This window comes from Gemmatimonadaceae bacterium, assembly GCA_035633115.1.
Taxonomy (GTDB): domain Bacteria; phylum Gemmatimonadota; class Gemmatimonadetes; order Gemmatimonadales; family Gemmatimonadaceae; genus UBA4720.
Window position 1 is genome coordinate 1 of the sequence record DASQFN010000023.1, and the last position, 47,604, is coordinate 47,604.

The window sequence follows — 47,604 nt, forward strand, 5'->3', positions numbered from 1 at the left end:
CCACACGTACACAGTCCGCGAGCGCGTCGTCGAGCGTCTCGTAGTGCTGGATTCGGCCGATGATGTCCTGCGTGTCGTGCGCAACGCCGATCAGGCGATAGGGATCATAGGCGACGGGTCGTACTAGCCGGAGGCTGGACACACCCATGTTCTTCATCGCGCGGATGCCCGCCGCGATGTTTATGGGATCCTGCGGCTCGAAGAGAACGACATTCACCGCCGCCAGACGGGGAGTGGGCCCGCTCATACGAATGCCGGCCCCGAATGCGACGCCAGACGCGCACCCGGGGCCGGCACCTCAGCTTTCACTCAGGCGACAGGTCGGCCCGTGATGAGGCGATAGATGATCACGATCACGGCAATCACGAGAAGCAGGTGGATGAGACCGCCACCGACGTGCACCACGAAGAAGCCAAGAATCCAAAGGATGAGCAGAACCATCGCGATCGTCCACAGCATGTTATGCATCCTCGCTAAAGGTGGGCCCGCGATCACGCGGTGTGCCCGTTCCTGTGGCAACTGTCATACCGTAAATGCACTTGGTCCGCAGTCCGCACTGCGGACCGGCAATTACCGTGGCGCGCGCTCGACGAACGTCGCGGGGTCTCGCTTCGCGGGAACGTGCTGGTCCTCGTGCAGCGCCTGGCGCCCGAGGAGAATTCGCGTCGCGCGCACATCGTGGCCGATGTCGATCAACAGGAGAGCGAGGTCACCGCTTCCCCAGAGAAGTCCGGCCAGCACGATGAGACGGCTCACTTCGCCAAGCAGCGTGGGTATGGCCGCCGTTCCCTGTGCAATCAGTCCGGTGACAACTTCGGACAGCAGGAGAATCAGCAGTACCACGGCCATCAGCTTGAACAGACGGGAGAGATAACCGAGACCGATGTAAGGCTCGAGATCGGCGGATCTCACGGGCATCGCTGGGTCCGCGCGATGCGGCCTGATCAGATGACGATCCTTGTGCGGCTCGTCTGATCCTGATGTTTCCGGCGCGGGCGGGGCAGTCGTGACGTTGTCCATTAGTTAGTCTCCGGTTCCGATCCAGCGTGCGGGGTAACCACGCGTATCAATATGAGCGAACGGGCCGTGGGCAGAAGTGCCCGCATACACGCCGACTCCCCCTATCAGCGAAGGATGTGCCGCTTCGACGCGGTTGGCGGCCTCCAGTATCACCCTGGCGTCACCAATGTTCACCCTTCCGTCGCGATTCAGGTCATCCATGTTGCCGTTCCCGTCGTTGTCGATGAAGATGTCGGCTGCGTCGCCGTACATATGGCGGCTGAGGGCGGCGCGTCCACGCGTATCCCCGCCGCGCACGTTGTACTGCGGCGTGCGGAAACCGCTCATGACGATCACGCGGTCAGTGCGAATTCCGTGCGCGCGCAAATCGTTGAGCACCAGCTCCAGCTTGTCCACGAGCTTCATCTTCACGACGATGTACTTGGGCCACACTGCCTGCTGGTCGTGCGGAAAGAAATCTTTCAGCTTGAAGTGGTCAGAAAGCGCGGTATTCTGCGTCGCCTGCGTGACCTCGATAAATCCGCCTGGCGGAGTGTAGTCCGCCCTCGCCGATGCGCGCGATGCGCGCGCGGAGGGCCAGTTCCCGATGTAATAGAGGCCGATTTTCGCCGATTTCTTCTGCGAAGCGGGGAAAAGCGTGATCACTGAGAAATCCGTGATCGGCCTGATGGCATTCCCGACCGCAATGGCGAGCGACCAAACTCCCGTTTTCCTCGGGGCCGTCAGCGCGGCCGTGGATTCGGCCGCGGCGCCGGACGAATACGTGGCGACCACCCCCGAAGGAAGCTTACCGCCCGACAGCGCCTCACCGGGCTGCTGAATGCGCGCCCTAAGCTTGCCGCTCTCTCCGCGCAGGGGGTCGACGACAGTCAGCGCGGCGTCCGTGAGATAAGCCATCGACGGCGCGTCTTTTTCCGTCAGAGCGCTGGTGAGAATTCCGGCCGCCGGTGAAGCATGAGCGGCGCGGCCCGTTACTCGCGCGAGAGCTATCGACCACGACCATGCGACTGCAAAAAAGAGAATGACGAGGGTCGATCCGACGTTGAAGACTCGCTCTCCCCGCGGCGTGATTCCCTTCGCCCTGGTGCGTCGCTCGAGTCTCTCAGACTCGCCTCGAGCGAGGTCCGGTATGGTTGACCATAGCTCGCTAAAGGTTGAATTTGCCTTGCGCCTCTCCTGCACTTCCTTTTTTGATCGCTGCGTCAGCGGCATTCCCTCTCTCGGTAACTCATGGACCAGCTGCGCGAGCTCTTCGCGAACCTCTCGGACCTTCCCGCACTCATAAAGTGGGCCGGATACTTCGGCATGACCGGCATCGTCTTCGCGGAGACCGGACTTCTCGTCGGATTCTTCCTGCCCGGCGACTCACTGCTGGTTACGGCCGGACTGGTGGCCGCCCGCGGGCTCATCGATGTATACCTCCTCGGGCTCCTATTGAACACCGCCGCAATCCTGGGCAACTCGTGCGGGTACTGGATCGGCCGCACGACGGGTCCACGCATCTTTACGCGCCAAGATTCGCTCCTGTTCAACAAGAAGCATCTTTTCAGCGCCCAGGCGTTCTACGCACGGCACGGACGCAAGACGATCATCCTCGCGCAATTCATGCCAATCATCCGGACGTTCTCACCGGTCGTGGCCGGAGTCGGCCGGATGCCGTACCGCCAGTTTCTGATCATCAGCATCATCGGAACGATCTTCTGGGTATGGAGCATGCTGTTCACCGGGTATTTCCTCGGAAGATATATTCCGGGAATCGACAAGCACATCGAGATCGTGGTGCTGATCGTGATATTCGTCTCGATTCTGCCGGGGATCATCAGCTGGTGGCGGCAGCGCGGCACCGCGCCCGCGGCGACACACTAAAAAACAGAACCGGAGTTCGAATGGCATTCACTCTTCCGCAGCTTCCGTATGCATTCGACGCGCTCGAGCCGCATGTCGATGCAACGACAATGTCCATCCATCATGGCAAGCATCATCAGACTTACGTCAATAACCTGAACGCAGCGATCGAGAAGTCCCCGGAGCTAGCCGAGAAATCGCTCGACGATCTGATGCGCGGAATCAACAGTGTTCCGGAAGCAGTGCGGGCTGCAGTCCGCAACAACGGCGGCGGACACTGGAACCACTCGAAGTTCTGGGAATGGATGAAGCCGGGTGGCAGCGAGCCGACGGGCGCGGTAGCGGATGCAATTCAGGATTCGTTCGGCGGGCTCGACAAATTCAAGGAGCAGTGGGCCGCGGCGGGCGTTGGAAGATTTGGCTCGGGCTGGGTGTGGCTGCTCAAGGACGGCAACAAGCTGTCGATCACGAGCACGCCGAACCAGGACAATCCGCTGATGGAAGGAAAAACGGCGATTCTCGGGCTCGATGTCTGGGAGCACGCGTACTACCTGAAGTATCAGAACCGCCGCCCTGATTACATCGCAGCGTGGTGGAACGTCGTGAATTGGGACGCCGTAACCGCCGCGTTTGAGAGCTAGGCCCTCCAGGCAACCGGGCGAAAGCTTATCGGGCGCGCGATAGCAACCGCCGCTGAGCTTCAGCGAGTGACGGGCCCAGACTCAGCGGCTGCGCGTGCGCCGACGTTACGAGCCCGGCTCATTATTGCAACCGCGATTGCCCTGGTTGGTGCATATCTCATTCACGTCGAGTACGGCCGGCTGCCAAACTTCCACACGGACTTTGGCATGGCCTGGTTCGGCGCGAGCGCGCTGGCGAATGGCGACAATCCTTATTCCCTGATTGGTCCCGGGCGAGCTTTTGATTACGGGTGGCCACTGATTTACCCTGCCACCGCGCTGGTTGCGGTGATGCCACTGATGGCTCTGAGCGAGCACGCTGCTGCAATCATTTTCGTCGCGATCTCTACGTTTCTGCTGGCCTTTGGCGTGACGCGAAACGGTTGGCACCTCCTGCCCCTTTTTGTCACTGAGCCGTACGCAAACTCGGCTCGCCTCGGTCAATGGTCGATTCTGCTCACGGCTTTTCTTTTCTTTCCCTGGGTTGGACTCGTTCTCGCCGCGAAGCCCCAGACGGCGATCCCGCTGCTGCTCGCAACTCAGTCCCGCAAGGCACTTGTGTTCGCGTTGATCGGGGGCGTCGTGCTTACCGGTATCAGCCTGGCGCTGTTCCCCGGGTGGCCGCTCGTGTGGATCGAGGGAGTGCGTAACGCACGTTTCATGGACCCCCCGATCACGCGGTTTGGCGGGTTTCTTGTGTTACTGGCTCTCCTCCGCTGGCGGCGGCCGGAGGCGTGGCTGATAGTCGCGCTCGCGTGTATGCCTCAGGCGTGGGGGTGGTACAACACTCTTCCCCTTTTCACGATTCCGGCGACGTGGCGCGAATCGGTGGCGATGGCGGTGGTCGCGACCGCCGGAGCCTGGATCGCAGGATCGTCCTTGCATCCGGTCGCTTCGCTCGCCGCGCTCTACGATTGGATCGGAATGCTGATCGTTTTTTCTGTGTACCTGCCGGCTACTGTCCTGGTCCTGCGAAGACCTAATTCTGGACCGTCGCCCGCTTGGCTACGGCTTCTGGTTCAGCGCGATCGTTCACCGAACGTCAACCAGGGGTAACTCTTTCAATCAGCGCGCAGCATCGCCTTCGAGATACGTGTACCCCTCGAGGCCCGCTACATAATCCGCAATGAACGTGTTCGCTTCCTGGCGCGTGATGCTCGTTGCGGCAGCGACCTTGCGCCGGAAGGTCGCGAGCAGATCCTGCGCTCGAAACTGAACGTAGGCCAGGACTTCTGTCACCGTGTCGCCGTGGACGAGCTCGGCAACCTCGTAGCCGTTCTCGGAAAGACGGATGTGGACGGCGTTGGTATCGCCGAACAGGTTGTGTAGATCGCCCAGAATTTCCTGATACGCACCGGTTAAAAAAATGCCGATGATGTACTGATCGTCATCGTCGGTGAAGGGATGCAGCGGCAGACTCGGCTTTGCTGCGCGATCGCCGATGAATTGCTCGATCCGCCCATCAGAATCACAGGTCACGTCCTGAATTGTGGCGTTGCGCGTCGGCTGCTCGTCGAGCCGATGGATCGGCATCACGGGAAATAGCTGATCAATTGCCCAGCTGTCCGGCAGCGATTGGAAGAGCGAGAAGTTGCAGAAATACCGATCGGTCAGAGTCGCCTCGAGGTCCTCCAGTATGTCTGAGTACTCCTCGCGATCGAGCTGTGCAATCCGCTCCACAGCTATGATCGTCGCGACGTAAATCTGTTCGGCTAGTGCGCGCTCGCGCAGTGTGAGGACGCCGCTGCTGAACAAATCCTGCGCTCGCTCCTTTGCGTACGTAGCGTCGTGATAAACCTCGCGCACGCGCCTTTTGCTGATCGCCTTGTAGTCGGCCACCATCTCGTGAAGAAAAGTGTGGTGGCCCTTTTTCAGAGCCGGCACACTCGTCTCGGCCTGGGACTCGACATCGATGACGCTCAGGAGCAGCAATGCGTGATGCGCTGTCAGGGCGCGGCCTGATTCGCTGATGATATGCGGCATCGGCAGCGATTGTTCACGGCATGACTCGGCAAGCGTGTACACGACATCGTTGGCGTACTCCTGAAGCGAATAGTTGACACTCGCCTGCGCTGTCGAGCCCGACCCATCGTAATCAACGCCAAGTCCTCCTCCTACGTCGACGTGCGTTACATCAACACCCATCGTGCGGAGCTCGGCATAGTAACGCGCAATCTCCTGCAGTCCCGCCTTGATGTAGCGGATGTCGGTGATCTGTGACCCAAGGTGAAAGTGAATCAGCTTGAGTATGTCGAGGCGTCCCAGCGCCTTGAGCCTGTCGACCAGCTTCACCAGCTGCGCGGTGCTGAGCCCGAACTTGGATTTCTCACCCCCGCTCTTCGCCCATCGCCCGGAGCCTTCCGAGTGAAGCTTGATTCGGACTCCCGCCGTCGGAATCACATCCAGCTCATCGGCAATCTGGAGCAGCACGTCGACTTCACTCAGCTGCTCGAGCACGATGAACACCTGATGCCCGAGCTTCTGCCCCATCAACGCGAGCCGCATGAACTCCTCGTCCTTATATCCGTTGCAAACGATCAGATGGTCCGTATGCTCGGCGAGCCCCAGCACCGCCTGCAGCTCAGGCTTGCTGCCGCATTCGAGACCAACGCTCGATTTTTTCCCGAACTCAACGATCTCTTCGACTACGTGCCGCTGCTGATTCACCTTGATGGGATAGACCGTGGTGTACGCCCCGGTGTACTCGTACTCGGCCATCGCGTGGGCGAAGCGCGCGTTCAGGGAGTCGATCCGCGACCGGAGGATGTCGGAAAAACGCAGCAGCAGAGGAAGCCCGACGCCCTGCGCTTCCAGATCGTTTGCCAGCTCGAAGAGATCGAGCTCGCGCGAAGGATCGTTGAAATCCGGCCGCACCACCACATGGCCCTTGTCGTTGATGTCGAAATAGCCGATTCCCCAGCCCTCGATATTGTAGAGCGAGCGGGCCGTCTCGATCGTCCACGGCTCGGGGGATTTAATGACTGTTTCCGGCGGATTCTCAATGGAGGTCATTCGAAAAGTTTACGGCATGACGGTGCGATTCGGTACCGCTCGATGGCACGGCTATTCGACTTATGCAGTTCGCTTCCGAACGAGCTGTCGGCGAATGAGCTCCGCCCATGCGGGCAGCGGTCCCTCATTCGGGCGACGCAGAACTATGATTGTCGCGGGAATGTAGGACGCTGCCATCAGCATCAGCGAAGAGCGCGGGTACAGATCGAGTATTCCATCGCCGAGGCCGAACGCCATCTCATATGCCAGTGGCGCCATCGTTGTCACCGCGAGCACAAGACTTTCGCGAAACGTCTCTGCAACGAGCAGGAGCAGCACCAGGTCCCACCAGCCCGTTGTCTGAGGAATCAAAGCCATCGCGGCGACCAGCCGCGCTTCGGGTCGTCGCCAGCGCAACAGCGCCGCCAGAGCGAGAAATCCTCCGGGACGAAGAATCGGCGCGATCATGTGTGTCTGTGAACGCACCGCGCTAAGCCATTCCGCCGGCCAGTGAGGAACAAACGCCAAGGCGATCAAAAAGAGAATCGCGCCCCCCACTATCGCGATCGTAAAGGCTCGAACGGAGCCTGTACTCGCGAGGAGCACCAAGCCGAGCGTTGGCTTCGCCGCCCAGGTCCATGCAAGGGCGGGCAGGAAGAATCCCGCAGCAATCAATGGCGAAAATTGAGCTTGGTGAGCGGCGGTCAGAAAAGGCAGCGAGACGAAGATCGGAAGGCGATCCCACCCCTTTTTGGTGACGGCATACGCAAGCACGGCCGAAGCAATAAACACGAAGACGGCCGATGCGACGGCCTCGTCAAGCAGGCCAAGCGGCAAAATCACCACTGCGGCGGTCAATGGATAGAAGAGCGGGAATTCGAGATGGTAGACCGCCGTCGGTCCAATCAGTTGGTAGGGATCGGCATGATGAAGCATGGCCGACGCGGCGAACCACAGCTGCCCGAGATCGGTGATGGCACCGGGCCCTTTCAGTCCCACGAGAGTGAGGGACATTCCGAAAAAGCCGATGAAGCTCGCCACGAGAGCTCTCTGCCAAATCGGGAGGTCCGCGGTGCGGAGCGGTGGTTCGGCCGGTGGCCCGCTACGCTTCATATTGGAGACTACGGCCCGCTAGTCGACGCATCTTGATTCAACGAAGCCGTTCGATTCCGAACGAGCTGTCGGCGAATGAGCTCCGCCCATGCGGGCAGCGGTCCTTCATTTGGTCGACGGAGAACGATGAGCGTGGCGGGAATGTAGGACGCTGCCATCAGCATCAGCGAAGAGCGCGGGTACAGATCGAGTATTCCATCGCCGAGGCCGAACGCCATCTCATAAGCAAGTGGCGCCATCGTCGTCACCGCGAGCACAAGACTTTCACGAAACGTCTCAGCAACGAGCAGGAGCAGCACCAGGTCCCACCACCCCGTAGTCTGAGGAATCAGAGTCATCGCGGCGACGAGGCGTGCCTCGGGTCGCCGCCAGCGCAGGAGCGCCGCCAACGCTAGAAATCCTCCAGGACGAACAATCGGCGCGATCATGTGTGCCTGCGGACGGACGTTGCGAAGCCATTCTGCCGGCCATTGAGGCACAAACGCCAGGCCGATTAGAACGAGAATCGCGCCTCCCACTATCGCGATGATAAAGGCTCTAACGGACCCTGTGCTCGCGAGAAGTGCCAAGCCAATCGTTGGCTTCGCCGCCCAGGTCCAGGCAACCGCCGGCAGGAGGAATCCCGCGGCAATCAATGGTGAAAACTGAGCTTGGTGAGCGGCAATGAGAAAAGGGAGGGATACGAAGATCGGCAGACGATCCCATCCCTTTTTCGTGACTGCATACGCGAGCACGGCTGACGCAATGAATGCGAAGACGGCAGACGCGACGGCTTCGTCGAGCAGGCCGAGCGGCAGAATCGCCACCGCGGCGGTCAAAGGATAGAAGAGCGTGAATTCGTGGTGGTAGAATCCCGTCGGTCCAACCAGCTGGTAGGGATCGGCGTGATGAAGAATGGCCGAGGCGGCGAACCACACCTGCCCGAGATCGGTTTGGCCAATACCGCCTCCTTTCATCAGCCCCCTGAGCGTAAGGGACATGCCAAACAGTCCGATCAGCATCGCGACAATCAGCCGCTGCCATCTCGGCGCATCCGGCGTGCTGTCGAGCTGCCCGGCCGACGGCACGGAGGCCGTCACAGTATCGTTTCGCGGGACGTCACGGATAGAGCGTTTGCATTGTCCAGCTCTCGCCCATGCGCGAATAGAGATGTCGCTCGTGCAGCCGACCAGGTTTGCTTTTCCAGAATTCGATGTGGTCCGGCTGCAGACGGAATCCTGACCAGAACGGAGGGCGAGGTACCGCTATGCCCTCGAATTCTTTTTCGTATCGCGCGACGCGTTCCGCGAGGTCGTCTGCCTTTTCGATAGGCTGGCTCTGAATCGATGCCCACGCGCCAATCTGGCTGTCGCGCGGGCGAGTCGCGAAGTATTCGTCTGCCTCCGCGTCGCTGATCTGACTGGTCTGTCCTTCGGCGCGAACCTGCACACCCAGAGTGGGCCAGTGAAAGCAGATTGCGGCAACCGCGCGCGTCCGCAGCTCACGCCCCTTTCGGCCTTCGAGGTTTGTGTAGAACACGAAGCCATCTTCGTCGACTGCCTTCATCAGAACAATTCGCGCGGATGGAGCGCCACTCATCCCGACGGTCGCCAGCGACATCGCGTTGGGCTCGGGAAGCACTGCGCGGTCTACTGCTTCCGCCTGAGCGTAGAGGCGTTTGAATCTGCTGAGTGGATTCTGGACGGGATACGAATCCGGCACGTTTCCTCAGTACTGCGGGAACGTGGGATCCACTTCGCCCCGCCACCTCACGACGCCACCGTCCAGATTGAAAACGTTCCGGATGCCCGCGCCGGCAAGTTTTTGCGCGGCTTCCGCGCTACGCCTTCCGGTTTTGCAGTACACTACCGTGTCCCGCGCGGGGTCGAAGGATTCCATCTCGAGCTCTAGCTGACCGAGGGGAACGAGCCGCGCGCCGTCGAGCCGCGCGATCTCCCACTCATAAGGCTCACGCACGTCGACGACATCGATGTCGTCACCGCGATCGAGCCGCAGCGCCAGCTCGAGCGGGTCGATGGAGCGAACGGCATTTACGTCGCACGCTATTTCGTAGTCGACGAGACTGCCGCTCGCGGAGGCCCCACAGCTCGGGCACTCGGGATCGCGCCGAAGCTCGACAGTACGAAAGGCCATTGCCAGCGCTTCGAACAACAGCAGCCGGCCCACGAGTGGCTCACCGATGCCGGCGATGAGCTTGATAGCCTCGGTTGCCTGCAACGTACCGATGATTCCGGGAAGCACGCCCAGCACTCCGGCTTCAGCGCAATTCGGAACAGCGCCCGCAGGCGGGGGCTCTCTGAACAGGCAGCGATAGCAAGGGCCGTCCTTCGTGGCGAAGACGGACAGCTGTCCCTCGAAGCGATGCACGCTTCCATACACGCACGGAATTCCGGAGATCACCGCTGCATCGTTCACGAGATACCGTGTCGGGAAATTGTCGGATCCGTCGAGGACTATATCGAAACCCTCGAGGATCGACAGGGCATTGGCAGCCGTGAGACGCGTGTCGAAACTTTCGACTTCTACCGCGGGGTTCACTCCCTCGATACGCTCGCGCGCCGCTTCGATCTTGGACCGTCCGGTATCCGACGAAGAGTAGAGGAGCTGGCGATGGAGGTTGGACTCCTCGACGCGATCGAACTCAACAATTCCAAGTCGCCCTACGCCTGCGGCGGCAAGGTAAAGAGCGGCGGGTGAGCCGAGCCCGCCGGCACCCACGATGAGGACGCTCGCAGATTTGAGCCGGCGCTGTCCCTCGATGCCGAAAGACGGAAGCGCGAGCTGCCGCCCGTACCGCCTGAGCTCGTCGGCACTGAAGGTCGAGAGATCAGTCTCTGGGCGCGTCATCGGCAGAATCGATATTTGCGGGTGGAGTGGTCGACGTAGGCCGTTGACGAAGAATAACGGGTGGCCCCGCGGCAGGAGCGCCGGATCGCCGAAACACCGTGGCCGTCGTGTCCCGGTACCACATTCGCCACGCCGGCTCCTTCGCGAGCGCTTTCGCCAGCGTGCCTTTGCTCTTCACCAGCACGGTCTGAACATTCCACCGGTCGAGCTCCGCCTTCCATTCGGGCTGTACTTCATCGATGCGCGTGAACGTCGCAATCGTCGTGTCCGAGAACTTGAGTGGATCCACGTGAAGAGGAATTCCCGGCCACTCGAGGAGCAGGTAGCCGCCCCACGTCCACTGGCTGAATACCCGACCGGACAGTCCGGCGCGTCGCGCGCTGTCGACGGCAACTACGGGAAATTTTCCTGAGTCGAAGTGGTCGGCAATCACTGCTTTGCCTCCAATTCGACCATGGTTCAAACCGAGTGCAACGAGTGCCAGCGCGACCGGCATACTCCACCATCCGACGCTCGCTCGTGCGTCGAGACGCACGAAGTCCTGGAACCACGGAAAGCGGCGTCTTGCTTCCGGCCAGGCGCGGCCGGTGTGCAGCGCGATCAGCGGCCACGCCGTAACACCAAAAAGGGCGATGTTGCGAAATGATCGGAGCCCGAAGAAAAGGCTGAGCACGACGACTGCCAGCCAGCGAAAAGGCATTCGCCGCAGGGAAAGCGAAAACAATGCAACTGTGAGAAGCACTACGATCAGAAATGGAAGGCTGGCGAGCTCATTGAATTTCGGCGGCAGGTATTCCTCGATCCTGGTCGCGAGTGAGGAGCTCGTCACCGCCGAGAAAACCTCGCGATGCAGTCCGATGCCGTAGGGATTCACGAATGTCCCGGCAGTGCCCGCGACGAGCAGCAGCGAGTCGCTGCGCGCACGTTTTAGCCGTTCCGATCGGTTAGCTCCGGCGAGCGCCTCCGCGAGGTCGCCGGCAATGTACGCTCCAATGAGGAGAAGGCCGTACAGCCAGGCACCATGCAGGTTCGCCCATAATGCGAAAAGGCCGAAGAAGAGAAAGGCGCGACGTGGTCGTGCGGACTCGAGGAGAAAGAGCGTCAGCGCCGAGCCGACAATAGAGAACATGTGCGGCCGGGTAAGCCAATGACTCAGGCCGAGCGCGAAGCTCACGAACGCCGCCGCGAGTGCCCATCTCGCGTCTACACCCTTGCGTTTGAGAAAAAGCAGAACGGCAGCGTGGGTTGCGGCAACGATGATGGCCGTTAGAATAGCCAGGAGTGGCAATCCGCCGGCGCGATAGAGCAGCGCAAAGATCACTTCGCTCAGCCAGCCGTGGGCAACCATCGGCTCGGTGGCGGCGGTGTATGACGCGAGGCTGTGCGCAGGGAGGTCGTGTGAGCGAAGGATTGTTTCGCCCATCCGTATGTGTCCTGCGAGATCGCCGTCGCTTTGAGTCAGTCTGACGGCGGCCCTGGTCGCCTCGATCGGGGCAACTACGATGAAGAGCAGGTCGGCGGAGGAGGGTATGCGGGAGGCGTGCACAGCGGCTAAGCTTAATAGGCTTTACGACCTATTGCGCATTTCATGTCTCGCTAATAACCTGTGAGCGCAGTTGAGTTTGGTACACATGTTTGTGCGAGTTCCGGTCTGAATGTCGGAAACGTAACTCAGCCTCCCGCGACGTAGCTTGCTTCGGCTTTTGACAAGCACTGGCGGCGTGAGGGTATCGCTGTTGCCCGGCATGCACCCGACGGACTACGAACGGCAATCGCAACCCGTTAAACCGGAGCCTCGCGTGACACGACTCAAAACCGCACTTCGCAATCTGCTTCACAGTGAGGATGGTGCCTCGCTCGTCGAATATGCGATTCTCCTCGCGCTCATTGCAGTTGTCGCCATTTTCTTTGTCACGACGTTTGGCCCCAAGGTCAGCAACAAATTCAGCGAGGTCACCGCGAAGATGTAACGCTGAATGGCATTAAACGTTCAAGGCACCGGACGGTAAATAGCAAATAGGTCAAACATCCCATTAGGTGTCATGCTGGAGCCCATATAGAATTGATGCTCCGACGTGACGTGTCGTTCGAACGGTCGTCGTGACACCTGACATAAGTCGGCGGATCAAGCAACCTAAAGTGAGGGCGCCATCCTGCTCCGACTAAACCTTGTCGTAACACTTCTACCGGAGAACAGCATGAAAAAGCTTTCCACCGCAGTTCGCAACTTCGTCCGCGAGGACGACGGCGCCGCACTCGTCGAGTATGCCATTCTCGTCGCGCTTATCGCCGTAGTCGCGATTTTCTTCGTGACGAGCCTCGGAACGAAGGTCAGCCAGAAATTCAGCGGCATCGCAGGCAGCCTCTAGGCAGCGCCAGAGCTTCGGACCTCAACGATCGTTGTGGTCCGAAGCCCGTCGGTGCCGGCGGCAGGGTAACGGGGCAGCGCAAATGCGCTGCCCCGTTTCGCTGATTGGACTGATCGCAAACCAAGTGGCGGCCGATGTTTACTATTGCATATTGCCTGATCGCGTCATAGCATGTTCACCTCGGAACTTCGGCATGGATCTTCACAAGGTTTGCTTCATTTTCCCAGTCGTGGAGCAGCTGTCCACCAACCGTTGAAAAATGGTTGCCCAGTGAGCTTCGATATTTTTCATTTCACCTACCCAAGGACCTGACCATGTCGCAGCTCGCTAGCGCGGTTCGCAACTTCATCCGTGATGATGACGGCGCAGCACTCGTCGAGTACGCAATCCTGGTGGCTCTCATCGCCGTGGTCGCGATTTTCTTCGTAACCAGTCTCGGAACGAAAGTCAGTGAGAAATTCAGCGGCATCGCAGGGAGCCTCTAATCCGGCTAAGGTGGATCGGTCGTAAGCGTCGAGAGTGTTCGTCGGGGATGATTGGGGGCTAGCGTGGGGCGCCGTCTTCACGCTGCTCCTTGTATATGCGGCGTACGGTGATGTCAGAACGCGCCGAATTCCAAACCGGCTGATAATTGCGGTTGCGCTTCCGGGGATCTTGTTTTCTGTGGCATTCGCCTCAGTCGGTCCCGGGCTCCTCCACTCAGTGGAGGGATTCGGAGTGGGGTTGTTGTGCTGGCTCCCCTTCTATATTGCAGGCTGGCTGGGCGCGGGAGACGTGAAATTGTTCGCGGCGGCGGGATTGTGGCTCGGCCCGTTGCGAACGCTGGAGGCAGCAGTCATTGCCGCATTGGTTGGAGGCGTACTGGCAGTGGTGTGGATGGTCGTGATTTACGGGATGCGGCGGTCGGCTTCGACACTCTCGCTGGCAGTCTCGCTTCCTTCGATCCTGGCGACTACCCCGTCGCCAGAGCGGGCTCGCAGGACGTTGCCTTACGGCGTCGCCCTCGCGATTGGTGCGCTCAGCGCGGGGTGGTTGCCCGGCAGGTGGCTGCTTTAACAGTGCCGAAGAGGCGCGAGAGCCGGATTTCTGACTGATTACATGTAGTTCGGGGGCGGGCGAATCGATGGCTCGCCGCGATCGCGATTCAATACGGGAAGGAGCATGGGCGGACGTTACAAGATGATATTCTGGGGTGCGCTGATTGTCGCGGGGATAGCGACGTTCGGGGCGTATCGCTTGCTTTCCGCAAGAAGCGATTCCGGGAAGGTCCCAATGGTGCCGGTGGTCCTTGCGGTACACGACATTCCTGAAGGGGCGTCTATCGAACGCTCCGCTGTCACGGTTTCCACCTGGGCCGCTCCCACAGTACCCGTGGGTGCCTACTCGACTGTGGACTCTGTAATCGGCCGCGTTACACGCGTGAACGTGTTCAACGGCGAAGTTATCGTTCCCGGCCGCCTCGCGCCTGCGGGCACGGGCCCTGGAATCGAACTCAAGATTCCGCCCGGACAGCGTGCGATGGCTGTCTCGATCAACGATGTTGCCGGCATCAGCGGGTTGATTCAACCGAACAGTCGCGTAGACGTGATGGTCACCAGCACCGACCTGGCGACCCAGAAACAGACAGCAAAGCTGTTCATGGAGAACATGCGCGTCTTGTCGGTAGGCACGGCGATCCAGAGGGACGCTTCGGGGAAGCCGATCTCCGCGCCAAGCGTAACGCTTGGGGTTACGCCAGAACAGGCGGAGCGTCTTGCAATTGCCATGAATCAGGGCGCAATTCAGCTCGTGCTGCGCGGCTACGGGGATCCCGACAGCATTCGCACGAGGGGCGCGACAACAAGCGACGTCTTCTCCCAGCTGCGGGGAGCTCCGCTTCCCCCGCCAGTCACTGCCGAAGCCCCGCGGCGCGCATCCTCGCCCCGTCGCGCTGCGTTGCCGCCGCCTCCCGTCATCATCATGCGTCCGCCTCCGGCCCCGCCGCCGCCGGATTCAGTGATCGTTCATGTTTACAGGGGGGGCAAGGGGACCCCGGAAAAGTTCGACACGACCAGGAAGCGGTGATGCGCACTTCCCGCCACCGACCTTCGCGCGAAACCACGCCCTTTTTTTCCGGAGGCCCGTCTGAAAGTCCCCGCTAATTTTCGCTTCGTTACCTTCGGACTCGTTCTCGTTGCCATTGCCGCTGGCGGTCCGGCGCATGCTCAGGTCGCGCCGTCGCCCGCTGCCGTTCAGTCCGATCCCATTACGCGCGTGGACCTTCCAGTCGGACGGGCATACCCCCTAACGACACCGGTCACCATCACGAGAGTCTCGATCACGAATGCCGAGATCGCAGACGTGATCGTCATCAGCGCACGCGAGCTCGTGATCAACGCGAAGGCGGCCGGAGAGACAGACGCCCTTCTCTGGCTGGCCAATGGGTCGCGCCAGCATTTCCGGATCTCCGTCCACTCGCCGTCGGACCGGATGCAGATCGCTCTCTACATCAAGATGGCCGAGGTGCGGCGGGATTTTATTCGGAACATCGGGCTCTCGGCACGTTACAACAACGCCGGCACACGGGTGGGGACGGGTCAATTCAACACCGATAACGCGTTTACCCCCGACGGCAAAGTGGTTATTCCGAGCGCCGGATTTCTCACCGTGCTAACGGATTTCGGTACGAAGAACCTGCTCGCACTGCTCAACCTCGAAGAACAGAACGGTCGGGCGAGAACGCTGGCGGAGCCGAACCTGCTCGCCGGCAACAAGGAAGAGGCGACATTTCTCGCTGGCGGCGAAGTTCCTATACCTGTCGTTCAGAGCATCGCCGGAGGCCAGGGCAGTGTCGCGCCGGTCACGATTATCTTCAAGGAGTTTGGAGTACGGCTCCGTTTTGTTGGCGAGATTCTCAGCGATAGCCTCATCAAGCTCAATGTGCGACCGGAAGTGTCCAGTCTCGATTTTGTGAACAGCGTATTGCTTTCCGGATTCAGAATCCCTGCCTTCCGTACACGGCGCGTCGAGACTACAGTCGACGTGCAGCGCGACCAGAGCATGATCATCTCCGGTCTCTTCAGCGACGAACAGGAGCGGGTGCGCACGGGTATTCCATATCTCATGGACATTCCAATCATCGGCGCACTTTTCTCGAGCACGAGATGGCAGCACGCCCAGACGGAGCTGCTCGTTGTGGTTACGCCGGTGCTCGTTGACCCGCGCGACCCTCGCCCGCAGGACGTGTTGCGGCTTCTTCCCGACACGGCTCTGCCGGCGCGCGAGGCGATACAGAAAAGACTGCAGCCCGGCAGCCGGCCGCCTTCACCTATTATTCGTTGATGGAAGTGATCTGATGCAGCGACGAGCCCTCATCGCGGACAACGCGGCTGGTCCCCAGACCGCCGTGGATGCAGTGCTCGCGCGTTTCGGGTTCGTGCGGACCGCCCAGGTTCCGGATCGCGATCATGCTTTCGCGAGGATGCAGGATGAGCGCTTCGATGTGGTGGTAATGCCGCTCAGGGATATCACTCCCGCTGAGCTGCTCGCCCTGGAGCGCGAGATCAGGAAGGACACGAGCGTCTCGATAATCGGGACCGCGCCCGCCGCCGAAACGGATCTGATCATTCGTGCGATGCGCGCCGGCATTCATGAGTTTCTGGTCTATCCACCGTCCACCGAGGAGCTCGCAGGCTCGGTAGAGCGGCTCATGCGGCGCTCGAACGACGGCGTGGAGCGGGGCGAGTTGATTGCCGTGTACAGTGGCAAGGGCGGCCTTGGTAGCACCAGTGTTGCAGTAAACCTCGCTCACGCGTTTGGAAGTAACAGAACAGATGCCCGCGTGGCTCTTGCGGACCTCGTGGTTTCGGGAGGTGACGTTCGCGTCTTTTTGAACCTGAAGCCCGCATACGATCTGAGTCACCTCGTCGCGAAAGGCAGCCAGGTGGACGAGGAGCTTCTCAACTCTATACTCAGCCCCTGCCCCGGCGGGGTCTGGGCGCTGCCCACCAGCGAGAATCCGGAGCCGGAAGAGATGTTCGACGCGGCATCCATAGGCTCGATCCTCGACCTGCTGCGCCTGCACTTTGCTGAGACTGTTGCCGATTGTGAGCATCATCTGAGCGAGAGAACCCTGACGGCGCTCGACGCAGCGGATAGGATCATCCTCGTCACGCAACTGTCGGTGGCTTCGCTCCGCAGTACCCAGCGATCTCTTGGACTGTGTCGTCGATTGGGCTATGACGAGAGCAAGCTCTGCGTCGTGGTAAACCGGTATCAGTCGGCGGATGTCCTGCCGATCCAGGATGCGCAGGATCTCCTGAAGTGGCCGATTTACTGGAAGCTGCCGAACGACTACCGATTGTCGGCTGCTTCTCTCACAAAGGGAGTGCCGGTAGCCGTCGAGGATCCGGGGTCAAAGCTGGCTCGCAGCTACACGGATCTCGCCGCAAAACTCGCCGGAACCGCAGGCGCAACCGCCGGGTTCGCCGCCGCCCGCAACGGAAAGGGTGGATCACGGATCAAGCAGCTTCTTGGCATTGAAAGGAGACCTGGACATGTCGCTTAAGGATCGTCTGACCCGCCGGAACGGAGGCGCTCCAGCAAACGCGCCGGTTCTCGTTCCGGCCGCGCCTATCCCCGAACGGCCGCAGCCGGAGCGCCGCGGAACCGGCGCCACCGTAACCTCCGGCATGTACGGGAGACGCATCGAGGACGAGGTCCTTTCTGCCATCGATCGCGTAAAGATCGATCTGCACCGGAGGCTCATCGAGCGCCTTAACCTCGAGGCACTCGAGCAGATCACCGATGAGAGGGTCGTAAACTCCGAGATACGCGCGGTTGTCACCGAGCTCCTCCGCGAGGAGCCGACGCCGCTCACGGTCGCTGACCGCGAGAGCATCATCGAGCAGGTTCTCTATGAGATCACTGGCCTCGGCCCGATCGAGCCGCTCTTCCGCGACCTGACGATCAGCGACATCCTCGTGAACGGCTCGAAGGAAATTTTCATCGAGCGTTACGGAAAGCTCATACGCGTGTCTGCCACGTTCCGCAATGACGCACACGTGCTGGCGGTCATCGATCGCATCGTGAGCAGGATCGGCCGCCGCGTGGACGAATCCTCGCCGATGGTCGACGCGCGGTTGCCTGACGGGTCGCGCGTCAACGCGATCATTCCGCCGCTCGCGGTCGACGGTCCCGTGCTGTCGATCCGCCGTTTCGGCGCCGACCTCTCGATAGAAAAACTGATCGAGGGCGGCAGCCTGACTGAGGACATGGCAAAGATGCTCGCCGGCTGCATCGCGGCACGCCTCAACATCCTCATCTCGGGCGGGACGGGCGCCGGAAAAACTACCCTGCTCAACGCGCTGACCTCTTTCATTCCCGCCGACCAGCGAATCATCACTATCGAAGACGCAGCTGAGCTGCGCCTTCAGCAGGAACACGTGGTGCGGCTTGAAACGCGGCCTCCGAATGCCGAGGGACTCGGCGAGGTAAAAGCGAGCGACCTGCTGAAGAACGCGCTGCGCATGCGCCCCGATCGAATCATTGTCGGCGAGGTGCGCTCCGCGGAAGCCCTCGACATGCTTCAGGCGATGAACACCGGACACGAAGGCTCACTGTCCACGATTCACGCCAACAGCCCACGTGACGCGTTGTCGCGCCTCGAAACGATGATCCTGATGGCAGGCTCGAATCTCCCCGACCGCGCCATGCGAGAGCAGATAGCGTCCGCGCTCGATCTTATCGTTCAGGTATCGCGGCTTGCCGATGGCTCCCGCCGTGTGGTCAGCATCGTCGAGATCACGGGCATGGAGGGACAAGTGACCGCGACCCAGGAGATCTATCGCTACAAGCGCCGGGGAATATCGCCTGATGGAATGGTGATGGGCGGTTTCGAGCCGACGGGAATCAGACCGGCATTCAGTGACCGCCTCGCCATCGCCGGAGTTGAGCTGCCGACTGGCATGTTCTCGGAGATGTACTCGCGGTGATTCTCGTCCTCATCGCGATCTTTCTGGCGACCCTGGCGGTTATTGTCGGGGGCTACGTTTTCGTTAACCGCCGGACGCTGGCCGAATCCGACATAGCGCGCACTCGGCTGCAGAAGGTGGAGATCGAGCGCACCTGGAAGCTCCTCAAGGAAGTCCGGTCGAGCGACCTCGGTTTCATCGAGCGGATTCTGACAGGGCAGAGCTGGGTAGAGGGGCTCACGATCCAGCTTCAACGGGCCGGCACGGATCTCAAGCCCGGAGCCTTCGTTCTCATGGTGGCGACGTCCGGGTTCGCTGCGACGTTCCTGGCGGCCCGGATGGAGTCTCTAATGCTCGGGCTGGTCGTTGCCCTTTTTGGCTGGGCAGCACCGTTCCTGTGGCTGCGGTGGAGGAAGCGACGCCTTTTGAACGCCTTCGAGAACCAGCTTCCAGATGCGATCGACATGCTGGTGAGCGCGATGAAGGCGGGCTATTCGTTTCAGGCAGCAACGCAGTTCATCGGAGAGGAGTTGATTGCGCCAGCCGGCCCGGAGTTCGCCCGCTTCTATGACGAGCAGCGACTGGGGATCGAGGTGCGGCAGGCATTGCTGAATCTTCAGGACCGGATGGACAGCCTCGATTTGAAGATGTTTGTGACCGCCGTGCTCATTCAGCGCGAGACTGGTGGCAACCTGGGTGATGTACTGGGCAATCTCGCCGACCTCATTCGCGGGCGGATCGCAATGAGAGGACATATCCAGACGCTCGTTGCTGAGCCGAAGATGTCCGCAAGATTTCTCGCGATCCTGCCGGTCATCGTCTTCTTTCTTCTGAAAGTCGTGAGCCCTAACTTCGTGCAACCGCTGACGGAGAATCCCTCGGGCCGGCTAATGCTCGGATCGGCGATAATAATGGTGGTGATCGGGTACTTCGTGATGATGAAAATCGCCGACGTCGACATATGACCCCAATGGCCATTTTTCTAATCGGGCTCATATGGGTGAGCATCGGTGGAATCGCGCTCGCATTCTACCTCTGGCGGCGAGAGCAGTCACGGCGCGACGTCCTGGAACGGGTGATCGGCACAACGGATGTGCCCTCCGCGCGTCACAAGATCCTGCTGCCGAGCGCAAAGGCCGACCCCGACTCGCTCAAGGGCAGGGTCCTCAGCAAGGCACCTTCGGTCTGGGCGAAGGACGCCGGTATCCAGCAGCTGCTCATCCATGCGGGGTATGACAGTCCGCAAGCTCCCTTGGTTTACTCTCTTCTGAGATTGGTGGCGATCGTCGTGTTTCCCCTGGTTACGCTCGCTGCGTTTCCCGAGGCATCCGGCTTTCAAAGAATCATGTACCTCATTCTCGCTGGATTCGTTGGTCTCCTTCTGCCGGTGTGGTATCTGCACCGGACTGTGCGCCTTCATCAGACGAAAATCAGGCGGTCGCTTCCGGATGCGTTGGATCTCCTGGTGGTCTGCGTCGAAGCGGGTATCAGCCTCGATGCAGCTATTCTTCGCGTGGCCAAGGACATGATGCTCGTTCATCCGGAGCTCGCACGTGAGCTCCTTATCGTGAATCGAAAGAGCAACGCCGGAGTCAGGCGGGAGGAGGCGTTGCGGGGAATGTGGGACCGGACCGGAGTGGAAGAGATACGAACGCTGGTTTCGAGCCTGATCCAGAGCGAGAAATGGGGCACCAGCAACAGCCGTGTCCTCCGCATCTCTTCGGACACGCTGAGACGACAGCGCCGCCAGTCGGCGGAAAGGCGGGCCGCGACCGCGCCGACAAAGATGGTCATCCCGCTGGCGCTGCTGATTTTCCCGGCACTGTTCGTGGTGATCATGGGGCCCGCGGCCCTCAATATCATAGCAGGATTCGGGGGCCAGTAACGACAATGCGGAAAGCGAGGATCACATGAAGAACTGCGGCGCGTTTTTCCGAACCCTCAAGGCCATGCGGCGCTCCGAGACTGCTTCGGCCGCGGTCGAGCTAGCGGTCATTCTGCCTGTGCTCGCGCTGCTCGCGATTATCGCTTCAGACTTCGCGCGGGTCTATTTCACGGGTATCACTGTTGCCAACGCGGCCCGAGCTGGTGCCCAGTATGGAGCGCAGAGCACCGCGACGAGCGGCGACACAGCCGGGATGAACCTGGCCGCCAGGCAGGACGGCGCGAACGCTGGAGTGGTCGCTGTGACCTCGCGGAGCTTCTGCCGATGCGACGCCGGGGAGGTTGCAGACTGCACCGTGGGCGACTGCGGCGCCTACGGCGTGTATCGCCTTTACGTCGAAGTCACCGCGACCAAGGCGGTTAGTATGGTGTTCCGCTACCCCGGCATGCCAACGTCTTATTCCTTTAGCAGGACCGCCACGCTGCGCGTGCAGTAACGCCATGCCCATGTCCGCGTTTCGGAACTTCTGGAGCGACGAGCGCGGCGCGACGATGGTGGAGTTCGCGCTGGTTTCCCTGCTCTTTCTGATGACCCTGCTGGCCATTGGGGAGTTTGGCCTCGCGAACTGGGCCAAGGCCAGCGTAGCCGACGCCGCGCGCGAGGGTACACGCTGGGCCATGGTGCGGGGCGGGAAGAGTGGTCGCCCTGTTGGCGCGGCGCAGATTCAGACCTACGTTCGGTCGCGATCGTCGCTCCGCCCCATAACGGTGACTACGGTCTGGACGCCCAACAATCTACCCGGCTCGACGGTTGCGGTGACGGTGTCGTATGCGTACAAGCGCACCGGCCTGATCATCCCCAACAAGACGCTGAGTAGCACTTCGAAGATGGTCATCGTTTACTGAGCGCAGGGCCATGAGTGCGTTTATTAGGGGGAACGGCGCGTCGATGACGCGCCTTTTCTTTTCCGGAGCGTATATTGGTTTTTGCGCGCGGCGCCAATAGTCACTCGCAATCCGCACCCAATATCCGATGCTCTTCAGGCGATTCTTTCACGACGAGCTCGCGCAGACGAGCTATCTCCTCGCGTGCCAGCACGCCAGGGTCGCGCTCATAGTCGACCCCAATCGGGATATCGACCGATACATCGATGCCGCGGCCGGTGAAGGACTCCGCATCACGCACGTGACCGAAACCCACATCCACGCCGATTTCGTTTCCGGTGCGCGCGACCTTGCTCGCGAGACCGGCGCGCAGCTCTATCTGTCGGGCGCCGGCGGACCCGATTGGGCTTACGCGTTCGCGACTGAAGCGAAGGCGAAGCTCCTTGAGGACGGCTCAAATTTCATGGTCGGCGACGTCCGCATAGACGCTCTGCACACTCCCGGACATACCCCGGAGCACATGACGTTCCTTGTCACCGACACCGCCGCGGGGACTGTTCCGATGGGGGCACTCACCGGTGATTTCATTTTCGTGAGCGACGTTGGCCGCCCCGACTTGCTCGAGATCGCCGCCGGAGTCGCCGGGACGAAAGAAGTATCGGCGCGCGACCTCTTCAAGTCGCTTCAGAAGTTCAAGGCGCTTCCCGATTATCTCCAGCTATGGCCGGGCCACGGAGCAGGCTCCGCATGCGGCAAAGCCCTCGGCGCGATGCCACAGAGCACGCTTGGGTACGAGCGCATATTCAACTGGGGACTCGCAGAGCCCGACGAGAATGTGTTCGTTCGGAAGGTGCTCAGCGGGCAGCCTGAGCCGCCTGCCTACTTCGCGGTGATGAAGCGGGTGAATCGCGACGGGCCTCCGCCACGGACACTCGTTCCGCTCCCGAGAATATCGGCGCGTGATGTTGCCGCAAAGCTCCACGAAGGGGCACCGGTCGTAGACACGCGGCCAGCCGCCGAATTTGCCGAGCGACACGCGGCATCCACCGTCAACATCCCTCACACGAAATCATTCCTGAATTGGGCGGGTGCACTGCTTCCATACGATCGGGATGTCTTTCTGATCGTTCCCGATGGCGACCAGCAGTCTATTATCGACGAGCTCTCGCTCATCGGGCTCAATCGAATCGGAGGCGTGTACGGACTTCGCTCGCTCGCCGACCTCGAATCGGCCGGCGTCGAGATGCGCGCAACGCCACAGGTTTCCATCCAGGCCTTGAACCAACGTGCCGGAAACGGTCAGGTGATAGTGGATGTTCGCGCACCCGACGAGTGGGAGCACGGGCACATTCCGGGAGCGGTGCACATACCGCTCGGCTCCCTTCAATCGCGCCTCGACGAGGTGCCGAAGAACGCAGACATCGCGGTTCATTGCCAGGGTGGAAATCGTTCGGCGATCGCGGCCAGCATTCTCCAGAAGAACGGATTCGCAGTGTCGAACATCACGGGCGGGTTCGCCGAGTGGGAGCGATACGCGGGACAGGTAGAACGGAGCGGCTCGCCGGGCGGCTAGGGCGATGACAATCCCGATGACGCCGATGGTCACGCGGGGGCGGCCAATGAACGAGGCACCCCCCAGCTGGCGCGAGCGGCTCGCGGCACTGCGCTACGTTCCACCGCTCGTAAAGCTCATCTGGAATACGCACCGCGGGTACACCGCGTCGATGCTCGTGCTGCGCTTCGCGCGCGCTTTCGTGCCGGTCTCGATTTTCTGGGTCGGCAAGCTCATTCTCGACACTGTACTCGCCGCCCGCGACGGACAGGCAACCTACGCCACGCTCTGGAAGTACGTGGCGTTCGAGGTCGCCCTTGTTCTCACCGGCGAGATCCTCGCGCGCGCTTCGTCGCTCATCGAGAGCCTGCTCAGTGATCTCTTCTCCAACGACATGAGCATCAAGCTCATGAAGCATGCTGCAACCCTCGACCTCTCGCAGTTCGAGGATCCCAACTTCTACGACCATCTCGAGCGGGCGAGAAGACAGACCGTCGGGCGTATTGCTCTGCTCACGCAGACAGTCTCGATGAGCCAGGACGCGCTGACGCTTCTCACCCTAGGCGGGGCACTTGTCGCCTACAGCCCGTGGATGCTCGTGCTGCTCGTGATAGCGGTTCTTCCGAGCTTCGTGGGCGAGACGCACTTCGCGGCGCTGGGTTATTCCCTTCTCTTCCGCTGGACGCCCGAGCGGCGGCAGCTCGACTACCTCCGGTTTGTTGGAGCGAGCGACAAGACCGCGAAGGAAGTGCAGATGTTCGGGCTCGCGCCCTGGCTGACAGAGCGCTATCGCGCGCTTGCGCAGCGCTTCTACGAGGAAAACAAGCGACTCTCGATCCGCCGCGGCATCGTCAGCGCTCTCCTGTCGATACTTGGTACGATCGGATACTACGCAGCGTACGTGATCATTCTTATCCGCGCTGTGCGCGGCGAGATCACTCCGGGCACCCTCGTGTTTCTCTCCGCGTCATTCGCCCGCGGTCGCGACACGATCCAGGGAATTCTGCTGTCGGCGAGCAGTGTCTACGAGCAGGCGCTTTATCTCAGAGACCTGTTCGTCTTTCTCGACATGCGTCCGACCATCGCGTCAAATCCGGACGCGCTGCCTGTTCCAAACCCGATGCAGCACGGCTTCGTTTTCGAGAATGTCAGCTTCCGCTATCCGGGCAGCGAGCGGTGGGCGGTGCGCGACCTGAACATCGCGCTGCTGCCCGGCGAGCGCGTCGCACTCGTCGGGGAGAACGGCGCGGGAAAGACCACTATCACAAAGCTGATGGCGCGATTGTACGAACCTACTGAGGGACGAATCCTTCTCGACGGCATCGACCTCCGCGAATACGAGCTCGGGTCATTGAGACATGCGATCGGCGTCATCTTTCAGGATTTCGTGCGCTACGACATGCGCTTCGACGAGAATATAGGCGTGGGCGAGATCGAATCGGTGCGCGACGCGCTGGACGGGAACAACGGCGTTCCCGAGACGATACAAACAGCTGCGGCGAACTCACTCGCCGCCTCTCTGCTCCCGCGCTTCGCGCACGGATACCAGCAGATGCTCGGCCGCCGCTTCGAGGAGGGCGTTGACCTCTCAGGCGGCGAGTGGCAGAAGATCGCCCTCGCCCGCGCCTACATGCGCGACGCACAGGTGCTTATTCTCGACGAGCCGACCGCCGCACTCGACGCGCGCGCGGAGTACGAGGTTTTTCTGCGATTCTCCGGGCTCGTCGCGGGGCGCATGGCGATTCTCATCTCGCACCGGTTCTCGACGGTGCGCATGGCGGACCGCATCATCGTGTTACAGCACGGCACCGTCGTGGAGCAGGGTACGCACGAGGAGCTGCTCGCTGCGCCCGGCCTTTATGAAGAGTTATTCCGAATGCAGGCAGCGGGTTACCGATGAGGTGAAGCACAGATGAGGGGGAATTCTTGGGATGTCATTGCCAGTATTGCCCATTGATTCAGATCGCGAGTCGCCTTTCAATCACGGCAATACTGGCAATAGCATCCCAAAATTCCCCCTCATCTGTGCTTCACGGCGCCACCCTTGTCAGGGTCTGAGATATTTTCTGAACCACCCGAGCGCCTCGTTCCACCACAGGCGCTGGTTCTGCGGCTTGCCGATCCAGTGGCCCTCGTCGGGAAAGATTATCAAACGACTCGGAATGCCTTGCCGCTGGAGCGCCGTGAACAGCGATACGCTCTCGTAATACGGAACACGGTAGTCGAGCTCGCCGGCCACCACGAGCATTGGCGTCTTGAAGTTTCCCGCGAAAAGATGCGGTGAGAAAACGCGGTATTGAGTCTCCATTGCCGTCTTGTCCCAGTACGGTCCACCGTATTCCCAGTCGGGAAACCAGATTTCTTCGGTGGCGCCGTACATGTTCTCGAGATTGTAAACGCCCGCGTGGCTGAAGAGCGCCTTGAATCGCGTCGAATGGCCGGCAATCCAGTTCGCCATGTAGCCACCGTAGCTTCCGCCGGCGGCGCCCATGCGCGTGGAGTCGAGCCATGCATTGCGCGCCAGCGCCGCGTCGAGGCCGTTCATCAGGTCGGTGTAGACCTTCCCGGCCCAGTCTTTCGTGATCTCATCCACGAACTTCTGGCCGTAGCCTGTTGATCCTCTTGGATTGATCGCGACGACGCCGAAGCCGGGCGATGCAAAGAGCGAAAAATTCCAGCGGCCATGCCACTGGTCGAGCCAGGCACCCTGCGGGCCGCCGTGAATCAGAAACAGAACCGGAAATTTCTTCCCTGCTTCCCAGTTCGGCGGACGAATCAGCAACCCCTGAACGCTGTCGCCATTCGCGCCCTTGAACCAGAAATCCTCCGCCGGATTCAGCTTGAGCTGTGCGACCAGCGCGTCGTTCTCGTGGGTGAGCCGGCGTATTCGCGTCGCTCCATCGGCGCCCACTGTCCCGACGTAGACTTCGCCCGGCCGGTCTACCGCGTCTCGCATCCACGCGATCGTCTTCCCATCGCTCGCAATGCTCGGCATTCCGTTGTTCATCGTTCCGGCGACCAGATTCGGCATCGTGCTCCATCCACTCGCCGTTCGTGCAAGCCGGTAGATCTTGCCGCGGCTGGCATCGACGGACTGGACGTAGATCGCATCTCCGGAAGGACTGAACGCATAGCCGTCGGCGTTGCGATCCCAGTTTGCGGCAAGTCGCTGCGAGGTCCGCGTCGTGCGATCATAGGCGATCAGCCGGCCGAGGTCGGCCTCGAAGCCCGCGCGCTGCTGCGACTGATACAGAATCAGTTTTCCGTCGGGCGAATACACGGGATTGATGTCCGCGCCTCGATTTTCCCTCGTGATGACAACCGGCGAACCGCCGTTCGCGGGAACGGTGTAGACATTGATGTCCGTGCTCCACGCGTCATCGCGTCCCTGGTCCTTTGCCGTGTACGCGAGCTCTCTGCCGTCGGGTGAGAAGGTATAGGCCTCGCTGCCGCCGAACGGGCCGGGCGGAACGTCGTAGTTGATGCCGCGCGTTACGTCCGTCGGCGCACCGCCGCTCAACGCAACGACATAGAGGTGCGAGCGGGTGTTGCCTGCCCACGCGCTCCAATGGCGGTAGAGGAGGTTGTCGGCAATATGTGCCTTTACCTTGCTCGAGTCTTCCTGCGCCGCACGAGCGACGTTGCACGCATCATCGGCGCAGTCGGGATAAACGCCCGACACAAAGGCGATCTTGTCGCTCGTCGGGGCCCACACAGGACCGCTCGCTCCGCCATGCAGCTTCGTGAGCTGCCGCGCTCCTCTTCCGTCGGCGGCCACGACCCACAACTGTCCGCCGGCTACGTAAGCAACCCATTTCCCGTCGGGTGACCATCGTGCTTCGCCCGCATTCACGGATGCCGATGGAAACTGCCGTGGCGTTCCTCCTGCGGTCGGGACGAGATAAGTCCTCGTGGTGCGGGTGTTCTTCGCCAGATCGGTTGCGCGGACCGAGTACAGCACCGCTACCCCCGAGGGCGCGATCTGCGGGTCAGACACGACTCGCACCGCCGCGAAGTCCTCGAAGGTCATCGCCCGCTTTTGTGCGGATGCCACAGAGGCAACGGACATGAAGAGAGCGGTAGCGACTGCGTGAACGCGAATACGCATAACGGGTTTCCTTTGACGAGGAATAATTACGGACCGCGGCACGACAATGCGGACTGCGGCCTTGGTCTTACGGTAGCGCTCCCCGGGCGAATCGTGATGCATCAAACAGCTCCGGGGGAATCGGCTCGTTCACCTTCAAATTCTCGTACTGCTCCTTGAAGAAGATCTTGCCGTCGCGGTAGGAGGTGAACTCGAACGGAATCGGATAGCCCTCGACCTCACGATAGTCGCCGACATGGGTATCGGTGACAACGAAACGCTCGCCGCGCTTGTCACGCTGAATGAATCGCAGGAGCAGTAGCTTGTCTGCGTCTATCCATATCTGATTCGACTCCAGGTCGCCCTTCTCCGCTCCCATGACATAGACACGGCGCCCCTGCCAGCGCTCCTCGTGAAACTTGTCGAGATCGACGCCAAGGGAATCGAGGCGGCGGATGATGATCGAGGCCGGAATCGCATAGACGTCGCCCGTCATCGTGAGCACAGGCTGAATGGAGCGCCTGCTGTCCACTCGCCGGCCGTTGTCGAAAGTGATCACTCGATTGTTCTGAATGAGCAGGCCACTCTTTGTCGAAAGCGGAAGGAAATCGATCCGCAGCCTGCCAGGCACCGACAGGCGCTGCATCCATTCCGATCTCTGCTCCTTTCCGGCCGACGTGTAGAACGTGTTGGTCTGCTGGAACGTCAGAGTCTTGTACCACTTGCCTGCGTACCGGTCGTGCATCTCACGAACGAGGTTTCGCGAGGTCGTTATCGACGTTGGTATCTCGACTCCTACGGGAGCCGGTATCGGGGGCGGCGGCTCGATAACCGCGGGCCTGCATGCCGCCGCCAGTAAAACCAGAATCGGTCCTTTGTACCGCATCGTTAATCCACCGTGTCCAGCCCGCAGCGCCCGAGCTCCTGATGTCGTTGTCAGCGCGGCGCGCTCTGGCTGTAATAGATCCCGTTGAACAGAAATGGGAATGTCCCATGTGACTGGCTCCGGAAATAAATCTCCGGGCCGTAAAGTATGGCGTGACCCTTTCCGATTGGCGCAACGACTACTGCAGAAGCGCCCTCGAGTGCCTTCTGTCCCCACGCCCACCCGCTCCTCAGCGGAGCCGCGGTGTCGAACCATGCCACTCGTCTGATACCCCGCGTCCGTGCCTCCGGTAGCAGCCGGAATACAGGATTGTTGTCGAAGAACACATCGGCCCGCGGCCGCATTCCCCAGCCGATGGCGCTTGTGGTGTCGACCGCGGCGCTGAGAATCGAGCCCGGAACGTAGTACTTAGAGCGTGGAAGCGGCTTCCCGTCATTGTCTGCCACCGCGCTTGCAACCGGCAGCTCCAGAAGGTAGGCGACGTCCGCGGCCTCGCCGATCGCGAGGAGCGTTCCACCGCTCGACACGAATGACTGGATCTGAGGCAGCGACTTCGCGATGGTCATACTGCCCTGTCGCGCCCGCCACTCCGCTGGCGCAGAGGACGGCTCCCGCTCCTTATTCCTGTCGCGCGGTGGGCCCGGAACCGACGCGCTGTCCATGAGGATCAGCACGTCATACTTCGCGTTGAGGTTTCCGGCGTCGATCGTCGGCGGGAACACCACCTCGTAGGGAAACGCGAACTTCTCGAGTACGAAGCGGAGCCATCCGGATTCCATCGAGCCGCCGTACCTGTCGTAAACCGCGATGCGGGGCAAGCGTAAACGCGAGAGACCCGATTCGCTCGCGACTCCGAGGACTGGCTCGAACGCGGTGCCGGTCGAGCTCGCGATCTCACGCGCAATAGGAACCGTGCTTGGCTTCGCCCGAACCAGAAAGGTCCCCGCGTCCAATACGCGTCCGCCGGCTCTCAGGGCCGCCGGCGTCGAGTAGACCTCCTCGCCGCGCGCAAGGAGCCGGTTCACCGCCGTGAACGCATCGTTGCTGCGACGACTGATGGCGTACCATGGCGGACCGGCAGCAACAGCAGGCGTCGGAACACTGGCGAATCCTGCGAGCCTCTCGAACGGGCCGTCGAATGCATCCAGGATGCGATCGAACCGCACGCCCATCTGGTACGCGAGCGTCCAGCCGGCATTGTCGTACGGAGGAGTCGGCGCCGCGCCCGGATACAGTATGTCGTCCGGGTGGTCCTGCGGCTCGAACATGTCGAGAATGTGCGGCCTGAAGGCCTGTGCCGTTTTCACGACATACGAGCCGGCCGGGTAAGCGCGTCCACCGGCCGTAAACGGCCGCGTCGCCCGGTGAATCGTGATCCCATTCTTGACGAGCGCGTTCACGAACTTCACCGCCGTCGCGAAGTCTGCCTGATTGGAGGGAATGATGTATCCGCGCGGGTCGCGCGCCGCCCGCGGGTGGAGCACGGAGATGTACTGCGCCGGTGTGGCCTGCACTTTAGCCGCGCTGTCACGTGCGACAGCGAGCTTTACCGCCTCGACGCGGTCGGGTGTCAAGGTCCAATTGTCCCTGCTGCCGCGCTCGATGGAGTTCCGCCCCATCCTGTAGATGTTGTACAGCAGATCCTCGCGGTGCTTCGATGCTACGTCCATCACCGCGCGATTCGCGGAGAGCTCGTACGCCATTGACTGGGCAAAACGCCACCTCTGAGGCAGTATCGGATACGGCAGATTTCCGCTGGGTAAAAGGCGCTCGGGGCGGAACGCGACCGTCATCGGCGTTGGGTTCCCGATGGTCTCCGTCAGGAGTCCGATGATATTGTGGAAATAGGCGGTGGTCCTGAGGCCGCCATTCCACCACGTGGAATAATTGGCCCCGGTTCGCATCGTTGAGCCCGGCTTGCCTTCGGCGATCAACCGCCCGTGAATCGCGGCCCCGACCAGGTCGATGCCGACGGGAATGAGCGGATCGAAGTTGTAGTTGAACGGATCACGGAAGGGCGGCGCGAACATCACGGTTCCGGCGGGCCCGGTCTGGTGATGGTTGTACATGATCTGCGGGTACCACGCCCTGAACATGATGCTGTCCATCGCCTGGGTCTCAGGCTGGGAGGCCATGTACGAGTCACGATTGTTGTCGTGCCCGATGTACTTGTGGTAAAGCACCGGCAGCCCTGATGTGGACCGCTTCGCTGGAACTGGTTCGCGCATGTACCAGTTCGAGACCAGGTCCATCCCGTCGGGATTGGCCGGCACCGCCAGCAGGATGACGTCCCTCAGAAATCGCTGCGTCTCTACATCGTTCCGGCTAACCATCTCGTACACGAACTGCACGAGCTGCTGCGCACCAAGGACCTCGCTTGCGTGAAGGCCGCCGTCGATCCATACCACCGCCTTTCCCTGCCGTGCGAGGGCCCGCGCCTGTGCGTCAGTTAGACCTTCGGCTCGCGCCAGCCGCGCCGCGATTTCCTGATAGCGGCCAAGCATCGCGTGATTCTGCGGGGAGGTGATGATCGACATCAGCATCGGACGTCCTTCCACGCTGGTTCCGATCCTGACGACCTTCAGCCGGTTCGACTCGCGGTCGAGCTTCGTCCAGTATTTGACGAGCTGAGCGTAGTTGGCGAGGAAATAGTCGTCGCCGATGTTGTGGCCGAATTCCTGGAGCGGAGTGGTTATGCGCGATTGTGCTGATAATGGGAGCGGCAGGAGCGCGCAGGAGAGAGCAAGGGCAATTGACGAACTGATGCGCATTTGAAATGGCTGAGGGTGACGGTTGGCTGATCGTAAAGTTACCCTGCGGGCCTTCGGTTTGCTCCGCGGGCCAGGTGGTATCCTTCGCGAGCTACCGTCGCTTGGAGTTACAAATCCGCATCCGAGCAAGACTATCTCAACCGCGATTTCACCTGACTATCTCGGACAGCGATGAATACTCCCACGAGCATGATCGCTCCGCCCACGAGCGTGATGGCCGGCGGGATTTGCCTGATGCCGGGAAGGATTGCACCGAGGAGTGTCGCTCCGATGGGCTCGCCCAGCACGGTGAGGTTCACGACGTAGGCTGGCAGAAACTTGAGCGCCCAGTTCATTCCCGTGTGGCCCAGAAGCATCGGTCCAACGGCGAGCGCCGCGAAGATCGCCAGCTCGCGCGGAGGTTGCGGCGACAGGGGCACATGTGAGATTGCCGCGAACAGCAGCAGAACCAGAAAGCACGCGGTATAGGCGAGGCCGACGTAGGCCCACACTCCATAGGTCGCGCGCAGGTGCCTGCCGATCGTGTAATAGATCGCGGCAGTCACCGCGGCTGACGTCGCGAGCAGATTCCCGAGTGTCATGCGATGGCCGAATGGCGCTCCACCGTCGCCCAGGTCGGGGATTGCGATCACGAGCGCGCCGGCCACTGCTATTGCGATCCCGATGAGCTGGCGGGGAGTAGGAATCTCCCGGAGGAAAAGGGCGGAGATGCCGATGATGATTGCCGGCTGAAGATTCACCAGCGTTACGGAGGCGGCGATTGTCGTCAGATGGATCGACGCATTCCACGCCCAGAAATGCAACGCGAGCGCAACGCCGGCCAAACCAGCAATCGCGCCATCGCGTCCACTCAGGGATCGCCACTGCCGCCACTCACCTGTTGCGATCAGGAAGACGGCGACGATGATCAACGAAAACCCGAGCCGCCACACGGCGATCGCCAACGGATCTGCCGCGGAGAGTCGTACGAGCGGACCCGCGAAGGAGATGCCGAGGAGGGCGAGTGCGAGCACCCACACCGGCGAGCGGGTATTCAAAAATGCTGGCTGAGGGCTACAGCCGAAGTGAGGTCATCGTACTACCGGTCAATCGGGCTGCCGGTCTATCGGTCTATCGGTCTATCGGTCTTACGGCGTTTCCGTAACCGCCAGCATCTGCGACTCTGTGAGACCTCGCGCTTTCAAAACTTTGCTCGGGTACGTGTGGCAGTTCTTCGTATTCCTGCCTTTTACGCAGCCGTTGTAGGCGAGCAAAGCGCGGTTCAGGTTCTTCGTCTTCTTGATCGTCTGCGCCAGTACGCTCACACCGTGACAGATGTTCGACTCGATGTTGAACAGATCCTTCGACGGGCAGCCCCAGTTGCCGCTGTGGAACGGCATCACCTGCATCAGGCCGCGCGCGCCGACGTTGCTCTTCGCCCTCGGGTCGAGCTTCGCGTCCTCGACGAGCATCACGCCGACGAGAAGCACCGGGTCGATGTTTTTCCTCCGGCCCTCGACGACGAGAGCGTCCGCAATGCGATCGGCGACCTCGCCGTTCTTGGTGTAGCGCCGCAGCACCTGACCGATCCGGAATGCTTCCTGGGTAGGCGTCTGCGCCTGGATCAATGCGCCCGGAAGCTTGAGCAGCTCAGCGGGTCGCGTGTACTTCGGATGCTCCTGGTTCAACGTCCAGACCGTGCCGGCAACGAGCAGAGCGGAAGGAGCCGCGACGTTTGCAATCGCGCTCAGATACTTCTTCCAGCGGGGCTGATACAGGGTCTCTACCTGCCTTCGGTCCCTGACTGGCTTCAACTTGCTCTGAGTGACTGGCTTCAACTTGCTCTCCCGTGGACGCGTTGATCGAAATGAGGTCATGCCGCAGGTACCAGAAAGCCACCCTTGCCGTCCGAGAACGCTCTGCCTAGGCGGTCGGCGAAGCGCTCGAGAGCTACGAAGTCCTTTTCCCAGACCTGATACTCGGCCGCCGTTGTGGGCGACCTGTGACCGGGAGTGCCGGTCGATTCCACACGCTTCAGCTGCTTTCTCTCTCTCACGAGCTCTGCCCCTCTTGACTCGGCGAAGCTCCACATGCGTCTGCCGATCTGCGAATTCGTCAGCGGACACTCGGGATAGCGCTCCCTTATGTACCGTATGAAGTACTCGTTATCGACTACGCGACGACCTGGAGTAGCGGACTCGGCCGATTCAGCCGATGCAGCCGTACCTTCGTCATCCCGAACGTCGAGTGTCACGCGCAGCTCGGCACCGAGAACGGTGGCGATCTGACGGAGCAAATCGAGCGAGACGTTGTAATGCTCGTCGTGCTCGATGTTTCGTATCGTGGACGCGGACACGGGCACCGAGAGCTGAGCGGCCACGTCTTCTCGCCTCAGGCCCCTCAGCTTGCGGAGCCGTTCGAGATCGTGGCCTATCCAGTCTGATACACGTATCCCGTCAATAGCGTTAACGGTCAACGTATAAGGGTAACCCGGCTGAGCCCTTGGGACAAGGGAATGAGGCCCGAAGGCAGTCGTACCCGAAAGTCATGCCGGGGCCAGAAGAGCATCTTTGTGACCTTTGACTCCTTGCCACTCAGGCACGGAGCTTTTTCTCCCTCTACTCGGTTCCATCTCCTGTAAAAGGCACGCTCAACATTTGTGATGCCGCCTGGTCGGCGAACTTGAGGACCTTTCCCGAATAAGTGTGGCAGTGAGGCGTGTTGGTGCCCCGAACGCACCCGTTATAGCGCAGTAGCGCCTTCTGCAAGGTGGGCGTCTTCTTGATGTACTGCTGCAGGATGCTGGTCCCATAGCAGATGTTCGAGGCGATGTCCACCAGATCATTCGACGGGCAATCCTTCCATTTCCCGCGATGGAATGGCATCACCTGCATGAGCCCGCGGGCGCTGACGTTGCTGCTCGCTCTCGGATCGAGCTTCGCGTTCTCCGTGAGAAGAACCCCGATTAGCAGCGCCGGGTCGAGATCCCTTTTCGCTCCCTCTCTTACCAGCGCTTCAGCGATCTTGTTTGCCCGGACGGTGTCCTTTGTGTATCTGCGGAGCACGTGTGAGACCCGGAACGCCTGCTCGCCCAGCGGACGAGGAGCGGTGACGAGTGCAACCGGCAGCTGCAGGAGATCGCCAGCTTTGACGTATTTCGGGCGCTGCTGATTGAGAGTCCAGATGGTGCCCGCGGCGAGGAGAATGCTTGCCGCCACGCCGTGGATTATTGCCCTGGCGATTACCCACGCCCGACTCTGCGGACGCTCGTCGCTCCGCCTCCGAACGTTGGTGTACACGTTCCCTTGGGAGTGCCGTCTGTCGAGCCCTGCCAGTTCCTGAGGGTCGGGCCCTGTCATCGGCGGCTCTCCGTAGGTGGACATATGACTTTCTGATGCACCCAACATGCCAGTCCAGGGTACGCTGCTTGCGCTTGCACCACGCGCGAAAACTCCCAGGGGGCGGGTAGCTTGCAGGCCTCGGTTCCTGTTTTCTTACCCTTAAGATGAACACGAAGCCTCAATGAAGGAATCAGAGGGACTTTACCGCGGCTTTCGTTTCCTGAAACGGCTGCTGATTGGCGTCGTCGTCGTGCTCGTTGGAATGGGCGTTGTCGGCTACACGCTTTTCATGCGCCGTGTGGATGCCCGGGGCGCGTGGTCGGCCGCGTCGCGGGAAGTTTCCGGGGGAATGCTTCACTACGGTGAGCGCGTCGAGCGCTGGGTCAAAGCGTTCCAGCGACGGCCCACCGATTATTATCGCGCGTCGAACGGCTTGCTGGTTGCAACCAACGATCGCGTAATTTTTGTCGGCGTCGCACCAGCCGACAAACTCGAGAGCGAAGACGCGCCGCAGAAGATCGTCCATTACGAGTACCCCAACGACACGCTGCTGACGCTGGAGCTGTTGCGCGTCTATGGCATGACCGCTCAGGGTGTCAGGATCTCATATCCCGGTCTTCCAACTAATACGATAGCGGCCACGCGAGGTGAGGAAAAAGCGTTCTCCGACCTCGTCAGTTACGTCAACGGGAAGTTGCTTGCCGATCGTGAAGCCGCGCGTCGCGAGCGAAAGCTTCGGGCGGACATTGCAGCGCTGATAAACCAGCCCATCTACTACACGGTCCGTCGCGGCGATGCCCTGTTCTCGATCGCCAGACGATTCGACGCCACACCCGAGCAGATCCGCGCCTGGAACAACATCGTTGGCGACAGGGTGCGGATTGGAGACAAGCTGATAGTCAAGCCCGAAGGCCCGCGGCAGACACCGCCGCCACCGGCGCCCCCACCTGTCAGACCTGCAGCCGGTACCCCGCCTTCCAAACGGTGAGAATGTGCCGCGGTGTCGCGGGATCGTCCTCGAGCTTGCGTCTGAGCTCCGCGATATGAATGTCGACGGTCCGCGTCATAACCTCCGCCTGATGACCCCACACCTCCTTCAGCAGATCGATGCGAGACGCCACGGCGCCTCGCCTTCTCACAAGCGCCAGCAGGAGGTCGAATTCCTTCGGCGTGAGCGAAACGCCGGAATCGCCTTTGGTAACGGATCGCGCGGGAACGTTGATCGTGACTGCATCGAAGCTCTCGACATCCGGCTTGTCATCGTCGCGGTGGTCGCCCCCGCGCGCACGGCGGAGAATCGCCTGCACCCGAGCGAGAAGCTCCGAGAGGCCGAAGGGCTTCGTCACGTAATCGTCCGCGCCGAGCCGGAATCCAACGACCTTGTCGGCCTCTTCACTGCGCGCCGTGAGTATCAGCACGGGTACATCGCTCCCGGCTTCGCGAAGCTGGCGCAGCAGTGAATATCCATCGATGCCCGGGAGCATGAGGTCGAGCACGATCAGATCTGCTCCGCAGGAGCGTGCAAGCGCGAGCCCGCGCGTGCCGTCCTCGGCGGCTTCAACCTCGTAGCCTTCTGACTCGAGGCTTCGCGTCAGACCAAACGCGAGATTGGCGTTGTCTTCGATGACCAGAACCTTTGTCATGCTGCCGGGCCTCCCCCTCCCCCTCCCCCTCCACCGCCGCCCGCCGCCGCACGACGCAGCGGAACTTCCGCTGAAGCTGCAGGCGGCTCGTCACCGCGGGGGAATTCCACGACGAATCGCGCTCCCCCACCCTGCGCATCCTCGACCCACGCGCGCCCTCCGTGAAGAAGCACCAGCTCGCGTACAATCGAGAGCCCGATGCCGCTTCCACCAACGGCAGCGGCCGACTCCCTCGCGAGACGGTAGTAGGGCTCCCAGATATGCTCGCGCTCGGCCCGTGGCACGCCGGGACCACCGTCTTCGACTGCAACTGCAACCGATGCGGTGGTGCCGGTGAGCGAGACTGTCACCGTCTGACCGAGCGGTCCGTATTTCACCGCGTTGTCGAGAAGATTGAGTACGATCTGACGAAGTGCGCGTGGATCGACGCGAGCGATGAGGCCGCGCTCGATGTTCGACCTGATCTTCGCGCGACGCGCTCGCGCGAGCGGTGCGAACGCGTTCACGGCTGCCTCTATCTCGCGATCCATCGCAACGGCTTCCGCGGCCACCATCCCGCGGCCGTGCTCCGAGCGTGAGAAGGCGAGGACATTTTCCACGAGATATGTGAGGCGCTGCGCTTCCTCGTCGATAATGCCAATGGAGCGGTCGCGCTCCTGCTCGGACCGTAGCTGACCGTTGCGAAGAAGCTCCGCAAAGAGACGGATCTGTGCCAATGGTGTGCGGAGCTCGTGCGAGACGCCCGACACGAAATCAACGCGAAGCTGCGCGAGCTGCTGCTGGCGCCGAAGCTGAAGCAGCGCGGCGATAACCAGTCCGACGGTCAGCGCGAACAGGCCCGCAAGCATCGGGAGCCGCGAGCGCGGAAGACCGCCGACGACGAGGCGCGGCGCAATATCCGAGCGCAGCGAGACGCCGAGCTTCATGTGTCCGAAACGCTCGTCGAGTGAGTCTACGACTGTGATTGCGGAGGGAAATGCGCCCCTCGCGGAACGGAACACGACGCCGGCCTGAGGTGCCGCCGCAGTGACCGCGAGCATCGAGTCACGCGCGATACCACGAACCAGCGAAGGAGGAAGGAGCGGGGTGCGGTCCAGGACCTGGCGAAACACCGGCTCAACGAAGGCGTTGGCGTCGGTCTCGAGACCATATGTAACGAGCGGCAAGCCGTCCTTGTCTCGCGAGACGACGTAGCAGACAATCCGCAGACGGCCGTCGACGCGGTCGATGCTCGCCACGTACGAATCGTTCGTGATCACGATGCCGAGCCGCCGCGCCGGATTGCGCCCGGCGGATCCGAAGGCCTGCGTGCGCACTTCCGGAATTTCGAACCGCCGGGGATAGCTGGCGACAGTGTCCCTGACCCAGCGCAGAACCGCGTCGGAAGGCTGTTCGCCCGCGACGGTCATCGCGCTGTCGCGCCAGTCGAAGCGGAAATAAAAGCGGACGCCCTCGAGATACTTCGCGGGCACATACGGCTGCCTCGACGCAGCCATGAAGTCCGCCGGCGACGGCCAGCTTTCCGGAGCGTCGGGGTTCACGCGCGTGAGCGGAACGATGAACGTCGAGATCATCGCGCTGAGCAGCTCCTGTGACGCCTGCTGGTTGAGCTGCCACATAGCGAACGATGCGTAGTCGTGCAGCGCACGCTCGGCTGCTCTCCGGTGCGACCGCTCGGCGTTTGCCGCCTGGTATGCGAGCACGGCCGTCAGAACCAGCGCAATGCCGAGGAGGGCGACGAGCAGCCTGGAGCGCGGCCGGCTTCCGCCATTTCCGCGCTTCATTCGCTCGCGCCCTCCGGGCAGCATCGGGTCACGCTGATTGGTGTCGCCCTACCTGAGCTTCTTTCCTTCTGTGTCCCACACCTCGACCGTCCCCTGGGTTGGACCCAGAATATATGTATGCGTTACGGTGCTGTGACCGGCGAAGGTCTCAGGTTGCGGTAAGGAAGCTGTAAGCTTTGTAACTGGGCAGCTGCCTCGGTGGGTGAACTCAAATGATGCCGTGGACGATCCTAGGGCTCGGCTGGAATTTCGCTTACCCGTTCGACGCGCAGCACTCGGCGCATGGTCCGGCTGTTCGCCGTAATGGTCACCAGGTAGTCGCCCTCCGGAACCATCGGGCCGTCGCGTGACCCTCCAAACCCGGTGCCTCCGGCTTCGGGTACCTCCCCTGGCCGCGTCTCTGCGGGACGGAGATTGATCTCACCGGCTGCCACACCCGTTCGCGGACGGCCGGCAGTCGCATCCGTGCGCACCGCCTTGAGCGAATCTTCGCGGGCCTGTCGCAGACGCGCCCTGGCGATGCTGTCACGCAACGCCGCCGGCCCGAGCGGCCGCTGCTGCCGGCGAAGATCCCACACCACGCGATGCACTCCAGCTCCGCCCGGGCCGGTGAGCCGCCGCACGACGTCGCCTTTGACGTCGGTAATCACGATCCGCGCCGTGTCGCGACGCGAATCGCCGCCCGCCAGGCGATACACGAGCGATGCACCAAACGGCGGATTGTCCGCGACAAATAGTCTGTTCCCTTCCCATCTCTGCGCGAAGCTGGTTGCGTACTGATACGCGGTCACCGGCTCGAAGAAATGGGCCGGTTGCCGAATCACGCTGTCGGTGAGCTGTTGAAGCGGGGCGATGTCGGCGACCCAGATGGACCGGCCGTGAGTGCCTGCGATGATCTCCCGATCGCGCGGATGAATCCTCAGGTCGTGAACCGGAACTGTCGGGAGCCCCGTCATGAAGCGCTGCCACGAGACCCCGCGGTTAGCGGAGACGTACGCGGCGATGTCGGTCCCGACGAAAAGCAGATTGCGATTATGAGGATCTTCGCGGACGACGTGGATGAAATCGACTCCGGTCGCGGGGAGATTGTTCGCGATGGAACGGAATGTCCTGCCAAAATCGTTCGATACGTACAGATATGGTTTGAAATCGTTTTCGCGGTGGCCGTCGAACGCGACGTATACCGTTGCGGTATCGAAGTGCGACGCTTCTACGCGGCTCACCCACGTGCGAGCGGGCACAGCGGGGAAACGTCTCGTAAGATCGGTCCATGCTGCGCCATCGTTTGTCGAAAGCCACACGTTGCCGTCGTCGGTTCCCGCCCAGAGGATGCCGGGGCGTATCGGGGATTCCGCGAGAGTCGTAATCGTGCCGTGCGTCTCCGCTCCGGTGGCGTCCCGGGTTATCCCCCCGGTTGTTCGCATGCTGAGGATGATGCGCGCCGAATCCCTGGTCGAGAGATCAGGAGAGATCGGAAAGAAATGATCGCCCCGATCGGTTGACCTCAGAACGCGGTTGCCCGCCATGTAGACCGTGGTCGCCGCGTGTGGCGAGAGGAAGAACGGGGCCATCCAGTTGAAGCGATATCGCATCGACGTGTCAGCTACGGCTCGCGCACGAATCGCGGCCAGCGCGGCGGAGATCTGTGGCGTTTCCGGTTTGGTCGTGTCACCGCGGGCGATGATGACCGAGTCCTCGAAAATCGCGCCGGGCGGGCGGCCGCCACCACGCATGATCGACGTTCGCGAATTGGTGAGAACGTTGAGCCGCGACGCGTTCCCGCCCTGAGATTCGCTGTAGATGATATTGGGATCATTCGGATCCTGCGCCGTATAGAAGCCGTCACCGCCGCCGACATTCTGCCAATCGGCGTTCGTGGGTCCAAATCGTCCGCGCGTTCTCGTCGGCCCGCACCATGACCCGTTGTCCTGAAGGCCGCCGCACACGAAGTACGGCTTCTGCATATCGAAGCTGACCGCGTAGAACTGGCCAAGCGGGATGTTGTTGATGAAATCGTACGTCCCTCCGCGGTCCCAGGTCACCGCGATGCCGCCGTCGTCGCCGAGGATGAAATGCTCGGGGTCGTTGGGATCGATCCACATCGCGTGCCAGTCGACGTGGACGGAAAGTGCGCCGCGTCGCTCAGTCTTTCCGCCGTCGTCGGAAAAACGAAACACCGACGACATCCAGTACACACGATTCGGATTCCGTGGGTCGACCCGCACCTGCGAGTAGTAGAACGAACGCGCATCCTGCTCGTTGCGCCGCATGAGCGTCCATGTCGCGCCGCCGTCGCTCGAGCGATAGAGGCCACTCACCCGCCGTTGAGCCCGCGCCGTATCCGGCCGCATTCCCCTTGGGAGGGGCTTCGGAAGCGTGTCTGCCTCAACGAGCGCGTAGAGCGTCTTCGCATCGGAAGGCGCTATGGCCAGGCCGATTCTTCCTTTCATCGTCTCCGGGAATCCGCCGCCTTTTATCTCGGACCACGTGGCACCCGCATCGGTGGTTTTCCAGAGGGCGCTTCCCGGGCCGCCGCTCTTCAGGAAATACGGTCCGCGTACACGCTCCCAGCTCGATGCAAAGAGCGTATTGCGGTCACTCGGATCCATCGCGATGTCAACGAAGCCGGCCTTGTCGCTGATGAATTTCGCGAGCTTCCACGTCGCACCGCCGTCGGTGCTCTTGTAGAGTCCTCGCTCCGGATTCGAATTCCAGGTATGCCCGACCGAGGCGACGTAGACGATGTTCGCGTCCTGCGGATCGACGACTATTCGGCCAATGTGCTGCGTCGCGGCGAGTCCGGTCAGCTTCCACGTCCGGCCCGCGTCGGTCGATTTGTAGACCCCTCCGCCAGGGGAAATCGAGTTTCGCGAATCCTCTTCGCCCGTCCCGGCATAAAGGATGTCGGGATTCGACGGAGCGACGGCGAGGTCCCCCATCGATATCACGGCTTCCTTGTCGAAGATCGGGAAGAACATCGTCCCGTTGCTGACGGTCTTCCAGATTCCGCCCGTTGCTGCGACTACGTAGAAAATCTTCGGGTTCCGTGCATCGACCTCGATGTCAGTGATGCGGCCGGCCATTACCGCCGGGCCGATCGACCGCCATTTGAACGCGGCAAGCGTGGCTGAATCGAGCGGGGCTGAAAGCTGCGCCGCGGATTGCGTGGATAGCGCGACGCCGAGAACCAGGAGTGGGTATACCTTTTTCATGCGGAGAATTTACCGCGAACTACACAGATGCGAGTCTATACCTCATCCCAGATGCGCCGTTGACGAGTCTCCTCGAGCGTGATCGAGCCGACGATGAAAGTCATCAGCGCAATCACACTCGGATAAATGAGTCCGGCATAAATGTTACCCGTGCGAGCCACGAGAGCGGTGGCGATGAGCGGGAGGAATCCGCCGAACCAGCCATTCCCGAAGTGATACGGCAGCGACATTGAGGTGTAGCGCACCTTCGCCGGAAATGATTCCACGAGGAACGCTGCCACAGGCCCGGTGATCATGGCGGCGATCGTGATCTGAATGACGATCAGGAGAACTATTGCCGGAGCATTCAAGGGACTCGAAAAGGAAACGATGCCGCGATAGATGGCGAAATACGACAGCGCGCCGATGAGGTTTCCAGCCATCATCAGTCGTTTGCGACCGACTCGGTCGGACAGCGTTCCGAAGAAGATGAACGCAGGAGTTCCTATCACCAGTGACACCGCGAGGATGCCATAAGCGGTGTCAGTAGGAATTTTCAGTACGGTCTGGAGAAAGAAGAGCGCGTAGAACTGGCCCGTATACCACGTGACCGCCTGGCCAGCCGTAACGCCGAAGAGGATCTTCAACACGAGCTTCCATTTGGGCCAGGTGTCGAAGCTCTCCCGCACCGGAGTTGTCGATGCCCCACCCTGCGTTTTCAACCGCGAATAAAGCGGCGATTCTCCGAGCTGCATGCGGATGTAGAACGAAACAAGCACGAGCGCGATCGAGAGGAAGAAGGGGATTCTCCATCCCCATTCCGCGAACGCAGCATCGCCAACCGTCCTGCGAGTGACGAGGATCACAACGAGTGAGACGAACAGACCGAGCGTTGCCGTCGTCTGAATGAAGCTCGTGTAGAAGCCTCGTCTGCTGTCGGGCACGTGCTCCGCGACATACACGGCCGCACCCCCGTATTCGCCGCCAAGGGCGAGCCCCTGAAGCAGGCGGAGAATGACGAGAATGATCGGCGCGGCGATGCCGATGGTCGCGTAGCCCGGCAGGAAACCGATCGCCGCGGTCGAGCCGCCCATGATCAGCAGCGTCGCGAGAAACGCGATTTTGCGTCCGACGCGATCTCCTAGCCGGCCGAAGAAAAGCGCGCCGAGCGGTCGCACGGCAAACCCGACGGCGAACGTGGCAAGGGTCTTGAGAAAATTCGCGGTCGGATTTCCCGCGGGATAAAACTGTGTCGCAATGATCGTGGCGAGGCTTCCGAAGATGAAGAAATCGTACCATTCGATCATCGTGCCGGCAGTCGAAGCAGCAATGACGCGCCAGATCCCCGCGGGCGAGCTTACCGGCTCGAAGCGAGTGGACGCAGCATCCTTGTCCGGCATGGCACCCATAGGGGCGGAAAGGTGCGTCTCCGGCAATGGGCGGGCTAGATTCGATCGGACAAACAATGACTGACACTCAATCGACTGAATCGATCGACCTCAACGCCGACATCGGCGAGTACACAGGCACTTCAGGCGCTTCGCTCGACGCCAGCATCCTCGAGCTGGTGAGCTCCGCCAGCATTGCCTGTGGCGGCCACGCCGGCGACCTGGAAGTAATGCAGCGAACCGTGGACTACGCTGCGAGTCGCGGCGTCGCCATCGGCGCGCATCCGAGCTACCCCGACCGCGAGAATTTCGGAAGGCGCGAGATGGAAATTTCGGAGGAAGAGCTCGGGGACCAGATCGTATCGCAGATCGAAGCGCTGGCTGACTGTTGCGCGAGAGCGGGGGTGAACCTTCGCTACGTCAAGCCGCACGGAGCGCTTTACAATGTGGCAGCGCGTGATGCGGAGGTTGCACGAGTGATCGCAGAAGCCGTACGCAGCGTTGACCCGGCGCTTGTTCTTCTAGGTCTCGCGGAGAGCACCATGATTTACGAGGCCGAGCAGGCAGGGCTTTCGGTGGCGTGCGAAGCATTCGCGGATCGTGCCTATCTCTCCAATGGAACTCTGCTGTCGCGCGACCGCGCGGGCGCCGTGCTCCACGACGCCGCGACAGTGGCGAATCGCGCGGTCGTAATCGCACGTGATCATTATGTGCAGACAGTGGACGGGGCTCGCCTCGAAGTCAAAGCCGATTCCCTCTGCATTCACGGCGACAATCCCGAGGCCTTGTCTCTCGTCACGGCCACGAGGCAAGCCCTCGAGGGAGAGGGATTCGCAATCCGGCCATTCGCTTGAGCGAGCTCTGGCCACGATACCTGGAGCTCGGCGATTCGGCGATCACGGTCGCGCTCGGTGAGGGAATCTCCCGGAAGCTGAGTCGGGAAGTCGCGGACCTCACCCGAGCACTTGCAGCCTCGAATATCGAAGGGATTCTCGACATAGTCCCGGCTTACGCCAGTCTCACGGTCTATTTCGACCCGCGCCGGGTTGCGTTCGACGAGCTGACGACGAGCCTCCGCAGCGCGGTCGCGCATTCACGCGCCGGAACCTCGAGCGTCGCGACGGACGACACACAGGGAAAAACCATTCGGATTCCAACTCGATACGACGGGGAGGATCTCGCTGACGTCGCCGCGAGAACCGGATTGTCGCGCGACCGAATTGTCGAGCTTCACTCGTCGCGGGAGTACCGCGTGTATGTGATCGGATTCGTTCCGGGGTTTGCATATCTGGGCGAGCTGGACGAGGCGTTGGTGCTGCCGCGCCGAGCGACGCCAAGAAAGCGAGTCCCCGCGGGATCCGTTGCGATCGCGGAAGCGCAGACCGGCATCTATCCATTCTCGACGCCGGGAGGATGGCATCTGCTTGGAACGACACGAGTGACGATGTTCGATGTTGCCGCCCCTGAGCCAGCGCTGCTTCGCGTTGGAGACACGGTGATCTTCGAGCCGATCGACTGATGATCGTCGTCGATCAGGCGCCCCCTTATCTCACGGTTCAGGACGCAGGCCGCGTTGGATATCGATCGAGCGGAGTACCGCCGGCGGGGGCGATGGACCAATGGTCTCTCGCCATGGCGAATGTTTATGCAGGCAATCAGCGGAATGCTGCCGCGCTCGAGTGGGCCGTAGGAGGCGGAGCACTGCGGTTCGAGCACGAAACAATCATAGGACTCGCGGGCGCAGAAGTCGATGCGGCGATCGGCGACAGACCTGTTCAATCTCCGGGATCGTTTGTGGTTCGATCCGGTGAGGTACTGAAAGTTCGGGCAATTACGGCGCGGAGGTTTCTGTATCTCGCATTACACGGCGGAATAGAGTGTCCTGTCGTTCTCGGCAGCCGGAGCACTTATCTCCCTGCGAGCTTCGGCGGAATCGAAGGAAGACGGCTCACGAACGGCGACGTGCTCTCGTCCGGAGCATTGGCCCTGCCGCAGAGGCACAGCGTGGACGGAGGACTTCAGGAATCAGCGGGAGAACCAGATTACAACGCCACTACTGTGCGCGTCATCCCGCGATCGGCAGACGCGGCTGACCAACGACATTCGGGCGCGAGAGATCCGGACTCGGAGCTGTTCGCGCGCTTCGTGGAACAGCAATACACCGTAACAGCAGCATCGGACCGAATGGGTTATCGTCTCGAATCAGCTCAGCCACTCGCGGGAGCACGGGCGTCGATTACGTCAGAGCCGGTGTGTGCGGGGACGATTCAGCTCACGCCCAGCGGACAACCGATAGTGCTGATGGCGGACGCGCCGACGATCGGCGGCTATCGCATAGTCGGAACGGTGATCTCATGCGACCTGCCGGTAGTCGCACAGTGCGTTCCCGGCAGAACGCTGCGCTTCGAGCGAGTATCCGTTGAGAAAGCACACGCGCTTCTGGAACAAAGCGAGCGCGCGCTGTTGCGGCTCCTCAGGGCGGCGTCCGCGCCAGCAGAATACTGACCACCGCATCCGCCAGGAGATCACGGACCGACTCGGCGTAGTGCAGCGCATCGCCGACGTGAAGGCTGGCGCTTTTCCACGTATCGCCGCCGTCGTTTGAAGTCATTGCCGCGAGGTCGACCACGTTGACTCCTTTTGGCAGAAACTTCGAGCGTATCTGATCGTTGAGGGCCTTGACCGAAAGCTGGTCCGGTGGCCGCGGCGACAGCGTGGTCACGATGATGTGATTGGCCGCGATGCCCCTCGCAATCCACAAATCGACCATCCATTCCAGATTGATGAGGGTTGATGCAGTGGATATTCCCGCGCCCAGGTCGTTCGTACCCATGGAGATGTAGAGGAAATCCGAAGTCCGGGGTGTGAACGCCTGGACTCGAGTGATTGGCCCTGACGGGTAGTTATCGGTTTGCGACTCCCCACCGCTCCACGGGTAGCCGACACCGAGCGCTTCGCCCTCGAATCGGGTTACTCCGTTCACGGATTCACGCGCGTTCGGGCTTCCGATGATCGTGCGGCCTGTCCCTGTTGTCGTCCCGCCGATGCCGTGGTTCACAACGACGATCGTCTGGCTTCGGCTGGCGCGCCAGCGGCTCTCGATCTTCCCGGCAAGCTGGGAAGTACTGTTCGGATCGTTCGGGCCGAGTCGCGTCGCGGCGAAGTTGCCCACGTACGAGCTGGCGACGATAGGAAAATTGTTTCCCGAGTATCCGTAATCGGTATTGGAGTCGCCAAACGTGACGAGCTGCACGAGGGCGGTTCCGAGAGCGTTGAATATCAGCGGACTCCCTGCAAGACCGTCCACGCTTGCGAAGAGCGAGTTTCCACCGATTCCAAGCGTCCAGCTGCCCAGCGTCGCGATGCCGCTGCCGTTCGTCACGGCGCTGGCTCCGGAGATGCTGCCGCTGCCGCTCCGGATACTGAACACGACCGTGACTCCGGCGACTCCCACGCCGTTCGCGTCCGTCACAACCACAGCGGGCCGAATTGGAACCTGCGAACCGGCGACGGCGGTCTGGTCCTGTCCCGCGCTGATCGCCATCGCCACCGGCGGGGCCGGGATTCCGTCGGCGGTGAACAACACCGGGCTTCCCTGTAGCGTCCCCGCAGTCGCGGTAAGTGTATTCTGTCCCGGCGATGGCCCGAGTATCCAACTACCGACTGACGCGAACCCCGCTTCATCGGTGACGGCTACACCGCCCGTGAGACTCCCGCCTCCGCCGGTCACCTCGAACGTCACCGTATAGTCCGCGACAGGAAGATTCGCGGCGCTCAGCACGCGGACCGCTGGCGGATCGACGACAGCCTTTCCGGTTGTCGCTGTCTGCGGATCGGCGCTGGCGCGTATGATCTTTGCCGCAACCGGCGCGACCGCAGTTGCGGAGAAGATTACCGGGCTCCCCTCGAGCGCCCCCGTCGTTGCAGTCAGCGTGTTCGATCCGCGCGACGGACCGAGTATCCAGCTGCCGACCATGGCCAAGCCGGTTGCATCGGTTACGGCGACAGCACCAGTTACGCTCCCTCCACCGCTTGTCACGTCGAACATGACCGTGTAACCGGGAATAGGAATATTGCTGGCGTCCAATACGCGCACGGCCGGCGGATCGCCGACCGCCGTCCCGATTGTCGCCGTCTGGGGATCGCCGCTGATTCGTACTACCTTGGCCGGAACCGGCGCGGCGGCAGTCGCAGAGAACGTTACGGGACTCCCTTGAAGCGTCCCCGCGGTTGCAGTGAGCGTGTTCGGTCCCTCGGACGGTCCGAGTATCCAGCTCCCGACCGAGGCAAGGCCGGCCTCATTCGTCACGGCAGCGCCACCGGTCACGCTCCCGCCACCGCTGGTCACGGCGAAAGTCACGGTGTAGCGCGGGACGGGAATGTCTGCGGCGTCCAGTACGCGCACCGTCGGAGGCTCGGGGACAACCTTTCCGGCTGGTGCCGTCTGGGGATCTGCGCTGACTCGGACGATTTTTGCCGGAACTGGAGCGACTGCGGTTGCGGAAAAAGTTATCGGACTGCCGCTCAGCAAACCGGCCGTCGCAACGAGGGTCTGTTGGCCGGGTATCGATCCCAGCACCCAGCTCGTGGGCGCGGCTATGCCTGATGAGTTCGTCGCGACGGACACGCCGGTCACGGTTCCGCTACCCGTGCCCGGCGTAAAGACCACCGTAAATCCCGCGACCGGATTGCCGTTGGCGTCGGTGACTTTCACCGATGGCGGAGCGGCAACCGGGCCACCCGCAGTCGCCGCCTGATTGTTTCCGGCAAAAGCGGCGACGATCGCCGGTGCTCCCACGCCCCCGGTTGCGCTGAATGCGACCGAGGCTGGGGTGAGCCCTGCTCCGCTTGCGGTGACAGTGTTTGGCCCCGCTGTAGACCCAAGCGTCCAGCTTCCGAGAGTGGCGACTCCGGCCGCATTGGTTGTTGCTGCCGCGCCGGTGATCGTGCCGCCACCGCTCGCAATTGCGAAGGTGATCGCAAATCCTGAGATCGGATTCCCGAATGCGTCCGTCACTTTCACGGCCGGCGCCGTCGGTACTGCACCGCCGGCGGTCGCGGCCTGGCCCTGGCCCGCTTCGATGGACAGCGCCGTCGGCGGGCCCGGAACGACGGTCACCGTTGCAGTGGCGGTTTTTCCCTCCGCCGATGCGGTGATGGTCGATTGTCCGGGTAGAAGCGTGCTCGCGAGACCATTTGCGTCGATACTCACGATGGCGGGATTCGAGCTTGTCCACGTGACAACGCGGTTCAGGTTCAGCTGCTCGATGTCCTTCAGAGTGGCCGTGAACTGAAGGGTCTTCTGAACCTGAATCGTCGTGTCGCGGTTGATCGTGATCGTCGCCACCGGAGCCTGCAGCAGAACTCCGTAGACGCTGAAGTGACTAACCTTGCCCG

At 61.5% G+C, this 47,604-nt stretch carries 43 protein-coding genes; 21 read left to right on the plus strand and 22 right to left on the minus strand.

Annotated features, from left to right (window positions below):
* The 4 genes from VES88_02525 to VES88_02540 form a co-directional block, all read right to left on the minus strand.
* The coding region (locus VES88_02525; GenBank protein ID HYN80348.1) for a TrmH family RNA methyltransferase at nucleotides 1-247 on the minus strand (247 nt) is incomplete at its 3' end.
* Between the two features lie 62 nt (nucleotides 248-309).
* Nucleotides 310-459: a lmo0937 family membrane protein gene (locus tag VES88_02530; GenBank protein ID HYN80349.1), complete on the minus strand. Its 150-nt coding sequence runs from the start codon at nucleotides 457-459 to the stop codon at nucleotides 310-312.
* Nucleotides 460-570: 111 nt separating this feature from the next.
* On the minus strand, nucleotides 571-1,020 hold the full coding sequence (locus VES88_02535) for a hypothetical protein (protein HYN80350.1): 450 nt from the start codon (nucleotides 1,018-1,020) through the stop codon (nucleotides 571-573).
* Nucleotides 1,021-1,023: 3 nt separating this feature from the next.
* A complete protein-coding gene (locus tag VES88_02540) occupies nucleotides 1,024-2,232 on the minus strand; it encodes a D-Ala-D-Ala carboxypeptidase family metallohydrolase (protein HYN80351.1) in 1,209 nt (402 codons plus the stop codon).
* An 18-nt stretch (nucleotides 2,233-2,250) separates the two neighbouring features.
* On the opposite strand from VES88_02540, the gene VES88_02545 reads away from it, so the two are divergent.
* The 3 genes from VES88_02545 (at nucleotide 2,251) to VES88_02555 (ending at nucleotide 4,601) form a co-directional block, all read left to right on the plus strand.
* Entirely contained in the window at nucleotides 2,251-2,886 is a 636-nt protein-coding gene (locus tag VES88_02545) for a VTT domain-containing protein (GenBank protein ID HYN80352.1), read from the plus strand.
* 20 nt (nucleotides 2,887-2,906) lie between these two features.
* Nucleotides 2,907-3,506 (plus strand): superoxide dismutase, encoded by a 600-nt coding sequence (locus VES88_02550; GenBank protein HYN80353.1) that lies wholly within the window; start codon nucleotides 2,907-2,909, stop codon nucleotides 3,504-3,506.
* A 66-nt stretch (nucleotides 3,507-3,572) separates the two neighbouring features.
* Nucleotides 3,573-4,601, plus strand: coding sequence for a hypothetical protein (locus tag VES88_02555; protein ID HYN80354.1), 1,029 nt, complete (start codon nucleotides 3,573-3,575; stop codon nucleotides 4,599-4,601).
* Nucleotides 4,602-4,610: 9 nt separating this feature from the next.
* Here VES88_02555 and speA read toward each other — a convergent pair whose 3' ends face one another.
* The 6 genes from speA to VES88_02585 all read right to left on the minus strand — a co-directional run bounded on the left by speA (nucleotide 4,611) and on the right by VES88_02585 (nucleotide 11,919).
* Nucleotides 4,611-6,557 carry a biosynthetic arginine decarboxylase gene (speA, locus tag VES88_02560; protein ID HYN80355.1) on the minus strand — a complete coding sequence of 649 codons (1,947 nt, stop codon included), beginning with the start codon at nucleotides 6,555-6,557 and terminating at the stop codon, nucleotides 4,611-4,613.
* A gap of 60 nt (nucleotides 6,558-6,617) precedes the next feature.
* Complete coding sequence (locus VES88_02565) at nucleotides 6,618-7,577, minus strand: hypothetical protein (protein HYN80356.1); 960 nt, start codon at nucleotides 7,575-7,577, stop codon at nucleotides 6,618-6,620.
* An 80-nt stretch (nucleotides 7,578-7,657) separates the two neighbouring features.
* Nucleotides 7,658-8,728, minus strand: coding sequence for a hypothetical protein (locus tag VES88_02570; protein HYN80357.1), 1,071 nt, complete (start codon nucleotides 8,726-8,728; stop codon nucleotides 7,658-7,660).
* A 19-nt stretch (nucleotides 8,729-8,747) separates the two neighbouring features.
* Nucleotides 8,748-9,350 carry a pyridoxamine 5'-phosphate oxidase gene (gene pdxH, locus VES88_02575; protein ID HYN80358.1) on the minus strand — a complete coding sequence of 201 codons (603 nt, stop codon included), beginning with the start codon at nucleotides 9,348-9,350 and terminating at the stop codon, nucleotides 8,748-8,750.
* Between the two features lie 6 nt (nucleotides 9,351-9,356).
* Nucleotides 9,357-10,496 carry a molybdopterin-synthase adenylyltransferase MoeB gene (gene moeB, locus VES88_02580; protein HYN80359.1) on the minus strand — a complete coding sequence of 380 codons (1,140 nt, stop codon included), beginning with the start codon at nucleotides 10,494-10,496 and terminating at the stop codon, nucleotides 9,357-9,359.
* Nucleotides 10,477-11,919 carry a hypothetical protein gene (locus VES88_02585; GenBank protein ID HYN80360.1) on the minus strand — a complete coding sequence of 481 codons (1,443 nt, stop codon included), beginning with the start codon at nucleotides 11,917-11,919 and terminating at the stop codon, nucleotides 10,477-10,479. Before VES88_02585 ends, moeB begins: the two co-directional genes overlap by 20 nt.
* Nucleotides 11,920-12,295: 376 nt before the next feature.
* Between VES88_02585 and VES88_02590 the strand changes: the two genes are divergently transcribed.
* The 14 genes from VES88_02590 to VES88_02655 all read left to right on the plus strand — a co-directional run bounded on the left by VES88_02590 (nucleotide 12,296) and on the right by VES88_02655 (nucleotide 25,037).
* On the plus strand, nucleotides 12,296-12,466 hold the full coding sequence (locus VES88_02590) for a Flp family type IVb pilin (protein HYN80361.1): 171 nt from the start codon (nucleotides 12,296-12,298) through the stop codon (nucleotides 12,464-12,466).
* Between the two features lie 228 nt (nucleotides 12,467-12,694).
* The gene (locus VES88_02595) at nucleotides 12,695-12,865 is read left to right on the plus strand and encodes a Flp family type IVb pilin (GenBank protein ID HYN80362.1); all 171 of its coding nucleotides are present in this window, start codon (nucleotides 12,695-12,697) and stop codon (nucleotides 12,863-12,865) included.
* A gap of 314 nt (nucleotides 12,866-13,179) precedes the next feature.
* Complete coding sequence (locus VES88_02600) at nucleotides 13,180-13,350, plus strand: Flp family type IVb pilin (GenBank protein ID HYN80363.1); 171 nt, start codon at nucleotides 13,180-13,182, stop codon at nucleotides 13,348-13,350.
* Between the two features lie 34 nt (nucleotides 13,351-13,384).
* Complete coding sequence (locus VES88_02605; protein ID HYN80364.1) at nucleotides 13,385-13,921, plus strand: prepilin peptidase; 537 nt, start codon at nucleotides 13,385-13,387, stop codon at nucleotides 13,919-13,921.
* Between the two features lie 105 nt (nucleotides 13,922-14,026).
* On the plus strand, nucleotides 14,027-14,929 hold the full coding sequence (cpaB, locus tag VES88_02610) for a Flp pilus assembly protein CpaB (protein HYN80365.1): 903 nt from the start codon (nucleotides 14,027-14,029) through the stop codon (nucleotides 14,927-14,929).
* A gap of 189 nt (nucleotides 14,930-15,118) precedes the next feature.
* Nucleotides 15,119-16,186: a pilus assembly protein N-terminal domain-containing protein gene (locus VES88_02615; GenBank protein HYN80366.1), complete on the plus strand. Its 1,068-nt coding sequence runs from the start codon at nucleotides 15,119-15,121 to the stop codon at nucleotides 16,184-16,186.
* Nucleotides 16,187-16,199: 13 nt separating this feature from the next.
* Entirely contained in the window at nucleotides 16,200-17,411 is a 1,212-nt protein-coding gene (locus VES88_02620) for a P-loop NTPase (protein HYN80367.1), read from the plus strand.
* Entirely contained in the window at nucleotides 17,401-18,837 is a 1,437-nt protein-coding gene (locus VES88_02625; protein ID HYN80368.1) for a CpaF family protein, read from the plus strand. The genes VES88_02620 and VES88_02625 overlap by 11 nt, the downstream gene beginning before the upstream one ends.
* Nucleotides 18,834-19,781 carry a type II secretion system F family protein gene (locus VES88_02630; protein HYN80369.1) on the plus strand — a complete coding sequence of 316 codons (948 nt, stop codon included), beginning with the start codon at nucleotides 18,834-18,836 and terminating at the stop codon, nucleotides 19,779-19,781. The genes VES88_02625 and VES88_02630 overlap by 4 nt, the downstream gene beginning before the upstream one ends.
* 5 nt (nucleotides 19,782-19,786) lie before the next feature.
* Complete coding sequence (locus tag VES88_02635) at nucleotides 19,787-20,701, plus strand: type II secretion system F family protein (GenBank protein ID HYN80370.1); 915 nt, start codon at nucleotides 19,787-19,789, stop codon at nucleotides 20,699-20,701.
* Nucleotides 20,702-20,726: 25 nt separating this feature from the next.
* Complete coding sequence (locus VES88_02640) at nucleotides 20,727-21,197, plus strand: TadE family protein (protein HYN80371.1); 471 nt, start codon at nucleotides 20,727-20,729, stop codon at nucleotides 21,195-21,197.
* A 4-nt stretch (nucleotides 21,198-21,201) separates the two neighbouring features.
* Nucleotides 21,202-21,606, plus strand: coding sequence for a TadE family protein (locus VES88_02645; protein HYN80372.1), 405 nt, complete (start codon nucleotides 21,202-21,204; stop codon nucleotides 21,604-21,606).
* Between the two features lie 127 nt (nucleotides 21,607-21,733).
* Nucleotides 21,734-23,158, plus strand: a complete 1,425-nt coding sequence (locus VES88_02650) for an MBL fold metallo-hydrolase (GenBank protein HYN80373.1) — start codon at nucleotides 21,734-21,736, stop codon at nucleotides 23,156-23,158.
* A gap of 4 nt (nucleotides 23,159-23,162) precedes the next feature.
* Entirely contained in the window at nucleotides 23,163-25,037 is a 1,875-nt protein-coding gene (locus VES88_02655) for an ABC transporter ATP-binding protein (GenBank protein ID HYN80374.1), read from the plus strand.
* A gap of 147 nt (nucleotides 25,038-25,184) precedes the next feature.
* On the opposite strand, the gene VES88_02660 is transcribed toward VES88_02655, so the two are convergent.
* The 7 genes from VES88_02660 to VES88_02690 form a co-directional block, all read right to left on the minus strand.
* Nucleotides 25,185-27,191 carry a S9 family peptidase gene (locus VES88_02660; protein ID HYN80375.1) on the minus strand — a complete coding sequence of 669 codons (2,007 nt, stop codon included), beginning with the start codon at nucleotides 27,189-27,191 and terminating at the stop codon, nucleotides 25,185-25,187.
* Nucleotides 27,192-27,312: 121 nt separating this feature from the next.
* On the minus strand, nucleotides 27,313-28,110 hold the full coding sequence (locus VES88_02665) for a hypothetical protein (GenBank protein ID HYN80376.1): 798 nt from the start codon (nucleotides 28,108-28,110) through the stop codon (nucleotides 27,313-27,315).
* Between the two features lie 50 nt (nucleotides 28,111-28,160).
* Nucleotides 28,161-30,881: a M14 family metallopeptidase gene (locus tag VES88_02670; protein HYN80377.1), complete on the minus strand. Its 2,721-nt coding sequence runs from the start codon at nucleotides 30,879-30,881 to the stop codon at nucleotides 28,161-28,163.
* 131 nt (nucleotides 30,882-31,012) lie between these two features.
* The gene (locus tag VES88_02675; GenBank protein HYN80378.1) at nucleotides 31,013-31,918 is read right to left on the minus strand and encodes a DMT family transporter; all 906 of its coding nucleotides are present in this window, start codon (nucleotides 31,916-31,918) and stop codon (nucleotides 31,013-31,015) included.
* 90 nt (nucleotides 31,919-32,008) lie between these two features.
* A complete protein-coding gene (locus VES88_02680; GenBank protein ID HYN80379.1) occupies nucleotides 32,009-32,698 on the minus strand; it encodes a transglycosylase SLT domain-containing protein in 690 nt (229 codons plus the stop codon).
* A 35-nt stretch (nucleotides 32,699-32,733) separates the two neighbouring features.
* Complete coding sequence (locus tag VES88_02685) at nucleotides 32,734-33,336, minus strand: helix-turn-helix domain-containing protein (protein HYN80380.1); 603 nt, start codon at nucleotides 33,334-33,336, stop codon at nucleotides 32,734-32,736.
* Nucleotides 33,337-33,478: 142 nt separating this feature from the next.
* Nucleotides 33,479-34,219 carry a transglycosylase SLT domain-containing protein gene (locus VES88_02690; GenBank protein HYN80381.1) on the minus strand — a complete coding sequence of 247 codons (741 nt, stop codon included), beginning with the start codon at nucleotides 34,217-34,219 and terminating at the stop codon, nucleotides 33,479-33,481.
* 163 nt (nucleotides 34,220-34,382) lie between these two features.
* Between VES88_02690 and VES88_02695 the strand changes: the two genes are divergently transcribed.
* The gene (locus tag VES88_02695) at nucleotides 34,383-35,189 is read left to right on the plus strand and encodes a LysM peptidoglycan-binding domain-containing protein (GenBank protein ID HYN80382.1); all 807 of its coding nucleotides are present in this window, start codon (nucleotides 34,383-34,385) and stop codon (nucleotides 35,187-35,189) included.
* On the opposite strand, the gene VES88_02700 is transcribed toward VES88_02695, so the two are convergent.
* From VES88_02700 to VES88_02715, 4 genes are all read right to left on the minus strand, one after another.
* A complete protein-coding gene (locus VES88_02700; protein HYN80383.1) occupies nucleotides 35,152-35,844 on the minus strand; it encodes a response regulator transcription factor in 693 nt (230 codons plus the stop codon). The two genes, VES88_02695 and VES88_02700, sit on opposite strands and share 38 nt — an antisense overlap.
* Nucleotides 35,841-37,628, minus strand: a complete 1,788-nt coding sequence (locus VES88_02705; GenBank protein ID HYN80384.1) for a HAMP domain-containing sensor histidine kinase — start codon at nucleotides 37,626-37,628, stop codon at nucleotides 35,841-35,843. Before VES88_02705 ends, VES88_02700 begins: the two co-directional genes overlap by 4 nt.
* 230 nt (nucleotides 37,629-37,858) lie before the next feature.
* Nucleotides 37,859-40,840, minus strand: a complete 2,982-nt coding sequence (locus tag VES88_02710) for a hypothetical protein (GenBank protein ID HYN80385.1) — start codon at nucleotides 40,838-40,840, stop codon at nucleotides 37,859-37,861.
* A gap of 35 nt (nucleotides 40,841-40,875) precedes the next feature.
* Nucleotides 40,876-42,219, minus strand: coding sequence for an MFS transporter (locus tag VES88_02715; protein ID HYN80386.1), 1,344 nt, complete (start codon nucleotides 42,217-42,219; stop codon nucleotides 40,876-40,878).
* Between the two features lie 65 nt (nucleotides 42,220-42,284).
* On the opposite strand from VES88_02715, the gene VES88_02720 reads away from it, so the two are divergent.
* The 3 genes from VES88_02720 to VES88_02730 are packed head-to-tail and all read left to right on the plus strand — an operon-like array spanning nucleotide 42,285 to nucleotide 44,712.
* Nucleotides 42,285-43,061, plus strand: a complete 777-nt coding sequence (locus tag VES88_02720; protein ID HYN80387.1) for a 5-oxoprolinase subunit PxpA — start codon at nucleotides 42,285-42,287, stop codon at nucleotides 43,059-43,061.
* On the plus strand, nucleotides 43,058-43,726 hold the full coding sequence (pxpB, locus tag VES88_02725) for a 5-oxoprolinase subunit PxpB (GenBank protein HYN80388.1): 669 nt from the start codon (nucleotides 43,058-43,060) through the stop codon (nucleotides 43,724-43,726). The genes VES88_02720 and pxpB overlap by 4 nt, the downstream gene beginning before the upstream one ends.
* Complete coding sequence (locus VES88_02730) at nucleotides 43,726-44,712, plus strand: biotin-dependent carboxyltransferase family protein (protein HYN80389.1); 987 nt, start codon at nucleotides 43,726-43,728, stop codon at nucleotides 44,710-44,712. The genes pxpB and VES88_02730 overlap by 1 nt, the downstream gene beginning before the upstream one ends.
* Here the strand turns inward: VES88_02730 and VES88_02735 are convergent.
* A partial coding sequence (locus VES88_02735; GenBank protein ID HYN80390.1) for a GDSL-type esterase/lipase family protein occupies nucleotides 44,681-47,604 on the minus strand: 2,924 nt, incomplete at its 5' end. The two genes, VES88_02730 and VES88_02735, sit on opposite strands and share 32 nt — an antisense overlap.

What these genes read in the sequence shown, in the direction of transcription:
- VES88_02530 (HYN80349.1), bottom strand. Translation starts at nt 459, where the DNA reads ATGCTGTGGACGATCGCGATGGTTCTGCTCATCCTTTGGATTCTTGGC.
- VES88_02535 (HYN80350.1), bottom strand. Translation starts at nt 1,020, where the DNA reads ATGGACAACGTCACGACTGCCCCGCCCGCGCCGGAAACATCAGGATCA.
- VES88_02540 (HYN80351.1), bottom strand. Translation starts at nt 2,232, where the DNA reads ATGCCGCTGACGCAGCGATCAAAAAAGGAAGTGCAGGAGAGGCGCAAG.
- VES88_02545 (HYN80352.1), top strand. Translation starts at nt 2,251, where the DNA reads ATGGACCAGCTGCGCGAGCTCTTCGCGAACCTCTCGGACCTTCCCGCA.
- VES88_02550 (HYN80353.1), top strand. Translation starts at nt 2,907, where the DNA reads ATGGCATTCACTCTTCCGCAGCTTCCGTATGCATTCGACGCGCTCGAG.
- speA (HYN80355.1), bottom strand. Translation starts at nt 6,557, where the DNA reads ATGACCTCCATTGAGAATCCGCCGGAAACAGTCATTAAATCCCCCGAG.
- moeB (HYN80359.1), bottom strand. Translation starts at nt 10,496, where the DNA reads ATGACGCGCCCAGAGACTGATCTCTCGACCTTCAGTGCCGACGAGCTC.
- VES88_02585 (HYN80360.1), bottom strand. Translation starts at nt 11,919, where the DNA reads ATGGGCGAAACAATCCTTCGCTCACACGACCTCCCTGCGCACAGCCTC.
- VES88_02595 (HYN80362.1), top strand. Translation starts at nt 12,695, where the DNA reads ATGAAAAAGCTTTCCACCGCAGTTCGCAACTTCGTCCGCGAGGACGAC.
- VES88_02600 (HYN80363.1), top strand. Translation starts at nt 13,180, where the DNA reads ATGTCGCAGCTCGCTAGCGCGGTTCGCAACTTCATCCGTGATGATGAC.
- cpaB (HYN80365.1), top strand. Translation starts at nt 14,027, where the DNA reads ATGGGCGGACGTTACAAGATGATATTCTGGGGTGCGCTGATTGTCGCG.
- VES88_02620 (HYN80367.1), top strand. Translation starts at nt 16,200, where the DNA reads ATGCAGCGACGAGCCCTCATCGCGGACAACGCGGCTGGTCCCCAGACC.
- VES88_02625 (HYN80368.1), top strand. Translation starts at nt 17,401, where the DNA reads ATGTCGCTTAAGGATCGTCTGACCCGCCGGAACGGAGGCGCTCCAGCA.
- VES88_02635 (HYN80370.1), top strand. Translation starts at nt 19,787, where the DNA reads ATGGCCATTTTTCTAATCGGGCTCATATGGGTGAGCATCGGTGGAATC.
- VES88_02640 (HYN80371.1), top strand. Translation starts at nt 20,727, where the DNA reads ATGAAGAACTGCGGCGCGTTTTTCCGAACCCTCAAGGCCATGCGGCGC.
- VES88_02645 (HYN80372.1), top strand. Translation starts at nt 21,202, where the DNA reads ATGCCCATGTCCGCGTTTCGGAACTTCTGGAGCGACGAGCGCGGCGCG.
- VES88_02650 (HYN80373.1), top strand. Translation starts at nt 21,734, where the DNA reads ATGCTCTTCAGGCGATTCTTTCACGACGAGCTCGCGCAGACGAGCTAT.
- VES88_02655 (HYN80374.1), top strand. Translation starts at nt 23,163, where the DNA reads ATGACAATCCCGATGACGCCGATGGTCACGCGGGGGCGGCCAATGAAC.
- VES88_02665 (HYN80376.1), bottom strand. Translation starts at nt 28,110, where the DNA reads ATGCGGTACAAAGGACCGATTCTGGTTTTACTGGCGGCGGCATGCAGG.
- VES88_02670 (HYN80377.1), bottom strand. Translation starts at nt 30,881, where the DNA reads ATGCGCATCAGTTCGTCAATTGCCCTTGCTCTCTCCTGCGCGCTCCTG.
- VES88_02690 (HYN80381.1), bottom strand. Translation starts at nt 34,219, where the DNA reads ATGACAGGGCCCGACCCTCAGGAACTGGCAGGGCTCGACAGACGGCAC.
- VES88_02695 (HYN80382.1), top strand. Translation starts at nt 34,383, where the DNA reads ATGAAGGAATCAGAGGGACTTTACCGCGGCTTTCGTTTCCTGAAACGG.
- VES88_02700 (HYN80383.1), bottom strand. Translation starts at nt 35,844, where the DNA reads ATGACAAAGGTTCTGGTCATCGAAGACAACGCCAATCTCGCGTTTGGT.
- VES88_02705 (HYN80384.1), bottom strand. Translation starts at nt 37,628, where the DNA reads ATGAAGCGCGGAAATGGCGGAAGCCGGCCGCGCTCCAGGCTGCTCGTC.
- VES88_02710 (HYN80385.1), bottom strand. Translation starts at nt 40,840, where the DNA reads ATGAAAAAGGTATACCCACTCCTGGTTCTCGGCGTCGCGCTATCCACG.
- VES88_02715 (HYN80386.1), bottom strand. Translation starts at nt 42,219, where the DNA reads ATGCCGGACAAGGATGCTGCGTCCACTCGCTTCGAGCCGGTAAGCTCG.
- VES88_02720 (HYN80387.1), top strand. Translation starts at nt 42,285, where the DNA reads ATGACTGACACTCAATCGACTGAATCGATCGACCTCAACGCCGACATC.
- VES88_02730 (HYN80389.1), top strand. Translation starts at nt 43,726, where the DNA reads ATGATCGTCGTCGATCAGGCGCCCCCTTATCTCACGGTTCAGGACGCA.